We start from the raw sequence: 46,390 nt of genomic DNA on the forward strand, positions 1-46,390 counted from the left end.
CGGCGGAAAGACCAGGGTCCCGTCGATGCGTCCCTCGACCACCACGGCGGGCCCGTCCGGCCAGGCGACCGCCAGGGCGCAGGTGAACCAGGCGGAGCGGTCGTCGCTCTCCACCGCCTCCAGCCGCTCTTCGACCTTCGCCATGGCCGTCGCGAAGTCCCGGCCGGGGCCGGCCCAGCGCGCCGAATAGATTCCCGGCGCGCCGTCCAGCGCCCGCACCGACAGCCCGGAATCGTCGGCCAGGGCGATCAGGCCGCTGGCCTCGGCCGCCGCGCGGGCCTTCAGCAGGGCGTTGCCGGCGAAGGTCGTCTCGGTCTCGTCCGGTTCGGCCAGGCCCAGCTCGCCCGCGCTCACCAGCGCGAAGCGGTTCTCCAGGATCTCGCCCAGTTCGCGGGCCTTGCCGGGGTTGTGGGTGGCCACCACCAGGCGGGTTCCGGGCTCCAGCTTCAGCGCCATCGATTCACCGCTCCTTTACGCCGGTGGGACCATAGACCCGGCCCGCTCTGTTGCATTGCAAAACTTTAATATCGTTACTCGATATTAATTTGATCGCTAATCGATGCGGGAATAGAAGTTGCGGCCATAGGAACGGTCAATCCGCTCCAAATTGTGCTGCATCGCAGCAAAACACAAAGGACTACGATCATGACGATGAAAACCTACGACCGGCTTCTCCTCAGCGTCTTCATGGTGCTCGCCACCACGCCGATGCTGGCTCTCGCCGTCTCCGCCGCGACCCACTAGGCTTGGCGCCTTGGGGTTCGTCCGACCCGCTTCCGCTGCCGCCACCGATGCGCGCGCAGCCGGAGCGGGTTTTGGCGTTCAACGTCCTATGTGGCGGAGGCATCGGATGCGCGCGCTCGGACCGGGATCGGTCTCCAGTTTCCTGAAGATCATCCTCGATGTGGTGTTCGCCGCGCTGTGGATCGCCCTTGGCGCCGTGGCGCTGGCCCTGCTGGCCGCCCTGCTGTTCAGCTTCAATCCCGACCTTTTCCCAGACGTCCTCTCGTCGAACGCCGCGGTGGTGGCGAGCCGGGGGCCGCTGTTCGCCGGCATGCTGCTGGTGTTTGGCCTCTCCATCGGCGGCGTGCTGGTGATCGTCCATTCGCTGCGCCAGATTTTCGTGACGCTGACCGCCGGCGACCCCTTCCATCCCACCAATGTGCGGCGTCTGCGGCTGATCGGCCTGATGCTCGCCGCCCTAGAGGTCGGCCGCTACTGCGTCTGGGGTCTGAGCCCGCTGCTCCCCTGGGTGAAGAAGGTCGAGCCCAACTTCAATCTCACGGCTTGGTTCTCGGTGCTGGTCGTGTTCGTCTTGGCCGAGGTGTTCCGTGAGGGCGCCCGTCTGCGCCGCGAAGCCGAACTGACGATCTGAGAGCCGTCCTTAGAATGCCGATCCGCGTCCAACTCGACCGCGTGCTGCTCGAACGCCGCATGTCGCTGACGGAACTGGCCGACCGGGTCGGCGTCACCATCGCCAACCTCTCGATTCTGAAGACCGGCAAGGCCCGCGCGGTGCGGTTCTCGACACTCGCCGCCCTCTGCCGCGAACTGGACTGCCAACCGGGCGACATCCTGCTCTACGAACCCGGCCCCTCCGACGAACTGCCGGACGACGACGAGGACGCGTGATTGCCGCACTGCGGTGCGGCAAATCGGCTTGGCCTTGGGAATCCTTGCAATCTCAAGGGGTGGTCCCTATATGCAGCGCACAATATTGCGATGCACAAAGGAGTGCCCCGATGATCGCTTCGATCGAACGCGCCCTGAACGCCCTCTTCGCGCCGCTGGCGCGCGAGCTGGACCGGATGCCGCCCGCGGCCTTCCGCCACCTGCTGGCCGGGCTCTAGGGCTTAGACGAACAAGCGCTGCTCTTAAGGAGCGGCGGCGAGCGGGCGGCCGAGTGATCGGCCGCCCGTTTTGCGTCTAGCCGCCCGCCTTAGCCGCCGGTGGCCGCGCGCTGCAGGGCGACCAGTTCGCCGATGCCCTTCTTGGCCAGGCTGTAGAGGCTCTCGAACTCGCCCTCGGAGAAGCCGCGCTTCTCGCCGGTGGCCTGGATCTCCACGATCGCGCCTGAGCCGGTGAGCACGAAGTTGGCGTCGGCCTCGGCGTTGGAGTCCTCCTCGTAGTCGAGGTCGAGCACCGGGGTGTTGTTGAACACCCCGCAACTGACGGCCGCCACCTGGTCGAGGATCGGGTCGGCGGCGATCAGCCCCTCGTCCATCAGGTAGCGGGTGCACAGGCGCAGCGCGACCCAGGCGCCGGTGACCGAGGCGGTGCGCGTGCCGCCGTCGGCCTGGATCACGTCGCAGTCGATGGAGATCTGGCGTTCGCCCAGCGCGCGCAGGTCTACGATGGCCCGCATGGAGCGGCCGATCAGCCGCTGGATCTCCTGGGTGCGGCCCGATTGCTTGCCCTGGGCGGCCTCGCGGCGGCCGCGGGTGTGGGTGGCGCGGGGGAGCATGCCGTATTCCGCGGTGACCCAGCCCTGGCCCTTGCCGCGCAGGAAGCCGGGCACGCCCTCCTCCAGGCTGGCGGTCACCAGCACCTTGGTGTGGCCGAAGCTCACCAGGCAGGAGCCTTCGGCATAGCGATTGACGCCGGTCTCCAGGGTCACCGGGCGCAGCACATCGGCGAGACGTTCGGATGGGCGCATGACGATCACTCCTGAAGAAGCACTGGAAATCTGGGCGGCTTGCGCCCACTTGCGCCGCGCTTATCCTAGATCGGCAAGGTCCCGTCCATGGACGCCACCCGAGAACCTTTCAGACCGAAGTGAGCAGCCCCCTCTTCGCCAGCGGCCCTTCCCTGGCCGAACTCGACGAACGCGCCCGGGATATCTTCCGGCGGATCGTGGAGAGCTATCTGGAGACCGGTGAGCCGGTGGGCTCGCGGACGCTGTCCAAGGGCGGCTTGCCGCTGTCGCCGGCCTCGATCCGCAACACCATGCAGGACCTGACCCAGCTGGGCCTGCTGGGCGCGCCGCATGTCAGCGCCGGCCGGCTGCCGACACATGCGGGTTTGCGGCTCTTCGTCGACGGCCTGCTGGAGGTGGGCGACGTGGGCCAGGCCGAGCGCCAGGCCATCGAGGCCCGGCTGCACGCGCACGGCCGCAACTATGAGGACGCGCTGAACGAGGCCAGCGCCATCCTTTCGGGCCTGGCCGGCGGCGCGGGCGTGGTGGTGACGCCGATCCGCGACGCGGGCGTCAAACACGTGGAGTTCGTGGCGCTGGGCGCCGACCGCACCCTGGCGATCATGGTCTTCGCCGACGGCACCGTGGAAAACCGCCTGATCCGCCTGCCGGCCGGCGTGACGCCCTCGGCGCTTACCGAGGCCTCGAATTTCCTCAACGCCCGCCTGCGCGGCCGCACCCTGGTGGAAGCCAAGACCGACCTTCGCGCCGATCTCGACCGCGCCCGCGCCGAACTCGACGCCACGGCGGCCCGGCTGGTGGAGGATGGCCTGGCCGCCTGGGGCGGCGGCGAGGCGGAGGACCGGGCGCTGATCGTCCGCGGCCGCGCCAATCTCTTGGAAGAGGCCGGTGCTCAGGAAGACCTCGAGCGCGTGCGCTCGCTGTTCGAGGATCTGGAGCAGAAGGAGCAGCTGATCTCCCTGCTGGACGGGGTCCGCGAGGGCCAGGGCGTGCGCATTTTCATCGGGGCGGAAACCCGGCTGTTCTCGCTTTCGGGTTCCGCTGTGATCGCAGCGCCCTATATGACGGGCTCGCAGCGGGTGCTGGGCGCGATCGGCGTGATCGGCCCGGCCCGGCTGAACTATGCCCGGATCATCCCGTTGGTGGACTATACCGCCCGCGTGCTGGGCCAGGTGATGAACGCTTAGAAGAAGAGACGGATGCCCGAAGACGATAAGCCTGATGAAGCCGACGCCTTCCTCGCGCAGGCGAGCGAAGCCGAGATCATCGCGCTGCAGGCCGAGACCGCGGCGCTGAAGGAACAGCTGCTGCGCTATGCGGCCGAGGCGGAGAACACCAAGCGCCGCGCCGAGCGCGAGGCCAACGACGCGCGCGCCTACGCCATCCAGAAGTTCGCCCGCGACCTCCTGGAAGTGGCCGACAACCTCTCGCGCGCCCTGGCGCATGAGCCGGCGGCGGGTGACGACGCGGCGGTGAAGAACTTCGTGCTCGGCGTCGAAATGACCGAAAAGGCCCTGCTGGGCGCCTTCGAGCGCAACGGGCTGAAGCGGCTGGCGCCCCTGCGTGGCGAGAAATTCGACCCGCACCAGCACCAGGCCATGGCCGAGGTGCCGGGCTCCGATGTCGCCGCCGGCGGCGTGGTCGACGTGATGCAGCCGGGCTACGAACTGCTCGGCCGCTTGGTGCGCCCGGCCATGGTCACCGTCGCGGCCAAGGACAGCGCCCAGTCCGGGACGACCGAGGCCATGGCCAAGCCGAACGGCGCCGGCGCCAACCCCTACGCCGCCGAGGACGAGACCGATCCGGGCGGCTCTGTGGATCGCCGGGCCTAGGGCGCGCATAAGGCCCTGACCGCCCCTTTCGCGGGGCGTTAAATCGGCTAATGTCGCAAGTCCTTCCAGGTCGGGGGGCGCAGGCTGCGAATCGCGCCTGCGCGGTGCGGTTCGGACAAAGACATGAAGCTGACGATCGAGCGGGCGGCGCTGCTGAAGGCGCTGGGGCATGTGCAGAGCGCGGTCGAGCGCCGCAACACCATCCCGATCCTGTCCAACGTCCTGCTCTCGGCCGAGCGCGACCGGCTGACCTTCTCGGCCACCGACCTCGACATGGAGATCATCGACGAGGCCCTGGCCCAGGTGGACCAGCCCGGCCAGATCACCGCGCCGGCCCATACCCTCTACGAGATCGTCCGCAAGCTGCCGGAAGGCGCCGACGTGGTGCTCTCCTTCACCGGCGAGGACCCGCGCCTGACGGTCTCGGCGGGGCGCAGCCGCTTCAACCTGCCGGTGCTGCCGGCCGGCGACTTCCCGGTGATGACCTCCGACGGCCTCTCGGGCCGCATGGCGGTGGACGTCGGCGACCTGATCCGGCTGATCGACAAGACCAAGTTCGCGATCTCCGCCGAGGAAACCCGCTACTATCTGAACGGCCTCTATGTGCACACCGTGGTCGAGGACGGCGTGACCAAGCTGCGCGCCGTGGCCACCGACGGCTCCCGGCTGGCGCTCGCCGAAATGATCGCCCCGGAAGGCGCCGCCGGCGCGCCGGGCGTCATCGTGCCCCGCAAGACCATCGCCGAGGCCCGCCGCCTGCTGGATGACGCCGGCGAGCAGGTCGAGCTGCAGATCAGTCCCCAGAAGGTCCGCTTCGACTTCGGCGGCGCGGCGCTCACCTCCAAGGTGATCGACGGGACGTTCCCGGATTATCCGCGGGTGATCCCCAAGGACAACACCCGCATCGTCCTGGTGGATTCCAAGCTGTTCGCCCAGGCCGTCGACCGCGTCGCCACCATCTCGGCGGAGAAGAGCCGCTCGGTGCGCATGGCGGTGGAAGGCGGCAAGTGCGTGCTCACCGTTCGCAACATGGAAGCCGGCCAGGCCGTGGAAGAGCTGGAGCTCGACTACGACGGCGACCCCTTCGAGCTCTCGTTCAACGCCCGCTACCTCCTCGACATCACCGACCAGATCAGTGGCGAGATGGCGGAGCTGCGGTTTGGCGGCCCGAACGATCCGGCGCTGGTGCTGGATCCGCAGGACGCGGACGTCCAGTACATCCTGATGCCGCTACGGGTGTAGCGGGCGGATGATGAAAGCTGGCGTCCGAGTGTTTGCGACGTCTCTAGCGCTGTGCGGGCTATCGTTTTTGATTCTAGCGCCAGCGGTCCAGGCAGGTTCGCGGCTCGACTGCAGATCCAGCCCGCATGTCGTTGGCCGGTGCCTCATGGTGCATGGTCGACTGACGAGCCATCACAACGGAGCCTATCCCGTCCGCATCTGGCCAGTCGGCTCGACGCGATATTTGGCCGTGATGAATGCCGATGGGACCTACGGCAACGATGATGGGCCAACATTGCCCAAGTCGATCGACTCGCGCCTGACTTACAGTCCGGACTCAGCTGTCATGGTGTTCGGCGATTTTGAGATTTGTCCGCTTACGCGTTCGAAGCCGGCGCATATGCAACTGGTCTGCATCGCGGGCGCTCGGCGGCTTGTCACTCGTCCTGAACGGACCGCGCCTTAAGTCCATGGCGGCCAGTTTGCTGCGGCTCTGGACTTGGTCAAGGACGGCCCAAAGGGCCGCCGCGACGCGGCGAGGGCCTTGCCCTCGTCCTTGACGAAGCCCCGAGCCGCAGCTCGAATCTCACCATGGGCTTCAGGGCTATCCAGCATCCAAATGGATGCGGGGCTTCGCTCACTCCCCCTTGATCGTTATGGCCCGGCTTGTCCGGGCCACCCATGATCTCCGCGCGAGCCGAAATGCGCGCGGCGGCGCCTCGCGCACTCGCGATCCACGGAGTTCATGGGTCCCCCGGACAAGCCGGGGGATGACGATCAGGATGGAGATGCCTCGAGCAGCTCAGTGGCCGTGGCTACCTTCGTAGACGCCGGGCGCCAGGTATTCGCTCTCCGGGCCCTCGGTCCCCGACGCCAGCACGAAGCGGCGGTCGCAGTAGGTGCACTCCACGAAGTCGGCCTCGCCCATCTCCAGGTAGACCCGCGGGTGGCCGAGCGCGCCGCCGACCCCGTCGCAGGCTACGCGCTTGGAGCGCACCGTGATGATTTCCGGCGGCGGGATGGCCAGGGGCTGGCCCGGTGTCGCCGCGGCGGCCGGCGGCGAGACCTTGGTCTTGCCTCGCGCGGGGGCTTTGGTCGGAGCTTTACGAGCCATCTTGAGTCATTCCCGGTTGGCGGCCCGATTGTGGAGAGGCCGCCGCGCGCCTAGGTATGCGAGCGCGGCTTTACCCGTCAATCGACTGGATGCTTATGGACCTTCCCGACTACGCGATCGAGGCCAGGGGTCTCTTCAAGACCTACGCCGCCACCAAGACGACGCCGGAAATGCAGGCGTTGAAGGGCATCGACCTGGCGATCCCACGCGGCTCGATCTTCGGCCTCCTGGGACCGAACGGGGCCGGCAAGTCGACCTTCATCAACATCCTGTCCGGCCTCTGCCGCAAGACCTCCGGATCGGTGTCGATCTGGGGCCGCGACATCGATGAGCGGCCGAGGGACGCCCGCGCCGCCATCGGGGTGGTGCCCCAGGAGATCGCCGCCGACCCGTTCTTCACGCCGATGGAGGCGCTGGAGGTGGCGGCCGGTATGTACGCCGTGCCGAAATCCGAGCGCCGCTCGATGGAGCTGCTGACCGCGCTTGGCCTCGCCGACAAGGCATCGGCCTATGTGCGCCAGCTCTCCGGCGGCATGAAGCGCCGCCTGATGGTCGCCAAGGCCATGGTGCACAATCCGCCGGTGCTGATCCTCGACGAGCCCACCGCCGGTGTCGACGTGGAGCTGCGCCGCCAGCTCTGGGCCTATGTGCTGGAGCTGAACCGCAAGGGCGTCACCATCGTTCTGACCACCCACTACCTGGAAGAGGCCCAGGAGCTCTGCGACCAGATCGCCATCATCAACCGCGGCCAGGTGGTGGCTTGCGAACCGACCACGACGCTGCTCGCGCGCATGGATTCTCGTAAGGTCCTGGTGACGCCGGAGGAGCCGCAGACCGTAGCGCCGGTCCTGAAGGGCTTCGAGACCGTTCTGCTGCCGTCGGGCGGCTTCTCGGTCAGTTACCGCACCGGCCAGTCGAGCGTCGAGCAGGTGCTGGCCGCCATCCGCACCGCGGGCCTGCACATCAAGGACATCTCCACCGAGGATCCGGACCTGGAGGACGTATTCGTGTCCCTGACCTACGCCGCGCCTGCCCTCCCTTAGTGGGGAGGGACAGATCGCGAAGCGATCAGGGTGGGGAAGTCGCGTTTAAGCGCTGACTCCGCGCCCTGGCCCACACTTCCCCACCCGTCTCGCTGCGCTCGCCACCCTCCCCCTTTAAGGGAGGGATGGCGTCAGCTGCAGCACCCAGGCCTCGTCCTTGCTGTGGAACACCGAGTCGAGGCCCTGGGTGACCGCCGCCCAGGTGCGTGAGCCGGGCGAGATTTCCTCCACATGGCCCTCGCCCGGGACCGAATACGACCAGGCGCGGATGTCGTGGGCGGCGCGCGCCTTGGCGACATAGGCCTTGCCCTGGCTCGGCGGCGAGGTCTCGTCGAGGCCGCCGTGGATCAACATTCGCGCGACCGGCGTCGGCAGGAGGCTGGCCGGCGAGGTGTCGGCCAGAGGGTCGGCGGCGGCCGAGCCGGCCAACAACCGCGCGACCGTCTTTTCGCTGCAGCCCTCCTTGGCGGTGGCGAGGTCGGGCAAGCCGCCCAGGCTGACGGTCCACAGGATGTCGAGCCGCTTGGGGTCATAGAGCGGACTCGACGCCGCGAGCTTGCCCCGCGCCGCCAGCCAGAGCGCCAGATGCCCGCCCGCCGAATGGCCCAGGACCACGATCCTGCTGGTCCTAAGGCCATATTCCGAGGCGTGCGCCAGCAGGGCGTCGGCGGCGGCGTTGACGTCCTGAAAGGTCCCCGGATAGCCGCCGCCGGTCCGGTCGACCCCGCGGTACTCGACGTTCCAGACCGCGATGCCGCGCTTTCTCAGGTCCTCGGCCGCGTAGTCCATGATGTGCAGGTTGGCCAGCCCCGAGAGCCAGCAGCCGCCGTGGATCATCAGCACTGTCGGGAACGGCCCCTTGCCGTCCGGACGCCAGACCTCGGCGACCTGCAGCGGGTCGGGACCGTAGGCGATGCGGGCGGTGGCCTTGGGCAGGGGCCGGCTCATCAGGTCGGCCCAGCCCATCAGCTTCGGCTGGGCGTGGGCGTAAAGCGGGATGGCCGCCGCGAGGCCGGCAAGCGCCAGGGTCAGGCGCCTCATGCGGTCAGGTCTGTGATGTCGCGCCAGTGGTAGGCGACCTCATAGAGCAGCCGCCCGCCCGGTCCCGGTTCCTGCCTCGCCGCCTCGGCCTCGCCGCCCAGATGCTCGTAGAAGCCCCGCGCACGGATGTTGTCGCGTAGCACCGAGATCATCAGAGAGGTCGCGCCGCCCGCGGCCAGCGCCCGGGCGGTCTGGGCCATCAACCGCTTGCCAAGGCCGTGGCCCTGGGCCGCGCGCAGCACATAGAGGGTCTGGATCTCCGCCTCGCCCGCCAGACCCCGCCGCGAGGCCGAGCCCTGGGCGTAGCCGACCAGCCCATAGCGGTCGGCGGCGGCGAGGGTGACGCCGGGGCCGGGTTCGGTCAGCTGGCGGCGGAAGCGGCGGGTGAAGCCGGGCTCGCTCATCCGGGCCAGGAAGGCGTCGGCCAGCAGGCCCCGGTAGGTCTCGCGCCAGGAGGCCACATGCACGCGCGCGAGCTCCTCGGCGTCCGACGGGCCGGCGGGGAAGACCACAAAACTCAACGGCGGAAGCTCAACGGCGCAGACGCTCCACGGGATGCGGCATCCATCCACAGCTTGGGCTTGTTCGCGCGCGGTTCAAGGGGCTGACGGGACTCACCTGCACAGATAGCGTCGCCCGTTCCATGAACGCCCCCGTCGCAAAAGAATTGGCCCCGTCCACCCTGCCCGACCCGTCCGCCGGCGCCTCGCCGGTGATGGCGCAGTATTTCGAGGCCAAGACCCGCCAGCCCGACGCCCTGGTGTTCTTCCGCATGGGCGACTTCTACGAGCTGTTCTTCGAGGACGCGCAGAAGGCCAGCGCGGCGCTCGGCATCACGCTCACCGCGCGGGGGCAGCATGGCGGCCATCCGATCCCCATGTGCGGCGTGCCGGTGCATGCCGCCGAGGCCTATCTCGCCAAGCTGATCCGCGCCGGCTTCAAGGTCGCCGTCTGCGAGCAGATGGAGAACCCGGCCGAGGCCAGGAAGCGCGGCTCCAAGTCGGTGGTGCACCGCGACGTCGTGCGCGTGGTGACGCCGGGCACGCTCACCGAAGAAGGCCTGCTGGACGCCAGGGGGGCAAACCGCCTGGCCGCCATCGCCGTGCGCGGCGGCCAGGCGGCGGTGGCCAGCGTCGAGCTGTCCACCGGTGAGGTGGAATGTCTGGCGACCAGCGTCGCGGGGCTGTCCTCGGCGCTCGCCGCGCTCGGCCCGTCCGAGATCCTGGTCCCCGACCGATTGTTCGTCGACGAGGCGATCAATGCGGCGCTCAAACAGGCCGGCGGCTTCGTCCAGCCGCTGCCGCAGGCGCTGGCGGAGCCGGCGGCGTCGGAGGCGCGGCTGAAGCGGCTCTATGGCGTGGACACCCTCGACGGATTCGGGGCGCTGAGCGGCGCGGAGGTCTCGGCGCTGGGCCTGATCGCCGCTCACCTGGAGACCACCCAGGCCGGCAAGCTGCCCGCGCTCTCCGCCCCGCGCCGGGCCGGCGAGGCCGACGTCATGGCCATCGACCCGGCGACGCGGACCAGCCTGGAGATCGAGAAGGCCACCTCCGGATCGCGCGAGGGTTCGTTGCTCGCCGCCATCGACCGCACGGTGACCGCGCCCGGCGCGCGCCTGCTCGCGGCGCGGCTGGCGCGGCCGCTGCTCGACCCCGCCGCCATCGACGCCAGGCTGGATGCGGTCGCCTGGTTTTGCGAGCACCGGCCGCAGCGTCAGAAACTGCGGGAGGCCTTGAAGGGCCTGGGCGACATGGCGCGCGCGCTCAGCCGCCTGGCGCTGGGCCGGGGCGGGCCGCGCGACCTGGGCTGCCTGCGCGACGGTCTGGCGGTCGGCGAGGCGGTCGCGGGGCTCTGCGTTTCGACCATGGAAACCCTGGTTGAAACGCCTGTGGAGATCGGCGAGGCGCAGGAGGCGCTCAACCTTGGGCTGCATCCGGAGCTGGCGCAATTCAAGGCTTTGCTGGACGAGGGCTTGGGCTCCGACCTGCCGGCGCTGGCGCGGGATGGCGGCTTCGTGGGGGCGGGCGTGCGGCCGGAGCTCGATCAGGCGCGGGCCCTGCGCGACGACAGCCGGCGCGTGATCCTGCAGCTTGAGGCCCAACTGGTGGCGGACAGCGGGGTTGGGCTGAAGATCCGCCACAACGCGGTCCTCGGCTATTTCGTGGAGACCACCGCCAAGGCCGCCGAGCCGCTGTTCGCGGCCCCGCTCAACGCCACCTTCATCCACCGCCAGACACTGGCCAATCAGGTGCGGTTCACCACCGTCGAGCTGGCGGAGCTGGATGCGAAGATCGCGCAAGCCGCCGAGCGGGCGCTGGCCATCGAACTCGACACTTTCGAGGCCTGGCGCGACGCGGCCACGGCCGTCGCCGCCGACCTGCAGGCCGCCGCGAACGCCGCCGCGCGGCTCGACGTCGCCGCCGCCATCGCCGAGTGGGCGCAGGACATCGGCGCAAGCCGCCCCATCGTCGACCGCTCCACCGCCTTCGAAGCGCAGGCGGCCCGCCACCCGGTGGTGGAGAACGCCGTGCGCCGCGCGGGGGAGGCCTTCACCCCCAACGACTGCCGGCTGGATGGGGCGGGCGCCGGCGGGCCTCGCCTGGCGATCGTCACCGGGCCGAACATGGCCGGCAAGTCGACCTTCCTGCGGCAGAACGCGCTCTTGGCCGTCCTCGCCCAGGCCGGCTGCTTCGTGCCGGCCAAGCGGCTGCGGCTGGGCGTCGTCGACCGGCTGTTCAGCCGGGTGGGCGCCGGCGACGACCTGGCGCGCGGGCGCTCGACCTTCATGGCCGAGATGGTGGAGACCGCCGCGATCCTCACCCAGGCGACGCCGCGCTCCTTCGTGATCCTGGACGAGATCGGCCGGGGCACCGCGACCTACGATGGCCTGGCCATCGCCTGGGCCTGCGCGGAAGCCCTGCACGAGACCAACCGCTGCCGGGCGCTGTTCGCGACCCACTATCATGAACTGGCGGTGCTGGAGCAGCGCCTGGCCTATGTCGCCAACCTGTCGCTGAAGGCCAAGGAGTGGAACGGCGACCTGATCTTCCTGCACGAGGCCGGACCCGGGCCCGCCGACCGCAGCTACGGCGTCCAGGTGGCCAAGCTCGCGGGCGTGCCGGCGCCGGTGGTCTCCCGCGCCCGCGACGTGCTGGAGCGGCTGGAGCGCGAAGCCGCCGGTCCCGTCAACCTCGACGCGCTGCCGCTCTTCGCCGCCGTGGCGGAGGCGGCGCCGTCCTATGGGCCCAGCCCGGTGGAAGAAGCGCTCCGCGTTATGGACCCCGACGGCATGAGCCCGCGCGAGGCGATGGAGGCGCTCTATCGGCTGAAGGGGCTGTTGAGCTAAACATGCCCATACCCGCGACCGTCGGCGCCTTCGCCATCGTGCCGAGCAACGATCTGCCGGGCTCGATTCCGTTCTGGGAGCGGCTGGGGTTCGAGCGGGTCGGGGGCGACGCCCAGTACATCATCATGCAGGGCTGGGACTGCGAGGTGCACCTGACCCAGGCGGGCGAGGGGCCCTGGGCCGTGCCGGCGGCGCACAACCCCTTCGGCGTGTTCATCCGCACGCCGGATGTGGACGCCATCGCGGCGTTGGTCGACGACCTGATCATCCGCCCCGGCGGCGTCCTGCGCCACCGCGAGTGGGGACTCTATGAGTTCGGGGTCGCCGGGCCGGACGGGCTGTTGGTGCGGATCGGGTGGCCTTCGCGGCTGATGGCGGCGAAATCCTAGATGCTCCCCTTAGGGGGAGCTGTCCGCGAAGACGGACTGAGGGGGTTGCATCTCCGGCGCTCGGGATGTCGGCTGTCCCGGACTCGGCGGGTGAAACCCCCTCCGTCTCGCGGCTGCGCCGCGATCCACCTCCCCCTCAACCGCGCTTCGCGCTGGGGGAGGATCTAGAGGATGGCGGCCGGACTGCGCCATAGAACTCATGGCGGCCATCCTGCCTTGGGCCCTCGGCTTCTCAAGGACGCGCCGGAGGCGCGCCGCATGGCGGCCGGCCAGGGGCCGGTCCTTGACAAGCCGAGGACCCAAGGCTCGCATCTGACCATGAGATCAATGGGCGGAAAGCATCCTGAAGGATGCATTTCTTGACGACGCTGGCTGGCCTCAAGGCCCTGATGGTCGACGTCGATGGCGTCGTGATCACCCCTCGCCTCGGGGGCTGGGCCGCCGACCTGGAGGCGGACCTCGGGGTCTCCAAGGCCGACCTCGCCGAGCAGTTCTTCGCGGTCCATTGGCCGGAGGTGGTGCTGGGGAACGCCGGCCTGCACGAGCGGCTGGGGCCGGTGCTGGCGCGCATCGCGCCCGGCGTCAGTTCCTACGAGCTGGCCGCCTACTGGTTCGCCAAGGACTCGGTCTTGGACTACCAGCTGCTAGACGACCTGGCCCTGGAGCGGGCGCGGGGCGTCCAGGCGCACCTGGCGACGGTGCAGGAGCACGAGCGCGCCGCCTACATCTGGGACCGGCTGGGCCTGCGCGGCCAGTTCGACGCCCTGCACTACTCAGCCGACCTCGGCGCCAAGAAGTCCGATCCTGAGTTTTACGCCGCGGTCGAGGCGCGCACGGGGTTTTCCGGCCGCGAGCTGCTGCTGATCGACGACACAGCGGAGAACGCGGCGGCGGCGCGCGCCGCCGGCTGGCGCGGCGCCCATTGGACCGGCGCCCAGCGGCTGTCGGAGGTGTTGGCCGACTTGGCAGGCGCGGCCTAGGCCAAAACCCCCTATATCCGGTCCGACATGCCGCCCCGCCTGAAACCCACCCGCCTGGAATATGTCGTCGACGGCGTGCGGCTGCGCGCCCAGCTGTCGGCGGCGGCGCTGGAGGCGTCGGGCGACGTGGCGCAGCGCAAGGCGGCGCTGGATATCCTAAAGGCCGCCCTGTTCCGCGGCCGCATGATCGCCAAGGAGCGGCTGGAGAACGGCGCCGGCGGCATCGAGACCGCGCGGCTGCTCTCGGGCGTCACCGACGAGGTGATCACCGCGCTCTGGGACTTCACCACCGTCCACATCTTCCGGGCGCGCAATCCCACCGAGGGCGAGCGGCTGGCGCTGATGGCGGTGGGCGGCTATGGGCGGGGCACGCTCGCGCCCTACAGCGACATCGATCTGTTGTTCGTGCGGCCCTACAAGCAGACCGCCCACGCCGAGAGCGTGATCGAATATATGCTCTACGCGCTCTGGGACCTGGGCTTCAAAGTCGGCCATGCTTCCAGGACGGTCGAAGAGTGCGTGAAGCTGTCGCGCGAAGACTTCACCATCCGCACCACGATCCTCGAGGCCCGCCGGCTGGCCGGCGACGAGAAGCTGGCGGGCGAGCTGGTGCGCCGCTTCCAGAACGAGGTGGTCAAGGGCACCGGCGCCGAGTTCGTGGCCGCCAAACTGAAGGAGCGCGACGAGCGCCACGCCCGCGCCGGCGCCAGCCGCTACATGGTCGAGCCCAACATCAAGGAGGGGAAGGGCGGGCTTCGCGACCTCAACACCCTGTTCTGGATCGCCCAGTACCTGCATCCCGGCCAGTCCATCGAGAAGGTGATGCAGCTGGAGATGTTCGAGCGGCGCGAGGTGCGGGCGTTCATCCAGGCCTTCGATTTCCTCTGGGCCGTGCGCGCCCACCTGCACTTCGCCACCGGCCGGCCCGAGGAGCGGCTGACCTTCGACCTGCAGCCGGAACTGGCCAGGCGGATGGGCTACGGCGACCGGGGCGACGCGCCGGCGGTCGAGCGGTTCATGCGCCGCTACTTCCTGATCGCCAAGGAGGTTGGCGCGCTGACCCGCGTCTTCGCCGCCAAGCTGGAGGCCGAGCGGGTGAAGGCGCCGGCCAAGGGCCTGTCGCGCCTTCTGCCGGCGCGCCGGCTAAAGCGCAAGCCGCTGGACGAACCGGGCTTCTACGAGATCTCCGGGCGCCTGACGATCGACAACGCCGACATCTTCGAACGCGACCCGGTGAATCTCCTGCGGATGTTCAAGATCGCCGACGAGCGCAATCTCGACCTGCACCCCGACGCCTTCACCGCCGCCACGCGCTCGCTGCTCTTGATCACCTCCGGGGTCCGCCGCGACCGGCATGCGGCCAAGGTCTTCCTGTCGATCCTCGCCCACGGGCGCGACCCGCAGCGGACGCTGACCCTGATGACCGAGGCCGGCGTGCTTGGCCGCTACCTGCCGGAGTTCGGGCGCATCGTCGCCCAGATGCAGTTCAACATGTACCACTCCTATACGGTGGACGAGCACACCCTGCGGGCCGTCGGCGTCATCGCCGACATCGCCGCCGGCCGCTTCGCCGAGGACCATCCGCTGTCGACCGCGGTCATGCCGCTGATCGTCGACCGCGAGGCGCTGTTCCTGGCCATGCTGCTGCACGACACCGGCAAGGGCGGGGTCGGCGGCCAGGAGAAGGCGGGCGCGCGGGCGGCGCGTTCGGCCTGCGAGCGGCTGGGCCTGGACCGCGCCAAGATCGAGCTGGTCGCCTGGCTGGTGGAGCATCACCTGGTGATGAGCGACACCGCCCAGAAGCGCGACATCTCCGACCCACGCACGGTCACCGACTTCGCCCAGATCATCGCCACGCCCGAGCGCCTGCGCCTGCTGCTGGTGCTGACCGTGGCCGATATCCGCGCCGTCGGGCCCGGCGTCTGGAACGGCTGGAAGGGCCAGTTGCTGCGCGAGCTCTACGCCTCGACCGAGGCGATCTTCCGCGGCGGCCGCGGTTCGGATTCGGCCGCGGCGCTGAAGCGCTATCACGAGAACGCCGCCTATGACGCCCGCGTCCGGGTGGCCAAGGCCGACCCGCAGTCGGAGGCCTGGGCCGACGCCATGGAGGACGCCTATTTCTCAGCCTTCTCGGAAGCCGAGGTGCTGGCGCACGCGGCTCTTTCCCGGCGCGCCGGGAACGGGGCGGCGGCCGAGGGCCGGGTGCGCGCCGACCGCGATGCGGCCGAGGTGGTGGTGGCCGCCACCGACCGGCGCAGGCTGTTCGTCGACCTCGCGGGCGCGATCACCGGGGCCGGCGCCAATGTGGTCGGCGCGCGGGTGTTCACCTCCAGCTTCGGCCAGGCCCTGGACATCTTCTATCTGCAGGACGCCGCGGGACAGCCTTACGGCGCCGACAATCCGCGCTCGCTGACTCGGCTGGTGGAAAGCCTGGAAGCCGCGGCGCGCGGCGAAGCGGTGCCGACCGAACCCCGCCGGGCCACCGACCTTGGCCGCGCCGCCGCCTTCTCCATCGAGCCGGCGGTGATGCTGGACAACGACGCCTCGGAGACTTCGACCGTGGTCGAGGCGTCCGGGCGCGACCGGCCGGGCCTGCTGGCGGCGCTGGCGCGGACCATCGCCGACGCGGGCCTGCAAGTGCTGTCGGCCCACATCGACGGCTACGGCGAGCGCGCCGTCGACGCCTTCTACGTGACCGGGCCCAAGGGCGAGAAGCTGGCGGACGCGCGCAAGGGCAATGCGCTGAAGACCGCGCTGCTCGCCGTGCTCAACGCCGACCAGGAAGAAGGCCGGCGCAGCAACCTGCAGCGGGCGCGGGCCAGCGTGGCGCGCTAGCGCGGCGCCACGAACGGGTTCGCGCCTTGAGGCTCCGCGGCAGCGGAGGCTCTGTCGATTCAACCGCAGAGAACGCCAAGATCGCAAAGAGGCCGCGCCAATCGCGAGGCCATCGCGATCATGCTCGCCTCTGCGATCTTTGCGCTCTCCGCGGTTTGAAAAAGGACTGCCCGCTACACGGGCTCTTCACGCCGAACCGATAAATGTACATTTGTAGTTTCATTTGAATTACAAATGTAGTTTCATCCCCTCGAAGCGGCAGAGGGGATTTCATGGCAAAGCGAGCAAGCGGCATTCTGGCGGCGGCGCTGGCCGTATCGGCCTTCGCGGCGCAGGCGCAGGAGGCGCCGCAGGATCCGGCGCCGGCGAAACCCGCCGAGGCGCCGGCGAAGCCCGCAACCGGGCGCACGGTCGAAAGCGTCACCGTCACCGGCGCCTCGCAAAACGGCTTCCGCAGCGAGATCGACCGCAAGAGTTACGGCATCGCCAGCGATCTGCAGACCACCACCGGCTCGATCAGCGACGCGCTGCGCAACATCCCCTCGGTGGAGGTCGACCCACAGGGCAATGTCAGCCTGCGCGGCGACAGCAACGTCACCATCCTCTTGGACGGCAAGCCCTCGGGCCAGTTCAAGGGCGCCAGCGCCGGCCAGGCCCTGCAGGCCCTGCCGGCCGACAGCATCGAGCGGGTGGAGGTGATCACCAACCCCTCGGCCGAGTTCTCGCCGGAAGGGACCGCCGGGATCATCAACCTGATCAGCAAGAAGACCCGCAAGGCCGGCGCGACGGGCTCGATGCGGGCGAGCCTTGGCAACCATGGCCGCCGCCAGGCCGGGATCACAGCTGCCTACAATTCCGAGAAGCTGGCGCTGTCCGGCGATATCAACGGCCGCTACGACCCGCAGAGCGCCGGGGGTCTGGACACCCGGGAGATCCTCGACGGCCAGGGCCACGTGCTGAGCACCAGCCAGACCCGCAATCTGGGCTCGGGCCATCTGGACCGCTGGGGGGCGCACGCCAGCGCCGACTACGATCTGGACGCCCATACCCGCATCGGCGGCGACATCCGCTTCAGCCACATCGACATCGACCAGGGTCCCGAGGCGATCTTCCAGGCGCAGGACCCCACGGGCGCCGTCATCCAGGCCTTCAACGAGCCCGGGCATATTATCTTCGGCCTGGGCGACGGCGCGGTGCAGGCGAACTTTCGCAGAAGCTTCGGCGGCGACGACCACACGCTCACGGTCAACCTGTCGCGCGAGCACATCGACGACGTGCGCACCGAGTCCTTCGACCGGATCGCCACCGCGCCAACGGCGTCCGAGGTCTTCACCAGCCTTGCCACCCGCAACGCCCAGAACCAGAGCGAGCTGAAGGCCGACTATGTCCGGCCCATGCCGGCCGACGGCAAGCTGAAGGCCGGCTACGACCTGCGGCTCGACGACAACCGCTACGACAACGAGGGCCTGATCGGCGCCTCGGCCGCGACCGCCCGGCCCGACGCGACCCAGAGCAACCTCTTCCTCTACAAACAGACCGTCGCCGCGGCCTACCTGACCTATGAACAGCCGGCCGGCGACTGGACGGTGCTGGGCGGGCTTCGGCTCGAGAACGTCGACCTGGCCCTGAACCAGGTCACCACCGGCGAGGCGCATGACACCAGCTACTTCCGCGCCTATCCGTCCCTGCACCTCGCCTACAAGCTCCCCGACGCCCAGCAGCTCAGCCTGAGCTATTCGCGGCGCGTGCAGCGGCCGCAGCCGGAGGACCTCAACCCGTTCCCGGTCTCCTACGGCCCGCTGACCTTGCAGGCCGGCAACCCCAACCTGCAGCCGCAGACCACCGACAGCTTCGAGGCCGGCTATCAGTACCGCGCGGCGGGGACCTTCTACCTGGCGACCCTCTACTACCGGCGCAACGAGCACGGGGTGACGAGCGTGGTGACCGCCGAGCCTGGCGGGGCGCTGCTGACCACCCAGGCGAACCTCAGCAGCAGCCAGGCGGCGGGGCTGGAGCTGGTGGCCAACGGCCATCTGACCAAGACCCTGAGCTACAGCCTCTCGACCAACCTCTATTGGAACGAGATCGACGCGCAGAGCGACGGCCTGCAGCAGCTGCTGGACTTCGCCGGGCGGCGATCGGCCTTCGAGGTCGGTGGGCGCGCCAGCCTGACCTGGCAGCCGACGGCGAACGACACCTTCCAGGCCAACACCAATCTCAACGCCAAGCGGCTGACGCCGCAGGGCTTCGTCGAGCCCTTCGCGGTCACCTACCTCGGCTATCGCCACAAGTTCAGCGACGAGCTGTTCGGCGTCGTCACCATCCAAGACCCCTTCGAGGGCGTGCGATTCCGCCAGACCAGCTCGACGCCGATCCTGCGCGACCACAGCGACGGCCACGTCCACATCCGCGGCATCTTCTTCGGCGTCACCCGGAACTTCGGCGCAGGACCCAAGAAGCCGAAAGAGCCGGGCTTCGACTTCGGCGGCGGCGAATAGCGGCGTTGAACAAGCTTCACCGCCGCATAGCCGCCACGATCCGGGCTTGGTTCGACCTTTCTGGGCGCGCCTCCTGGCTGAGCTCGGCTGGGCCCGGGGGACAGGCCGAGGATTTCGGTTCGGTTATACTCTTGTGACCGTCCTGACTTAGAAGCACGCCCTCGACCTGGGGGGCCCTGTGCGAGCACGAGTAAGCGTCCTGCTGGCGACCGCCTTCGCCGCGGCGGCGTCCACCGCCCACGCGCAGACCCAGACCCCGCAGAGCCCAGCGCCGCCGGCCGCCAACGGCAAGGCCCCGGCCAAGCCTGCCGCCGCGCCGGCCAAGAAGGCTCAGCCCGCCGCCAAGACCGTAGACGAGGTCACCGTCACCGGCGCCTCGACGCAGGGGTTCCGCTCCTCCATCGACCGGCGCAGCTACGGCATCGCCCAGGACCTGGCGACCACCACCGGCACGATCAGCGACGCGCTGAAGAACATTCCGTCGGTCGAGGTGGACGTGCAGGGCAATGTCTCGCTGCGCGGCGACACCAACGTCACCATCCTGGTGGACGGCAAGCCCAGCGCGCTGTTCCGCGGCCAGAGCGCGGCCCAGGCGCTGCAGTCCCTGCCGGCGGACTCGGTGGAGCGGGTGGAGGTGATCACCAATCCCTCGGCGGAGTTCTCGCCGGACGGCTCGGCCGGGATCATCAACCTGGTGATGAAGAAGGTGCACCGGGTCGGGGAGTCCGGCAGCGTGCGCTACAACGTGGGCACGGCCGGGCGGCGCAACGGCGGGGTTTCCGGCGCCTACAGCTCCGACGCGCTGACGCTCTCCGGCGACGCCGGCTTCCGTCACGACCCGCAGCATCCGGTGACAGTCGACCAACGCAGCCAGTTCGACGCCTCGGGCAATCAGCTTTCGAACACCCGTGAGACCATCGACAATCGCGGGCCGCTGGACCAGTGGAACGCGCGGGGCGGGCTGGACTACGACCTCAACAAGAAGGACCGGCTGTCCGCCGAGATCCACGCCAACCAGACCGAGTTGGCCCTCGTCAATCTCACGGATCTCGAGGGGCTGGACCCCAAGGGCCTGGTCAACGAGAAGTTCGACCAGTCCGGCTTGAACAAGAGCGTGCGCGACAACCTTGGCGCCAACGCTAGCTGGCGCCACACCACGAGCTACGACGACGAACTTTCGGCCAGCGCCAGTCACGAGACGACCTTCGAGCGCGGCGAGACGGAGTTCACCGCGGTCGAGAGCGAACCGCCCGAACCGGACCTGTTCCAGGACATCCGCGGCCACAACCGGCTCGACCTGACCGACCTGCGCGCCGACATGCGTCGCCCGCTGCCGGGCGACGCCAAGCTGAAGGCCGGCTACGAGCTGCGCATCGACGACAACAGCTACGACAGCGTCGCCGAACGGGGGACCGCGGCGGCGAACGCAGGCCCCGATCCGACGCTCACCAACCTCTTCCTCTACAAGCAGACGATCAACTCGGGCTACGTGACCTACGAGCGGCCGTTCGGCGACTGGACCGTGCTGGGCGGCCTGCGCGTCGAGGACGTGGAGCAGGACCTCAATCAGGTCACCACCGCCATCGTCCACAACTCGAACTACCTGCGGGCCTATCCGACCCTGCACCTGAACTACCGTTGGTCCGATAGCCAGCAGATCACGCTGAGCTACAGCCGGCGCATCCAGCGGCCCAATCCGTCAGACCTCAATCCTTTCCGGATCGAGCAGGACCAGTTCAATTTCCGGGCCGGCAATCCGGGCCTGAAGCCGGAGCGCACCGACAGCTTCGAAGCGGGCTGGCAGTACCGCGCGGGCGGCACGTTCTACCTGGCGACCGCCTATTACAGGGTCTCGGCCAACGACTTCACCGACGTGATCAGCGACGTGGGCGGCGGCGCCCTGCTGGCGACCAAGGAGAACCTGGCGTCTTCGAAGCACGCGGGGCTGGAGCTGGTGGCCAACGGCCACCTGACCAAGGACCTCTCCTACAACGTCTCGACCAACGTCTACTATGCCGAGATCGACCCGGGGAATTTCCCGCTTGCGACAGCGCTCGGCATCCTGGGCGACCGCTCGGCGATCGAGGGCGGTGGGCGCTTCAGCCTCAACTGGAACGCCACGACGAAGGACGTCTTCCAGGCGAGCGGCCAGATGAACGCCCGCCGGCTGACGCCGCAGGGCTACAGCGATCCGCAGGTCATCACCTTCCTAGGCTACCGGCATAAGGTCACCGACCAGTTCGCGGTGGTGTTCAACGTCCAGGACGCTTTCAACACCTTCAACGCCCGCAATTTCATCAACACGCCGCAGCTGCGCGATCGGTCGATTTCGACAGCGCGCATCCAGGCGGCCTATTTGGGCTTCAGCTGGAATTTCGGCAGCCCGCCGAAGCCCACGCGCCCGCCGCCTCCGCCGCCCGAGCCGGAGCCCGAGGCGATCCACGGCTAGGCGACGGCGGGCGCGGCCACGGGCCCCCGCTCCGGCGGGCGGAAGAAGGCGGCGAGCAGCAGGATCGCCACCACCGCCATGCCGGCGGGGACCAGGAACAGGCTGCGGTAGTCGACCATCTTGGTCGCCGGATCGGTCCAGTGGGCGATCAGCGCCGGGAAGAGGAAGCTCGCGCCCACATTGCCGATCCCCAGGATCAAGAGGTTGAACAGCCCCTGGGCGCTGGACCTGACGTCCTTCGGGAAGGCGGCGTCCACGAAGATGTACACCGTGGCGAAGAAGAAGGCGTAGCAGACGCCGTGCAGCAGCTGCACCGCCACGATGGTCGGCACGCTGTCGGCGAAGAAGGCGAACACCGTGAAGCGGGCAGCGTGGCCGAGGATTCCCACCATCATGGTGGTCTTCCAGCCCAGCTTCGCGAGCACGCCGCCCAGCACGAACATGGTCACGATCTCGGCCAGCTGGCCCAGGCTCAGCACGATCATCGAGAGGTTGCCGGCGATGCCGACGCGGTTGGTCAGGAAGTTGTCGGCCATCACGAAATAGCCGTTGTGGATCACGCTATCGATGAAGGTGACCAGGAACAGCACGCCCACGAACGGCACGCCGAGCAGCTTGATCGCCTCGCGCCAGGCCAGCGGATCGGCGGCTTGCGCGTCCTTCTTGGGCGGGGTGTGCGGCAGGGTCAGGCTGTAGGCGGCGAGCGCGAAGGAGACGATGGCGGCCACCAGGAAGATCCAGCGCACCTGCGCCGCGTCGGCCTTGGCGCCCAGCAGGAAGACGAACGGCCAGCTCACTAGCACCCAGCCCACCGTGCCGCCCATGCGCACGGTTCCGAAGTCCTTGGCCGGGTCCTTCAGGTTGGCGAAGGCGATGGAGTTGGAGACCGAGAGCGTCGGCACATAGAGCAGGCTGAACACCAGATAGGCCGCGAAGAACGGCCAGAAGCTGGTCAGGAAGGCGCAGGCGGCCAGCGCCAGGCCGCCGATCAGGTGGCTGGCGGCCATGAACCGCTCGGCGGCGAAGTTGCGGTCGGCGAACTGGTTGGAGAAGAAGATGCCGGCCACCGCGGCGATGCCCCAGGCGCTGCCGACGAGGCTCTGCTGCCAGGGCGCGAACCCCAGCATGCCCATGTAGGGGAACAGCTTGGGCGCCCAGGCGCCCCAGACCGCCAGCTGCAGCACCATCATCACAAAAAGCTGCATGCGGACGGTCATCTTCGCCTCCCCCTCGCGCAGGTCTCGCTGCCTCGCTCGGCCTATCGATTACACGGTTTGCGCCGCGACGCACCTGTCACGATCCGCTCGGCGAAGGCCGCGCCGCCAACGCGGTTTGACCTCTCTCGCGGGCGGCGCCAAGTTCGCGCAAAGTCAGTGGTTCGCGGGGGAAATGAAGAGATGGCGCAGGCAAATGAAGCGCCGCCGCCCTTGCGCATCGGCTTCATCGGCTCCGGCTTCATCGCCAAGTTCCACGTCAAGAGCTTCGCCTCGGTCCGCCACGCCCAGATCACCGGCATCTTCAGCCCGACGCAAAAGCACCGCGAGGCGCTCGTCGCCGAGGTCAACGAGATGGAGCTCGGTCCCTGCCGGGGCCACGCCAGCCTGGAGAGCCTGCTTTTCGCCGACGACGTGGACGCCATCTGGCTGTTGGTCCCCAACGACCGGCGGCTGGAGGCCATGCAGGCCGTCCACGATGCGGTGAAGTCCGGCAAGTCCAAGGTCCGCGCCATCGCCTGCGAGAAGCCGCTCGGCCGCACGCTGGCCGAGGCGCGCGAGGTGTTGCGCCTCGCCGAAGACGCCGGCCTCGCCCACGGCTATCTGGAGAACCAGGTGTTCTCTTCCGCCGTCGAGCGCGGCAAGGAGGTGATCTGGCGCCGCGCCGTCCCCGCGTCGGGCCGCCCCTACCTGGCCCGCGCCGCCGAGGAGCACTCCGGCCCGCACGAGCCCTGGTTCTGGCAGGGCGACAAGCAGGGCGGCGGCGTGATGAGCGACATGATGTGCCACTCCGTCGAGGTCGGCCGCTTCCTGCTGACCAAGCCCGACGCGCCGCGCGACAGCCTGACGGTCAAGACGGTGCAGGGCTCCGTGGGCTACCTGAAGTGGACCCAGGCCAAGTACGCCAAGGCGCTGGCCCACGACTTCAAGGGCGTCGAGATGCGGGCCCATCCGGTGGAGGACTTCGCCCGCGCCACCATCGTCCTGGAGGACGAGACCGGCCAGGAGCTGATCGTCGAGGCCTCGACCTCCTGGTCCTACGTCGGCCCCGGCCTGCGCATCGACCTGGCCCTGCTGGGCCCGGAATACGCCATGGAATTCTCGTCGCTGAACCCCAGCCTGAAGGTCTTCCTGTCGCGCGCCATCACCGGCGAGGGCGGCGAGGACCTGGTGGAGAAGCAGAACGCCGAACAGGGCCAGATGCCGATCGTCGAGGACGAGGCCGGCACCTACGGGTACATCGGCGAGAACCGCCACATGGTCGACTGCTTCCGCCATGGCCGCACGCCGATCGAGACCTTCGAGGACGGCGTCGAGGTCACCAAGATGGTCATGGCGCTCTACAAGTCCGCCGAGACCGGCTGTGCGGTGAGCCTGCCCGACGAGACCCTGGAAACCTACGTGCCGCTGCCCGCGCGAATTGGAGCCTAGACCATGGCGACCGACAATTACGACGCGATCATCGTCGGCTCCGGGGCGGGCGGCGGCATGAGCGCCTATCACCTGACCAAGTCGGGCCTGAAGGTCCTGCTACTGGAGGCTGGGCGCAACTACGACCCGCGCGTCGAGACCCCGATGTTCAACACCAACGCCGAGGCGCCGCTGCGCGGCGTCTCGACGCCGGACAAGCCCTTCGGCTTCTATGACGCGACCGTCGACGGCGGCTGGCAGGTGCCCAACGAGCCCTACACCGTGGCCGAGGGGTCGGAGCCCTTCATCTGGTGGCGGCCCCGGATGCTGGGCGGCCGGACCAACCACTGGGGCCGCATCGCGCTCCGCTTCGGCCCGCTCGACTTCAAGCCCTACAGCCGCGACGGCCTGGGCTACGACTGGCCGATCACCTACGACGACGTGGCCCCCTGGTACGACAAGACCGAAAAGCTGATCGGGGTCAGCGGCGCGGCGCCGGCCCGTGGCCTGCTCAACACGCCCGACTCGCCGGCCGGCTGTCTGATGGAGGCCGCGCCGCCCAGGGCCTTCGAGCTGTTCTACGAGCGCGCCTTCCGCAAGATGGGCGTGCCGGTCATCCCGATGCACGGCGCGGTGGTCACCGGCCAGATGGAGGGGCGCAACACCTGCCTCTTCGCCACGCCCTGCGGCCGCGGCTGCGCCATCGGGGCGAACTTCCAGTCGACCACCGTCCTGCTGCCGCCAGCCATGGCCACCGGCAACCTCACGATCCGCACCGACGCGCTGGTCTACCAGGTGGACATGGACAAGGGCGGCAAGGCCAAGGGGGTCTCCTTTGTCGACCGCAAGACCGGCGAGCACCACTCGGTCACAGCCAAGTCGGTGATCCTGGCGGCCGGCTCCGGCGAGACGGCCCGTATCCTCCTGAACACCAAGACCTCGGCCTTCCCCAATGGCCTGTGCAACACCCACGGCATGGTCGGCCGCTATCTGATGGACAGCGTCGGCACCGGGGTCACCGGCCAGTTCCCGGCGCTGGAGGGCCTGCCGCCCACCAACGACGACGGGCAGGGCACGCAGCACACCTACATTCCCTGGTGGGGCTACGAGAAGCAGAAGGAGCTGGGCTTCGCGCGCGGCTACCACATCGAAATCGGCGGCGGCCGCCACATGCCCTCTATGGGCATGGCGGGCCTCCTGGGCGGCGACGAAAGCCTGGTCGGCGACGCCCTGCGGGGCGCGCTTCGCCAGAAGTTCGGCTCGACCATCGGCTTCGACGGCCGCGGCGAGATGATCCCCAACGACGACTGCTATTGCGAGATCGATCCGGTGGTGAAGGACAAGTGGGGCATCCCGGTCCTGAAATTCCACTGGAAGTGGGGCGACCACGAGACCAACCAGGCGGCGCATGCGGTGAAGACCTTCCTGCAGGTCATCGACATCCTGGGCGGCAAGCCCGAGGGCCACGTCGAGACCGACGGCAAGAAGGCCATCTCCAAGGGCGGCGAGATGATCCACGAGATCGGCACCGCGCGCATGGGCCACAACGACAAGGACTCGGTGGTCGACCAGTACGGCCGCTCCTGGGCTGTGCCGAACCTGTTCATCATGGATGGGGCGACCATGGTTTCCAGCCCCGACAAGAACCCGACGCTGTCGATCCTGGCGCTGGCCTGGCGCAGCGCCGACAACATGGCGACTCTGGCCAAGCAGGGGGCCCTATGAGCGACGCACCGGAAGCCCCCGAAACTGGGCCCTATGTCTCCAAGATCGACCGGCGCACCGCGCTCGCCTGGATCGGCGTGGTCGGCGCCGCGACCGCTGTCGGCGCCGGCGTGGTGGTCTACGGCCCGCTGAAGGGCGGCGAGAAGGTCACCCGCGGCTACGGCACCGACCCCAAGCTGACCAAGCCGGAAAAGGCGCCCTGGTCGCGGATCATGATCCCTGAGCAGCTGCAGACCGCCGCGCTCCTCGCCGACTACATCCTGCCGGCCAATGCGACCGCGCCGTCGGCCAGTTCGCTCGGCGTGCCGGACTTCATCGACGAATGGGTCAGCGCGCCCTATCCGGACCAGGTCCGCGACCGGCCGGTGATCATGAACGGGCTGAACGCCATGGGCGCGAAGCTCAACAAGGCCTCGCCCGCCGACCGGGCGACGGCGCTGGCGGCGCTGTCGGCGTCCACCGATCCCAACACCAAGAAGTTTTGGAAGAAGTTCCGCCACCTGGTGATCGGCGCCTATTACACCACCGACGCCGGGTTCAAGGACATCGGCTACATCGGCAATGTGCCGCGCACCTCCGACCCCGGCCCCTCGGCCGAGGTGAAGGCGGCGCTGGACGCGCAATTCAAGAAACTCGGCCTTTGAGGAATCCCCGGATGAAAGCGCTCGCTCTCGGTTTCTGCCTGGCGGTCCTCGCGACCTCGGCCTTCGCGGCGGAAGCGCCCAACACCCTGACTCCCGCCGAAAAGGCCGGCGGCTGGAAGCTGTTGTTCGACGGCAAGACCACCGCGGGCTGGAAGGGCTTCAAGACCGATGCGCCGGACGCCGGCTGGAAGGTCGCCGACGGGACCCTCGGCCCGACGAAGGGCGTCTCCAAGGACATCGTCACCAAGGAGAATTTCGAGAACTTCGACCTCAGCTTCGACTGGAAGATCAGCCCCATGGGCAATTCAGGCGTGATGTACCACGTGATCCCGGTGGGCGACGAGACCTACCAGAGCGGTCCGGAGTACCAGCTGCTGGACAACGCCCACGGCGAGCAGCCGGTAGAGCAGGCCTCGGCGGCCTACTATCTCTTTGCGCCGTCGAAGGACATGACCAAGCCGGTGGGCGAGTGGAACCACGGGCGGATCGTCGTCGATCACGGCAAGGTGCAGCACTGGCTGAACGGTGTGAAGGTCGTCGAATACGACCTGAACTCGGCCGAGTTCAAAGCCCGCGTCGCGGCCACCAAGTTCAAGCGCTGGCCGCAGTTCGCCACCGGCAAGTCGGGCGCCATCGCGCTGCAGATGCACGGCGACCCGGTCTGGTTCCAGAACATCAAGATCAAGGTCCTCAAGTAAGGCCCGCGCCAAACGCGGCGGGCCGCGCTAGTTTCCCACCGTGAATCGCCAGCCGCTGAGCCCTCGTGACCGCTGAATCCAAGCCTGCCCCGGCGGCCAAGTCCTCGGGCCTGATCCGCTCGTCGCTGATCTATTCCAGCTTCACGATGCTGAGCCGGTTCACCGGCCTGCTGCGCGACCTGGCCATCGGTTACACCATGGGAGCCAGCGCGACCTTCGTGGCCGACGCCTTCAACACCGCCTGGGCCTTCCCGAACCTGTTCCGGCGGATTTTTGGCGAGGGCGCCTTCGCCGCGGCCTTCGTGCCGGCCTATTCGCGCAGCCTCGAGACCGACGGCGAAGAGGTCGCCGACGTGCTGGCCGCCGACGCCATGGCGACGCTCGCCGCCGCCAGCATCTTCGTCACCGTCGTGGCCGAGCTCGCCATGCCGTGGCTGATGTATCTGATCGCGCCCGGCTTCGCCGCCAACCCGGAGAAGTTCCGGCTGGCGGTGGTGCTGACCCAGATCACCATGCCGTACCTGCCATGCATGGCGATCTACGCGCACCTTTCGGGCGTGCTGAACGCCCGGAACCGCTTCGTGCTGTCGGGCGCCGCGCCGGTGCTGCTGAATCTGTGGACCCTGGTCGCGGTGCTGCCGGCGCACACGGCGCAGCAGGCCGCGGTGTTCGGCTCCTGGGGCATCGTCGTGGCGGGCGTCAGCCAGGCGGCCCTGCTCTGGTGGGGCGTGCGGAAATCGGGCGCCCATGTCGACGTCCGCTGGCCGCGCCTGACGCCGGAGATCAGGAAGCTGATCGGCTTGGCCGTCCCCGGCGCCATCGCCGCCAGCGCCACCCAGATCAGCGTCTTCGTCTCGGGCATCCTGGTCAGCCAGGTGAACGGGGCGCGGTCCTGGCTGTTCTACTGCGACCGGCTCTACCAGCTGCCCCAGGGCCTGATCGGGGTGGCCATCGGCGTCGCCCTGCTCCCCAAGCTGTCGCGCTCGATCCACGCGCACGACGAGGCGGGCGCACGGGCCGCCATGGACGAGGCGGTGCTGTTCTCCATGGCGTTTGCGCTGCCTTGCGCTGTCGCCCTGGTGACCATCCCCTTCTTCCTGATCGACGGCATGTACACGCGCGGCCAGTTCACCGTGAACGACGCCCACCAGACGGCGAACGCCCTGTTCTTCTACGGCTGGGGCGTGCCGGCCTTTGTCGCCGCCCAGCTGTTCAACCGCGCCTTCTTCGCCCGCCAGGACACCAGGACCCCGATGCGGCTGGGCCTGGTCTCGGTGGGGGTGAATGTCGCGGTCGGGGTGACGCTCTTCTACCTGATCGGGGTGCCAGGGGTGGCGGCGGCGACCACGGTGGCCTGGTGGACCAATGTGGCGATGATGGCGACGACGCTCGCCAGCCGATCGCACTATCGTCCGGCGCCGGAAGCCATCGCGCGGCTCCTGCGCATCCTGGTCGCCAATGTGGCGCTGGGCGCCCTGCTGTTCGCCGCCGGCCACTGGCGAAACCACATCCAGGGCCTGTTCGGGCATTTCCATCTGGGCCGGATCGGGGCCAAGGAGTTCGCCGTGGGCCTGGTCGCCGTGGCGGCCGGCGCGGTCTATCCGGCGCTGCTGTTCGGGACCGGCGGCATGACGCTGAGCGAAGTGCGCGGCGCTCTGCGCAGCCGCCGCGTCAAGCCCGAGGACTTGTCGTGACCGCCCGGGGAGACTATTCCGCGGCCATGGTTTCTCCGGTGCGCAACCTCTGGCGATGGCGCTGAGCCGCTCCACCCATTGATCGCGGGCCTTGCGCCCTCACGCCCTTTCTCCGAGAAGCCAGTTCCATGACCGACCAAGCTCCCGCGCCCTTCACGGGCAAACCCCGCGTGCTCTCCGGCGTGCAGCCGACCGGCGACCTGCACCTGGGGAACTATCTCGGCGCCCTGGTGAAGTTCGCCCGCCTGCAGCACGAGATGCAAACTTTCATTTTTGTCGCCGACCTGCACGCGCTCACCGAATGGACCGATCCCAAGAAGCTGAAGTCCAACGTCCGCGAGATCGCCGCGGCCTATCTGGCGACCGGCCTCGACCCCAAGGTCGCCACCATCTTCGCCCAGTCGGCCGTGCCGGCTCACGCCGAGCTCGCCTGGGTGTTCAACTGCGTGGCGCGTCTCGGCTGGCTCGACCGGATGACCCAGTTCAAGGACAAGGCCGGCAAGCACAAGGAGCGCTCCAGCGTCGGGCTCTACACCTATCCCGTCCTGCAGGCCGCCGACATCCTGGTCTACAAGGCGACCCACGTGCCGGTGGGGGAGGACCAGCGCCAACACCTGGAACTGACCCGGGACATCGCCCAGAAGTTCAACCACGACTTCGAGCAGCCGGGCTTCTTCCCCCTGCCGGAGGCCCTGACCCAGGGGCCGGGCGCGCGGATCATGAGCCTGCGCGACGGGGCGGTGAAGATGTCCAAGTCCGACCCCTCGGACAATTCGCGGATCAACCTCACCGACGAGGCCGACGCCATTTCGCAGAAGATCCGCAAGGCCAAGACCGACGCGGAACTCCTGCCGGAAAAACTCGAGGACCTTGCCGGCCGTCCCGAGGCGCAGAACCTGATCGGGGTCTATGCGGCGCTCGCCGGGCGTTCGGCGCAGGAGGTGCTGAGCGAATTCGCCGGCCAGGGCTTCGGCAAGCTCAAACCCCAGCTCGCCGACCTCGCGGTCTCGGTGATGGGCCCGATCGGGGGCGAGATGCGCCGCCTGCTGGCCGACCCGGCCGAGATCGACCGCATCCTGGGCGCCGGCGCCGAGCGGGCGCGCGAGGTCGCCGCCCCGACGCTGGCCGAGGTCAAGCGCATCGTCGGCTACTGGGCGGGCTGAGCCTTGCGCGCAGCCGGAAGGCGCCGCACCGTCGCGCCATGAGCCAGCGCAAGTTCCTGGTCGTCGCCGACGACACGCCGGAATTCCAGGCGGCGCTGCGTTTCGCCTGCCGCCGCGCGCGCTCCACCGGCGGGTACGTGGCGATCCTGCGGGTCATCGAGCCGGAATATTTCGAGCACTGGTCGGGCGTGCGCGAGGAGATCGAACGCCAGGCGCGCGAAGAGGCCGAGGCCTTGCTGCAGACCTCGGCGGCGCTCGTCCAGGCCGAGACCGGCCTGCCGCCGGAGTTCATCATCAAGAACGCCGAAAACGTCCGCGCGGCGCTGCGCGAGGTGATCGGCGCCGATCCCGACATCAAGATCCTGGTGCTGGCCGCCGCGGTCGGCGGGCGCGGCCCCGGCCCGCTGGTCGCCTCGCTCGCCAAGGAGGGCGTCACCTGGGGCGCGCGCAAGGTGCCGGTGACCCTGGTGCCCGGCGACCTCACCGACGCCGAGATCGCCGATCTGGCGTAGGTTTCAAACCACGAAATACACGAAATACACGAAAGGGGCCGCGCCGCCGCGAGCGCAGCTCACCCGCGAATTGGCATCTGTATCGGGGAAAAGGGGCCTGCGGCCGGCCCGTCGCGGAGGCGCTTTCGTGCATTTCGTGTATTTCGTGGTTTCAAATTGGACCTTGCGACGACACCCGCGGCCCGCCACATCTTCCCCATGTTCATCCAGACCGAGCCGACCCCGAACCCCGAGGTCCTGAAGTTCCTGCCCGGCCGCGACGTCATGGGCGAGGGCACGCGCGATTTCCGCGACGCTGAAGCCGGCGCCGCCTCGCCGCTCGCCGCCGAGCTGTTCGCCATCGAGGGCGTCGAACGGGTGTTCTTCGGGCCCGACTTCCTGACCGTCGGCAAGACGCAGGCCCACGACTGGAGCCACCTGAAGGCCCCGATCCTGGCGGCGATCATGGACCATTTCACCTCCGGCCTGCCGCTGTTCGCGGGCGCGGACGACCAGGCCGGCGGTCACGACGAAGGCGTCTACGAGGGCGAAACCGCCCAGATCGTCGCCGAGATCAAGGACCTGCTCGACACCCGCATCCGCCCGGCGGTGGCGCAGGACGGCGGCGACATCCTGTTCAACCGCTTCGATGTGGCGACCGGCGTGGTCTATCTGAACATGCGCGGCGCCTGCTCCGGCTGCCCGTCCTCCTCGGCGACGCTGAAGGCGGGCGTGGAGAACATGCTCAAGCACTATGTGCCGGAAGTGACGGGCGTTGAACAAACGCTCTAGAACGAGCGCGTGATCGTCCTTGGCCTGGATACCTGTCTCTCAAGCTGCTCGGTCGCCGTGCTGGACGGCGCGCGCATCGTCGCGTCGGCGCGCGAGGTCATGGCGCGCGGGCATCAGGAGCGGCTGGCGCCGATGGCCCGCGATGTGATGGCGGACGCGGGCCTGGCCTTCGACCGCCTGGACCGCGTCGCCGTCACCGTCGGGCCGGGCTCGTTCACCGGCCTGCGGGTCGGCATCGCGTTTGCCAAGGGGCTGAGCCTGGCGCTCGGCAAACCCGCCGTCGGGATCGGCACGCTGGAGGCCCTGGCCGCCGAGGCGCCCGGTCTCGTGTTCCCCGCCATCGACGCGCGCCGCGGCCAGCTCTACCTGCAGGCCTTCGAGGACGGCGCCGCCCTGATGGCGCCCGATGCGCTGACCGCCGAGGTCGCCGCCGCGCGCCTGGCGGAACTGTCGCGAGGCCGGCCCTTCACCCTGGTCGGCTCCGGCGCGCCGCTGCTGGCCGACTTCGCCCCGTCCGCCGCGGTGATCGCCGCCGAGGGCGCCGACGCCCGCCAGGTGGCGCGGCTGGCCGCGGGGCGCACGCCCGGACCGCTCAAGCCGCTCTATCTGCGCGCGCCTGACGCCAAGCTGCCGGCCGCCGCCGGGACGGGCGCGCCCGCATGAAGCTCATCCGCGCCACCGCGGCCGAGTGCGCCGCCATGGCGGCCGCCCACGCCGAGGCCTTCGCCGACAAGGCCTGGCGCGACGACGAGTTCGAGGACCTGCTGGAGGGCGAGGGGATCTTCGGCTTCCTGGCCGAGGATAGCCGGCCCGCCGGCGTCATCCTCTGCCGCGTCGCCGGCGGCGAGGTGGAGGTGCTGACCGTGGGCGTGACCCCGGCGGCCCGGCGGCGCGGCGTCGCCCAGGCCCTGATCCGCGCGGCCCTGGCGTCGGCGCGGGAGGCTCAGGCCAGCGAGGCCTTCCTGGAGGTCGCGGTGGACAACGAGGGCGCCATCGCCCTCTACGAGGCCCTGGGCTTCCGCCGCGCCGGCCTGCGCAAATCCTACTACGACCGCGGCGCGGCGGGCTTCACCGACGCCCTGGTGATGCGCCTCGACCTTAACGGCGCGTCCGCTTAGACCTATCTTGGTTTTGGGGGAATTGGAGAGGCCGGTGTCGGACCGCATCGAGAAGCTTTGCATCGAGAAGGGCATGCGCATGACCGAGCAGCGCCGGGTGATCGCCCGCGTGCTGTCGGAGGCCCACGACCATCCCGACGTCGAGGAACTGCACCGCCGCGCCCACGCGGTCGATCCGCACATCTCCATCGCCACGGTCTACCGGACCGTGCGCCTGTTCGATGAGGCCGGGATCATCACCCGCCACGACTTCCGCGACGGCCGCTCCCGCTATGAGGAGCACCCCGACCAGCACCATGACCACCTGATCGACATGAAGACCGGCAAGGTGGTGGAGTTCGTCGACGCCGAGATCGAGGCCCTGCAGGAGGCCATCGCCAAGCGCCTGGGCTACCGGCTGGTGGACCACCGCCTTGAGCTCTACGGCATGCCGGTCGAGGACTAGGCGAACTTGCGCCAGGGGGCCCGCGCCCCCATAACCCCGGCGATGTCCGCCCCCAAGCGCCTCTTCATCAAGACCTACGGCTGTCAGATGAACGTCTATGACAGCGAGCGGATGGCTGATGTCCTCAGCCCCCTGGGCTACGCCATGACCGAGACTCCGGACGGCGCGGACCTGGTGGTGCTGAACACCTGCCACATCCGCGAGAAAGCCACCGAGAAGGTCTATTCCGAGCTCGGCAAGCTGAAGGAGATGCGCGAGGAACGCCTCGCCGAGGGCGGGTCGCGGATGACCATCGCCGTCGCCGGCTGCGTCGCCCAGGCCGAGGGCAAGGAGATCATGCGCCGCCAGCCCGCCGTGGACCTGGTGGTCGGGCCGCAGGCCTATCACCAGCTGCCCGAACTGATCGCGCGCAGCCACCGCGCCCGCGGCGAGCGGCTGTCGGCTGATTTCGCCCCGGAAGACAAGTTCGACGCGCTGGCGCCGACCTCGCGCCGGGCGAGCGGGGTGACGGCCTTCCTGACCGTGCAGGAGGGTTGCGACAAGTTCTGCACCTTCTGCGTGGTGCCCTATACGCGCGGCCCCGAGTGGTCGCGCAGCCCGGAGACCATCGAGGCCGAGGCCCGTGACCTGGCGGCCCAGGGCGTGCGCGAGATCACCCTGCTGGGCCAGAACGTCAACGCCTATGCGGGAGAGGGCGGCCTGGCCGCGCTCGTGCGCCGGCTGGCGGCGATCCAGGGCATCGACCGCATCCGCTACACCACCAGCCATCCGCGCGACATGGACGAGGCGCTGATCGCCGCGCACGGCGAGGTCGCCGAGCTGATGCCGTACCTGCATCTGCCGGTGCAGTCCGGTTCGGACCGGATTCTCAAAGCGATGAACCGGGCGCATACCGCCGAAAGCTACCTGCGCGTGATCGAGCGCATCCGCGCCGCGCGGCCCGATATCGCCATCTCCGGCGACTTCATCGTCGGCTTCCCCGGCGAGCGCGAGAGCGATTTCGAGGCGACGCTCGCCCTCGTGCGCGAGGTCAATCACGCCACGGCCTTCAGCTTCAAATACTCGCGGCGTCCGGGCACGCCCGCCGCGGCCATGCCGGGCCAGGTGGCGGAAGCGGTGAAGGACGAGCGGCTGGCCAGGCTCAATGCCCTCCTGGACGAGCAGGCCCGCGCGTTCAACGCCGCCCAGGTCGGCAAGGTCCTGCCGGTGCTGTTCGAGCGGCCTGGGCGCCATCCTGGCCAGCTGATCGGCCGCAGCCCCTATCTGCAGGCGGTCCACGCCACGGCGCCGGATCGCTTGATCGGCCAAATCGTTCCGGTTCGGATCGAGGCCGCCGCCCGGATGAGCCTGGGCGGCGCGCTGGTCTCGCAGGAGTTGGAAACGGCGTGAGCCGAGCCCCCGAATTCATCACCCTGTCCGACGCGGCGGCGCGCGCGGTGGCCGGGGCCCATTCGCGCCACGCCGCCCTGATCGAGGACGCCTTCGACGTGCTGGTGGAGACGCCCGGCGGCGGGGTCTCGCTGACCGGCGACTCCAAGGGCCGCGCCCAGGCCAAGAAGGCGGTCCAGGCGATCGCCGAGCGCGCCGACCAGGGCCTCGACATCGCCGAGGCCGACGTTCGCGTGGCCATCGGCAACGCGCGATCCGGCGGCGCCGGCCCCGGAAACCTGCCGGTTGGACGCCGTGGCCAGGTCGCCCCCAAGACGGCGATGCAGGCGGAGTATCTGCAGGCGCTGGCCAAGAACGAGCTGGTCTTCGGCCTGGGCCCCGCCGGCACCGGCAAGACCTTCCTGGCGGTGGCGCATGGCGCGGGCCTGCTGCTGCGCGGCGAGGTCGACCGGCTGATCGTCTCGCGCCCCGCCGTCGAGGCCGGCGAACGCCTGGGTTTCCTGCCGGGCGACCTGACCGAGAAGGTCGATCCCTACATGGCGCCGGTCTGGGAGGCGCTGACCGACATCCTGGGCGCCGAGCAGCTGCGCCGCCGGCGCGAGAAGGGCGAGATCGAGGTCGCGCCCATCGCCTTCCTGCGCGGCCGCACGCTGGCGCATGCCTTCGTCATCGTCGACGAGGCGCAGAACGCCACCCGCCTGCAGATGAAGATGGTGCTGACAAGGCTCGGCGAAGGCGCGCGCATGGTGGTGACCGGCGACCCGACCCAGGTCGACCTGGTCAATCTGCGCGACTCCGGCCTGGCCCACGCCGTGGGCCTCCTGGAAGGCGTCAAGGGCATCGGCGTCACCCGCTTCACCGCCGAGGACGTGGTGCGCCACCCGCTGGTGGAGCGCATCGTGCGGGCCTACGACGCCGACGCGGCCAAGGCCCAGCCGGGACGCAGCCCTTGATCGACATCGAGATCGAAGACTCCGCCTGGACCGAGGCCCTGGCCGACGCGCACGCCCTGGTGCTCGCCGCCGCCGATGTGACCCTGGCCTCCGAGGGCGCGGTGGGCGAGGGCGTGAGCTTCCTGCTCACCGACGACCAGAGCCTGCGCGACCTGAACCGCCGGTTCCGCCAGCAGGACAAGCCGACCAATGTGCTCAGCTTCCCCGCGCCGCAGAACCCTGAGCGGTTCCTGGGCGATGTGGCGCTGGCCTACGGCGTCTGCGCCCGGGAAGCCGCGGAACAGGGCAAGCCGCTGAAAAACCACCTGCAGCATCTGGTGGCGCATGGGGTCTTCCACCTTCTAGGATATGACCACGAGACCGGCGCGCAGGCCGAGGAGATGGAAGGCCTGGAACGCGCCGTACTGGCGGGCCTGGGGATTCCCGATCCCTACGCCGCCGGTGAGGGAGAGAATGGCAGACCCCGACCCATCGGCTGAGGCGCCCGCCCCGACGTCCATGACGGACCGGGCCGCGGAGCCGCACCGCAACCGCGGCGTCCTGCACCTGTTCGACCGCTTCCGCAGCAAGAAGCCCGCCCAGGATGAGGACACGGCGCCCGAGCCGCCGACCGCGGCCACCGGCGAGTTGGTCAGCCAGGCCCGCGCCTTCCAGGACCTGCGCGTCGAAGACGTGATGCAGCCGCGCGCCGACATCGTGGCCATCGACCGCAGCTGCTCTTTCGCCGAGCTCACCGCCCGCTTCGTCGAGGCCGAGCACAGCCGCATGCCGGTCTATCGGGAGACGCTCGACGAGCCGGTGGGCGTGGTCCACGTCAAGGACGTCTTCAAGCTCCTGGCCCGCAAGACCCACAGGCCCAGGCCCACCGACAAGGTGCTGTCGGGCCGCCACAACCTGGTGCGCCCGGTGCTCTATGTGCCGGCCTCGATGCGGGCCTCGGAGCTCCTGGGCCAGATGCGCGCGCAACAGACCCACATGGCGCTGGTCATCGACGAGTTCGGCGGCACCGACGGCCTGGTGACGCTGGAGGACCTGCTGGAGACCCTGGTCGGCGAGATCTCCGACGAGCACGACGACGCCGACGACGACGGGCATGCGCCGATCGCGCAGGACGGCGCGGGTTGGATCGTCGATGGGCGCACGCCGCTGGCCGACCTGGAGGAAGCGCTCGGCGAGGGCGTCGACCTGGCCCCGCCCGACCTCGACGAGGAGATCGACACCGTGGCGGGCCTCGTCAATGCCCTGGCCGGCCGGGTGCCGCAGCGGCGTGAGATCGTCGACCATCCCGGCGGCTACGCCATCGAGGTGATGAGCGCCGACCCGCGCCGGGTGAAGCGCCTGCGCGTCCGCCGCGTGACGCCGCCCGCGCCGGCGCAGGCCTGAACCTGCATGATCTGGTCCAGGGGCTGGCCCGCCCGCGCCTTGACGCTGTTCGCCGGGATCGCCGCCGGCCTGGGCCACCCGCCGTTCGGGTTCATTTTCGGGCCGCTGGGTTACGCCCTGCTGCTGGCGCTGATCGACGCCGAGGGCGCGCCGGACGGACCCAGGCGCCCCCTGCGCCAGGCCTTCTTCCGCGGCTGGCTGGCTGGCGTCGGCTACTTCGCCGTCAGCGTCTGGTGGATCACCGAGCCGTTCATGGTCGACGCCAAGGAGCAGGGCTGGATGGCCCCCTTCGCGCTGGTGCTGATGGCCGGGGGCCTGGCGCTGTTCTGGGGCTTGGCCAGCCTGCTCTACCGGGCGCTTAAGGTCCCTGGGCCGGCGCGGGTGCTGGTGTTCGCCGGCTGCCTGGCCGGTTTCGAATGGCTGCGCGGGCACGTCTTCTCGGGCTTTCCCTGGGACCTGCCGGGCGAGACCTGGGCGGCCGGGACCGCGCCGTCTCAGGCTGCGTCGCTGATCGGCGCCTATGGCCTGACCTGGCTGACCGTGGCGATCGCGGCCGCGCCCGCGGTGCTGGCCGACAAGGGCCGGGCGCGGGCGAGGATCGCGACCCTGGCCGCGGCGCTCGCCGCGCTCGCCGGGCTCTACGGCTACGGCGCCTGGCGGCTTGAGACGGCGGTGAAGCCGGCTCCCGGCGCGCCGGTGATCCGGGTGGTCCAGGCCAATATCGACCAGAAGAACAAGTGGAAGCCTGAGAACCTGCGCATGGTCTTCGACACCTATGTCGACCTGAGCACCCGCAAGGCGGCGGTCCAGCCGGCCATCGTCATCTGGCCGGAGGGCGCGCTGCCGGCGGTGATCGACGAACTGATCGCGCCGGGCTCGCCCTATGGCGCGGCCTTGCGCGATACGCTCAACCCCGGCCAGACCCTGCTGATGGGCGCCAATCGCGCGGAGGCCGGCCCGAACGGTGTGGCGCGGTACTTCAACACCCTGGTCGCCTTCCGGCGCGAGGCGCAGGCGCTGCGGGTCACCGGCGTCTACGACAAGCACCACCTGGTGCCGTTCGGCGAATACATGCCGGCCGGCGAACTGGCCTCGAAGGTCGGCTTCCGCAGCCTCGTCCACATGCCCGACGACTTCACCGCCGGGCCGCCGTCGCAGCCGATCGCGCCCTGGGGCGTGCCGGCGGTGCAGGTGCTGATCTGCTACGAGGCCTTGTTCCCCGGCGTGACGCGGGCGGGCGCGGCGCGGGCGGGGCTGCGGCCGGCCTGGATTCTGAATGTCTCCAACGACGCCTGGTTCGGCGAGGGGTCGGGCCCGCTGCAGCACCTGAACATCGCCAGCTACCGGGCCATCGAGGAAGGCCTGCCCATCGTGCGCGCCACGCCGACCGGCGTCTCGGCGGTGATCGACGCCTACGGACGCATCGTTCCAGGCGCCCGGTTGGGCCTCGGGCGGCTGGGGGTTATTGACGCACCCCTGCCCCCTGCCATTGAAAAGACTGTATTTTCCCGCGTTGGTGACCTCCCATTCTGGGGACTGGTGCTATTGTCTGGCTTGATCGCCCTGGCCTATCGTGTTCGCAGACCGCAAGTTGAGGGTCGCGTCCAGCCTTAGATCACGTCCGGCGGTGTGCTTGTCCGGCGCCGTTACGATGGGAGCAGTTTTGGACAAGTCGGACGAGCCCGAAACGGGGCCCAATCCCATCGATCGCCACGTCGGTCTGCGAATAAGAATGCGTCGCAAAGAGCTGGGGATCAGCCAGGAGCGCCTGGCCGAGGCCATCGGCCTGACCTTCCAGCAGGTGCAGAAGTACGAGCGCGCCGCCAATCGGGTGAGCGCGTCCAAGCTGTGGGAGATGGCCCGGGCGCTGTCGACCAACATCGGCTATTTCTACGAGGGCCTGGGCGACGCCGCCTCGGGCGATGAGAATGGGCCGCCGGGCGCCAACATCCCGCGCGAGACCCTGCAGGATTTCCTGCTGACCCCGGAAGGGATCGAACTGGCCAGCGTCTTCCCGAAGATCTCCAAGGGCAGGGTGCGCCGCAAGATCCTCGACCTGGTCCGCGCCATGGCCGGCGAGCCGGACGCCGGCGACATCTGAATCCCTGCCGGGGTCCGTACTTAACCAGGTGACGCCAATGTGCGCTTGGCGGGACATAAAGATATCTTTATAGGTTCGCCGCCTATTTGGGCCGGCGCCGACCTGATCGCGCGCGCCGCCACCTCCGGGAGCCAGCCCCTTGAGCCGTTCCAGCTACATCTTCACCTCGGAAAGCGTCTCCGAGGGCCATCCCGACAAGGTCGCCGACCGCATCTCCGACACGGTCGTCGACGCCTTCCTGAGCGTCGATCCCGAGGCGCGCGTCGCCTGCGAGACCCTGGTGACCACCAACCGCATCGTGCTGGCGGGCGAAGTCCGCGCCGGCAAGGCGGGCGGCTCGAAGAACGACAACAAGGCGCTGACCAAGGAGATCGTGAAGGGGCTGGAGCCGAAGGTCCGACAGGCGATCAAGGACATCGGCTACGAGCAGAAGGGCTTCCACTGGCACAAGGCCAAGTACGCCTGCCACCTGCACCCGCAGTCGGCGCACATCGCCCAGGGCGTCGACGCCACCGACAAGAAGGACGAAGGCGCCGGCGACCAGGGGATCATGTTCGGCTACGCCTGCGACGAGACCCCGGCGCTGATGCCGGCCACCCTGCAATACAGCCACGATATCCTGAAGAGGCTCGCCGAGGTGCGCCACTCCGGCGAATGCCCGGTGCTGGAGCCGGACGCCAAGAGCCAGGTCACCCTGCGCTACGAGGACGGCCGCCCGGTCGAGGTGCTGCAGATCGTCGTCTCGACCCAGCACAAGAAGCGCATCGGCCTGCACATCGCCACGCCCAAGCGCATCGAGGGCGTCATCCGCCCCTACGTGGAAGGCGTCTTCCCGCACGGCCTGATCACCAAGAAGACCAAGTGGCACGTGAACCCGACCGGCCGCTTCGAGATCGGCGGGCCGGATGGCGACGCGGGCCTGACCGGCCGCAAGATCATCGTCGACACCTACGGCGGCGCGGCCCCGCACGGCGGCGGCGCCTTCTCCGGCAAGGACCCGACCAAGGTCGACCGCTCGGCGGCCTACCTCTGCCGGTATCTCGCCAAGAACGTGGTCGCCTCGGGCCTGGCCAGGAAGTGCACGATCCAGATCAGCTATGCGATCGGCGTCGCCCAGCCGCTCAGCTTCTACGTCGACCTGCACAACACCGGCGAGATCGATCCGGCGAAGCTGGAGCTGGCCTTGCCGGAGCTGGTCGGCGGCGCGACGCCGCGCGCCATCCGCGAGCACCTGCAGCTGAACCGCCCGATCTACGCGCGCACCGCGGCCTACGGCCACTTCGGCCGCCAGCCGGACAACGAGGGCGGCTTCTCCTGGGAGCGCCCCGACCTGGTGGATGAGCTGAAGAAGCTGGCCTAGGGCGAGCGTCCGGCGTCCAAAACAAAAACCGCCGCCGAGGGAGCCCTCGGCGGCGGCTTGCTGTCTTCAGGCCGCTTGGATCAGGCCATGGCGGGCGCGATGCGGCGGCGGCGCATGATCGCCCCGACCCCGCCGAACCCGAAGATCATCATCGCCCAGGTCGCCGGTTCCGGCACCGCGTTGACCGCCCAGCTGTAGAATTCCTCGTGGGACCCTAGCGTCTGGCCGATGGTCGTCCGAAGCGCCCGATCGTCCATCGGCGACGAGAACACCGTCAGATCGAAGTGGTGGTTGCCCGCCAGCAGCAGATTGAGGTCGCCGGCGGTGTTGTTGCCGAGCGCGCCGGCAAACAGGGTCGTGTGGGTCGTCAGGTCCGTCAGGCTCAGGAAATTATGAGCGTTCGGGAAGTTGAACGACTCCGACAGATCGTAGGTCAGATCCAGCACAGACGTGTGGTCGATGCTGAAATCGTACCTGATCTTCTGGCCGCCGTTGAAAACGTCGGCGGCCGAGCCCGCCGTGTAGACGTTGGCGACGGTGTTGCCCAGGAAGGCGAAGGTCGCGTCGCCGGCGTCGGTGAACGCCGCCACCGCGCCTTCGGTGGCGGTCGCGTCGGCGTTCGTCACCGTGGTGGTGGTGGTGATGAAGGTGTCGGGGTGGTGAATGGGGTGCAGATGGTGGATATCGCTCGGCGCGAAGGTGTCCGGATGGTGCACCGGCGTCACCACCAGATGGGAGGTGGTCGCGGTCACGGTGGCCGTGGCGTCCGTCGTCAGCGGCGAACCCGGCAGGCTGAACGCATCGGCAAAGGCATGCCCGTTGCTGAAGGTGTAGCTCGCCGCGTTCAATCCGTTACCCGCCGCGGCCGCCGTCGTGTTGACCGTGGTCAGCGACAGATAGTCGAACGTCACCGCGGCGCTGGCCGGCGCGGCCATGACCAGAACGGCCGCCGAAGCCAGGAGAATGGTCTTCATCATGTCCCCCTCAATCCTTTCAATACTGGCGCCCCGGGTAGAACCCACGCGACATCTGGGATGTCTTGTGCGCCAATCTCTCAAGGACAGCGATGCAACCAACGTGCCAGCAGGGCGTGTGCCAAGCTGTGACGCAATGATGGGGGAGAAAAGACTCAATACAACTGCGTTCTCTTTTCAGGAGAATCGCGTCGATTATAGTATAATGGATGTATAATGATTAACCATGGCGCGATGTATTTTATGATGAGGTATAATTCCCTTATAAGACGCCGCCTGGCGACGGAGACCAAGGTTTTGAACGCAGCCCGCAACGCCGGCGCCCATGTCGCCTGAGACGCCCCGTCTGCGCTCCTACGGCCGTCTGAAGACGCGCACCATCAAGCCGCGGCAGGCGGCGCTGATGGAGACCCTGCTGCCCAGCCTGCGGCCGCCGACTGAGCCGTTCGATCCGCGCACGCTGAAGCCGGATGCGGCGCCGGATTGGGCCGAGGTCTGGCTGGAGATCGGCTTCGGCGGCGGCGAGCACATGGCCGCGCAGGCCGCACGGCGCCCCGAGCTTTTGATCCTGGGGGCCGAGCCGTTCCAGAACGGGGTGGCGAGCGCGCTGCGCCACATCGACGAAGCCCAGTTGACCAATGTCCGCGTGCTGGACGGCGACGCGCGCGAGCTGATGGCGCTGATGCCGAGCGCCTGTCTGGACCGGATCTTCGTGCTGTTCCCCGACCCCTGGCCGAAGAGCCGCCACAACAAGCGCCGCATCGTCCAGGCCGAGACGGTCGCGGAGTTCGCACGCCTGCTGAAGCCGGGCGGGCGCCTGCGCTTCGCCAGCGACTGGGCCGACTACGTGGACTGGAGCCTTGAGCGGTTCACCGCCAGCCCGGACTTCCGCTGGGCCGCCGAACGCGCCGACGACTGGCGGGCCCCTCCGGCCGACCACATCACCACCCGCTACGAGGAAAAGCGCCTGGGCGACTGCGCGCCGGTGTTTCTGGATTTCGTGCGGATTTAGCCCGCGTCCTTGTAGCGCTGGATCGCCGCGCGGATCAGGTCGGCAGTCTGTTCCGGCTCGGCCCAGCCGGTGATCTTCACCGACTTGCCCTTTTCCAGGTCCTTGTAGTGCTGGAAGAAGTGGGCGATCTGCTCGGTGAGGATGCCCGGCAGCGATCGCCACGAGTCCACGCCCGTATAGAACGGATGCAGCGCGTCCACCGGCACCGCCAGCACCTTCTCGTCGCCCCCGGCCTCATCGACCATCATCAGCGTGCCGATCGGCCGCGCCCGGATGATCGCGCCCGGCACGACAGGGGTCTGGCCCACCACCATGATGTCCATCGGGTCGCCGTCGTCGGCCAGCGTGTGCGGGATGAAGCCGTAGTTGCCCGGATAGAACATCGCGGTGTGCAGGAAGCGGTCGACGAAGAGCGCCCCCGACTCCTTGTCGATCTCGTACTTCACCGGCTCGCCCCCCTGCGGGATCTCGATGATGGCGTTGACGTCATAGGGCGGGTTCACACCGACGGGGATCTTGGAGAGGTCCATGAGGAGGGGCTTTCGGACACACAAGGGGAGGTCGCGTGGTGTGTGGACCATCTCGGCTCGAGGGGGAAGGCGCCACCCACGGCCATCGAGGCCATCGTCGACTAAGATCGAGGATGACCTCGACAAACCGCCGACGCGCTGGTTACCCGGCCCGCGTGAGCTCAAGAAGCTGTCGATAGGAGAAGTTCTCCGGGTCGCCAAAGGCGTCCTCGAAGAATGCCTGGTCTTCACGCGCTTCAATTTCATAAGAGCCAAGCACAACGGCCGACCTGATTGCGTCGACCAAGACTTCAGAACTCAGTTTGGGAACCCCGTGGTGAACTCCGAGCCTGATGCTGCCTTCGAAGATTCTGGTGGCCTTGTCGTCTCGTTCGTCCAACGCCATTCCGAGCCGCCCGCAAGCGACCTCGGCGACCAGAAAGCGGCGGTCGGCTTGCATTTTGAAAAGCGAACGGAATGCCGCGGCCGCGCCCGACAATGACAATTTGCATTGTTTGGGGCTCAGGAGCTCCTTGTCGTCGGCCAACGACTTACCGGCAGACCATGCGTCTATCCCAGCCTCGCCGATTGCGCCGGCGACGCTGCTCCATTCGTAGAAGAGGCCCCGATCGACCGGAAGCTTTCCGATCCGGTCCCTCAGCATCCGCATGGCGAGCGCCGGGCAGCCGGTACGCCGGAGGATCGATGAGTAGACTGCGGCTCTATGGACATCTGCCGGGGCCGCCTCGTAGAGCGCCTTGGCTATTTCTCGGGCGACTGGCCAGCGACCTTCTTCGCCGACGAAGTATTCCGGCAATTCAATCCGCCACGCGCCAATTTCAGGCGTTGGTAGCCCAGCGAGGGATCTCCGAAGCGCTGTCCGAGCCAGCACAGGGTACCACTGGTCGATGTCGTAGTTTTCCTCGCGCAACACCGCGCAGGCCTCCTCAGCGATCCGGCGATGGCGCGTCAGTACGTAGGTGTCGCCAGCATCGAGCATGGCCTCACGCCTCAGCACCCTGAGCGCCTTGGCCTCTAGCTCGTTGACCTCACAACCAGCTGCCCCAGCCAGCACAGCGTGTGTCAGATAGAGTTGATTCTCGGCATGCATCGCCGCGACCATGACGTAGATGTCGCGTAAGCTACGCTTGCCGACGACGGGCTCAGGGCTCAATCCAAGCAGCAGCTTGCGAACGTGGCCTCGCATATCGTCGCCATGACGAGCGCCCAACAGCGCGCCGAGCAAGGCGCCCTCCTGCGGACGGGCCGCAAGATCGTAAGCAAGCCCGACCAAGGTCTTCGATGCGGTTTCTACGTCGCTGCCTTTAAGCTTACCCATGGCGTCGTCGCCCCAGGCTGCCCATCCTTCGACGATCCGCCGAGCATCTGGCAGGCTCAGGCCTCTAAGCGTCTCCACGTGGAAATCGGCCACCTGCGCCCACCGACCCGGCGCGAGGTGCTTCGCCTGCCACTCACTATCGCGCGCGGCAAGCAGGAGATGCACGTCGGTCCTTGGGCCAAGTGACTTGAGGGCGAGGATCAGAGCTTCGCCAATATTGTCCGCATCGTCGGCCGCGATCAGCCACGCGACGCCGGACCGGATGGGCAGATTGGCGAGGAAATCTTGTGGCGCGGTGGCAAAGGCGGCATGCCTGTGAAGGCAAATCCAGTGCTGGTCGGAAGCGCAGAGCAAGTCGGCGGCGGTCTGCAGCACGGCGGTCGATTTGCCTTCTCCGCCTGCGCCGCTCAGCAGCAAGACGATTGGCCGGCTCGCGCCTCCATGCGCTACACGCAGCCTTGCCGTGAGCCTTTCCATGATCGCGCGTGGCTTGACGTTTTCGGCCAACGCAAGACGCCAGGTCGGATTGAAGCCGTCGAAAAAGGCCGCCATCATTTCCCTTGAGGGCGGGTCCGCGCGGATCTTCTGAATATCGGCGCCGTCGACGATTTCCCAACCTTCGGGAGCGGCGAACATCGGCGTCTCGACCGAGACCGGGGGTGCGGAGCCGGGCAGAGCGACAGCGAACGCCTGCTGGCCCTTGATCTGATCAGCTTCGTAGCCGGCCCCAATGTCCCAATTGTATTCGCTGGTCTCCTCATTCCAGATGCGAGGTTCCAGCACCGCACGACCTTCTGCCGGCCGCGCCTCGGCCCAAATCAGACCGTTGCGCCAGCGCGGCTTGTCATGCGCCTGGTAGGCCGAGGGGGCCTGGATGGTCAGGGCGCTCCGCGCTTCGTAGCCGATGCGGCCAGTTGCTGTGGCGTGACGATGCCCGTGCAGATAGATGGCCTTTTTCTGCTTGAGACGTTCGCGGAAGCGTTGTCCGTCGGAATCGTCGCCATCGCCGACCAACGCCTCGATCGGGTGGTGGCCGAGGACGAAGAGCAAATCCGGGTTGGCTTTGTCGGCCGCCGACAACGCCGCATCGATCATCTGGCGGCCTGGCGTCAGCTTTCCCCAGTCGTGATCGTCGTGGCTCAGCCAAGCCGTGTTCAGGCCGACCACGGCGACCTGGGTCGAACCAATCTTTTGTGACCAGGAGACCGATCCCGCCTCCGACTCCAGCCAAGCTGAGCCCCAGGCTGAAGTTCGGCGGTCGAACGCGGAATAGGCGGCAAAGCGCGGCAGCAGCACGTCTTTGCGAAAGATCGCCCCTTGGTCGCCCGTGCTCTGGAAGCGTTCCGCCTCTCCCGGTTTTTCGAACCAAGCGCGAGGATTCGTTGAGCGCTCGCGATCCAGGTCGTGGTTCCCCGGGACCATGAAGATCGGAGTTTCGCGGGGAAGAAGCTCCTTCAGCGGCGCGATGAAATCGCACTCAAGAGAGAGGTATTCGCTTTCCTTTCCCGCGAAGGCCAGATCGCCCGTCAGGAAGACAAGGTCCGGCGGGTTCTGGCGCTTCACCTCTTCTAAGATGTTGGCGTACATGCGCCGTCGCAGATGGCCGTCACGCTTGCTCTCGTGGATGTCGGATAGATGTAACCAGCGAACAGGCAAGGAGCGCCTCCGAAGCGGAGGCTATCTATGGTGGCGACGAAGAGAAGCCGTCAACGGCTGCGCGAGTCGCAACAAGGGCTGACAAACCCCTCTCGGCACTCTATATTCCCCTCAACATCGTCCGTTTCCGCTGTATGGCGGCTACGAGCGGCGGGCTCCGGCCCGGCCGCTTTTTTCTTTGCCGGAGCCAGGCCTGACGCCCATGCGTGGGAAGACCGCCGAAGACCTGAACCTGTTGGAGCTGCTCGACCCTGTGGCCGAGGCGGCGGGCTACGCCATCGTTCGCCTGCGGCTGATGGGCGGCGAGCATGTGCGGCGGCTGCAGATCATGGCCGAGCGGGCGGTGGATGGGGACATGAACGTCGAGGACTGCGCGCGGCTGAGCCGCGCGATCTCCGAGATCATGGACGCCGCCGACCCGATCGCCGGGGAATATACCCTGGAGGTCTCGTCCCCCGGCGTCGACCGGCCGCTGACCCGGCTCGCCGATTTCGAGACCTATGAGGGCCATCTGGCCCGCATCGAGCTCGACCGCCTGGCCGAGGGCCGCAAGCGCTTCAAGGGCGTGTTGGCCGGCGTCGACGAGGGCCAGGTGGCCTTCGATATCGAGGGCGAGGACGACACCGCGCTGATCCCGTTCGCCTGGATCGCCGAGGCCAAGCTGGTGCTGACCGACGAACTGATGAAGCGGGGCGCCGATGTCCGCGCCGCGCGCCTGCAATCCGAATCCAATTCTCAATCACCGACTTCCGAGTAAGAGGGAAAATCCCATGAGCCTCACCGGCATTTCCGCCAACCGGCTTGAGCTGCTGCAGATCGCCGACGCGGTCGCGCGCGAAAAGTCCATCGACCGCGAGATCGTCATCGAGGCGATCGAAGAGGCGATCCAGAAGGGCGCCCGCGCCCGCTACGGCGC

42 protein-coding genes are annotated in these 46,390 nt (G+C 68.6%); 33 read left to right on the forward strand and 9 right to left on the reverse strand.

From position 1 onward, the window contains the following. The coding region (locus VKQ35_RS18450; RefSeq protein ID WP_324364185.1) for a non-canonical purine NTP pyrophosphatase at positions 1-456 on the reverse strand (456 nt) is incomplete at its 3' end. Positions 457-850: 394 nt separating this feature from the next. Here VKQ35_RS18450 and VKQ35_RS18455 point away from each other — a divergent pair. Beyond that, positions 851-1,375 carry a DUF2975 domain-containing protein gene (locus VKQ35_RS18455; RefSeq protein ID WP_324364186.1) on the forward strand — a complete coding sequence of 175 codons (525 nt, stop codon included), beginning with the start codon at positions 851-853 and terminating at the stop codon, positions 1,373-1,375. Positions 1,376-1,389: 14 nt separating this feature from the next. Further along, entirely contained in the window at positions 1,390-1,632 is a 243-nt protein-coding gene (locus tag VKQ35_RS18460) for a helix-turn-helix transcriptional regulator (RefSeq protein ID WP_324364187.1), read from the forward strand. A gap of 307 nt (positions 1,633-1,939) precedes the next feature. Here VKQ35_RS18460 and rph read toward each other — a convergent pair whose 3' ends face one another. Continuing rightward, positions 1,940-2,656 carry a ribonuclease PH gene (rph, locus tag VKQ35_RS18465; RefSeq protein WP_324364188.1) on the reverse strand — a complete coding sequence of 239 codons (717 nt, stop codon included), beginning with the start codon at positions 2,654-2,656 and terminating at the stop codon, positions 1,940-1,942. 119 nt (positions 2,657-2,775) lie between these two features. Here rph and hrcA point away from each other — a divergent pair, with 119 nt between their 5' ends. The 3 genes from hrcA (at position 2,776) to dnaN (ending at position 5,730) form a co-directional block, all read left to right on the forward strand. Continuing rightward, entirely contained in the window at positions 2,776-3,843 is a 1,068-nt protein-coding gene (hrcA, locus tag VKQ35_RS18470; protein WP_324364189.1) for a heat-inducible transcriptional repressor HrcA, read from the forward strand. Between the two features lie 12 nt (positions 3,844-3,855). Continuing rightward, positions 3,856-4,488 (forward strand): nucleotide exchange factor GrpE, encoded by a 633-nt coding sequence (gene grpE / locus VKQ35_RS18475; protein ID WP_324364190.1) that lies wholly within the window; start codon positions 3,856-3,858, stop codon positions 4,486-4,488. 123 nt (positions 4,489-4,611) lie between these two features. Next, positions 4,612-5,730: a DNA polymerase III subunit beta gene (gene dnaN / locus VKQ35_RS18480; protein ID WP_324364191.1), complete on the forward strand. Its 1,119-nt coding sequence runs from the start codon at positions 4,612-4,614 to the stop codon at positions 5,728-5,730. A gap of 781 nt (positions 5,731-6,511) precedes the next feature. Here dnaN and VKQ35_RS18485 read toward each other — a convergent pair. Further along, a complete protein-coding gene (locus VKQ35_RS18485) occupies positions 6,512-6,823 on the reverse strand; it encodes a zinc-finger domain-containing protein (RefSeq protein ID WP_324364192.1) in 312 nt (103 codons plus the stop codon). A 95-nt stretch (positions 6,824-6,918) separates the two neighbouring features. On the opposite strand from VKQ35_RS18485, the gene VKQ35_RS18490 reads away from it, so the two are divergent. Then, on the forward strand, positions 6,919-7,866 hold the full coding sequence (locus VKQ35_RS18490) for an ABC transporter ATP-binding protein (protein WP_324364193.1): 948 nt from the start codon (positions 6,919-6,921) through the stop codon (positions 7,864-7,866). Between the two features lie 114 nt (positions 7,867-7,980). On the opposite strand, the gene VKQ35_RS18495 is transcribed toward VKQ35_RS18490, so the two are convergent. Together VKQ35_RS18495 and VKQ35_RS18500 are read right to left on the reverse strand one after the other, a co-directional pair. Beyond that, on the reverse strand, positions 7,981-8,907 hold the full coding sequence (locus tag VKQ35_RS18495; RefSeq protein ID WP_324364194.1) for an alpha/beta hydrolase: 927 nt from the start codon (positions 8,905-8,907) through the stop codon (positions 7,981-7,983). Next, a complete protein-coding gene (locus tag VKQ35_RS18500; RefSeq protein WP_324364222.1) occupies positions 8,904-9,419 on the reverse strand; it encodes a GNAT family N-acetyltransferase in 516 nt (171 codons plus the stop codon). The genes VKQ35_RS18495 and VKQ35_RS18500 overlap by 4 nt, the downstream gene beginning before the upstream one ends. A gap of 131 nt (positions 9,420-9,550) precedes the next feature. Here VKQ35_RS18500 and mutS point away from each other — a divergent pair, with 131 nt between their 5' ends. The 6 genes from mutS to VKQ35_RS18530 all read left to right on the forward strand — a co-directional run bounded on the left by mutS (position 9,551) and on the right by VKQ35_RS18530 (position 21,404). After that, positions 9,551-12,253 carry a DNA mismatch repair protein MutS gene (gene mutS / locus VKQ35_RS18505; RefSeq protein ID WP_324364195.1) on the forward strand — a complete coding sequence of 901 codons (2,703 nt, stop codon included), beginning with the start codon at positions 9,551-9,553 and terminating at the stop codon, positions 12,251-12,253. 2 nt (positions 12,254-12,255) lie between these two features. Beyond that, entirely contained in the window at positions 12,256-12,642 is a 387-nt protein-coding gene (locus VKQ35_RS18510; RefSeq protein ID WP_324364196.1) for a glyoxalase, read from the forward strand. 359 nt (positions 12,643-13,001) lie between these two features. Then, a complete protein-coding gene (locus VKQ35_RS18515; RefSeq protein ID WP_324364197.1) occupies positions 13,002-13,622 on the forward strand; it encodes an HAD-IA family hydrolase in 621 nt (206 codons plus the stop codon). Between the two features lie 27 nt (positions 13,623-13,649). Then, positions 13,650-16,457: a [protein-PII] uridylyltransferase gene (locus tag VKQ35_RS18520; RefSeq protein ID WP_324364198.1), complete on the forward strand. Its 2,808-nt coding sequence runs from the start codon at positions 13,650-13,652 to the stop codon at positions 16,455-16,457. A 272-nt stretch (positions 16,458-16,729) separates the two neighbouring features. Next, positions 16,730-18,955 (forward strand): TonB-dependent receptor domain-containing protein, encoded by a 2,226-nt coding sequence (locus VKQ35_RS18525; RefSeq protein ID WP_324364199.1) that lies wholly within the window; start codon positions 16,730-16,732, stop codon positions 18,953-18,955. Positions 18,956-19,133: 178 nt separating this feature from the next. Next, positions 19,134-21,404, forward strand: a complete 2,271-nt coding sequence (locus VKQ35_RS18530) for a TonB-dependent receptor domain-containing protein (RefSeq protein ID WP_324364200.1) — start codon at positions 19,134-19,136, stop codon at positions 21,402-21,404. Here VKQ35_RS18530 and VKQ35_RS18535 read toward each other — a convergent pair. Next, positions 21,401-22,621, reverse strand: coding sequence for an MFS transporter (locus tag VKQ35_RS18535; RefSeq protein WP_324364201.1), 1,221 nt, complete (start codon positions 22,619-22,621; stop codon positions 21,401-21,403). The two genes, VKQ35_RS18530 and VKQ35_RS18535, sit on opposite strands and share 4 nt — an antisense overlap. Before the next feature lie 180 nt (positions 22,622-22,801). Here VKQ35_RS18535 and VKQ35_RS18540 point away from each other — a divergent pair, with 180 nt between their 5' ends. The 18 genes from VKQ35_RS18540 to metK all read left to right on the forward strand — a co-directional run bounded on the left by VKQ35_RS18540 (position 22,802) and on the right by metK (position 39,984). Then, positions 22,802-24,049, forward strand: a complete 1,248-nt coding sequence (locus VKQ35_RS18540) for a Gfo/Idh/MocA family oxidoreductase (RefSeq protein WP_324364202.1) — start codon at positions 22,802-22,804, stop codon at positions 24,047-24,049. Between the two features lie 3 nt (positions 24,050-24,052). Beyond that, a complete protein-coding gene (locus VKQ35_RS18545; protein ID WP_324364203.1) occupies positions 24,053-25,753 on the forward strand; it encodes a GMC family oxidoreductase in 1,701 nt (566 codons plus the stop codon). Then, positions 25,750-26,397 carry a gluconate 2-dehydrogenase subunit 3 family protein gene (locus VKQ35_RS18550; RefSeq protein WP_324364204.1) on the forward strand — a complete coding sequence of 216 codons (648 nt, stop codon included), beginning with the start codon at positions 25,750-25,752 and terminating at the stop codon, positions 26,395-26,397. The genes VKQ35_RS18545 and VKQ35_RS18550 overlap by 4 nt, the downstream gene beginning before the upstream one ends. Positions 26,398-26,408: 11 nt before the next feature. Further along, positions 26,409-27,095, forward strand: a complete 687-nt coding sequence (locus VKQ35_RS18555) for a DUF1080 domain-containing protein (protein ID WP_324364205.1) — start codon at positions 26,409-26,411, stop codon at positions 27,093-27,095. A gap of 65 nt (positions 27,096-27,160) precedes the next feature. Next, the gene (murJ, locus tag VKQ35_RS18560) at positions 27,161-28,789 is read left to right on the forward strand and encodes a murein biosynthesis integral membrane protein MurJ (RefSeq protein WP_324364206.1); all 1,629 of its coding nucleotides are present in this window, start codon (positions 27,161-27,163) and stop codon (positions 28,787-28,789) included. A gap of 128 nt (positions 28,790-28,917) precedes the next feature. Continuing rightward, positions 28,918-29,952 (forward strand): tryptophan--tRNA ligase, encoded by a 1,035-nt coding sequence (gene trpS / locus VKQ35_RS18565; protein WP_324364207.1) that lies wholly within the window; start codon positions 28,918-28,920, stop codon positions 29,950-29,952. Positions 29,953-29,990: 38 nt separating this feature from the next. Beyond that, positions 29,991-30,464, forward strand: coding sequence for a universal stress protein (locus tag VKQ35_RS18570; RefSeq protein WP_324364208.1), 474 nt, complete (start codon positions 29,991-29,993; stop codon positions 30,462-30,464). A gap of 198 nt (positions 30,465-30,662) precedes the next feature. After that, positions 30,663-31,235, forward strand: a complete 573-nt coding sequence (locus VKQ35_RS18575; protein WP_324364223.1) for a NifU family protein — start codon at positions 30,663-30,665, stop codon at positions 31,233-31,235. A gap of 12 nt (positions 31,236-31,247) precedes the next feature. Continuing rightward, entirely contained in the window at positions 31,248-31,898 is a 651-nt protein-coding gene (gene tsaB, locus VKQ35_RS18580) for a tRNA (adenosine(37)-N6)-threonylcarbamoyltransferase complex dimerization subunit type 1 TsaB (protein ID WP_324364224.1), read from the forward strand. Continuing rightward, positions 31,895-32,353 (forward strand): GNAT family N-acetyltransferase, encoded by a 459-nt coding sequence (locus VKQ35_RS18585; protein WP_324364209.1) that lies wholly within the window; start codon positions 31,895-31,897, stop codon positions 32,351-32,353. Before tsaB ends, VKQ35_RS18585 begins: the two co-directional genes overlap by 4 nt. A 73-nt stretch (positions 32,354-32,426) precedes the next feature. Then, complete coding sequence (locus VKQ35_RS18590) at positions 32,427-32,798, forward strand: Fur family transcriptional regulator (RefSeq protein ID WP_324364225.1); 372 nt, start codon at positions 32,427-32,429, stop codon at positions 32,796-32,798. 42 nt (positions 32,799-32,840) lie between these two features. Next, on the forward strand, positions 32,841-34,187 hold the full coding sequence (gene miaB, locus VKQ35_RS18595) for a tRNA (N6-isopentenyl adenosine(37)-C2)-methylthiotransferase MiaB (RefSeq protein WP_324364210.1): 1,347 nt from the start codon (positions 32,841-32,843) through the stop codon (positions 34,185-34,187). Beyond that, on the forward strand, positions 34,184-35,140 hold the full coding sequence (locus VKQ35_RS18600; RefSeq protein ID WP_324364211.1) for a PhoH family protein: 957 nt from the start codon (positions 34,184-34,186) through the stop codon (positions 35,138-35,140). Before miaB ends, VKQ35_RS18600 begins: the two co-directional genes overlap by 4 nt. Beyond that, positions 35,137-35,619: an rRNA maturation RNase YbeY gene (gene ybeY, locus VKQ35_RS18605; RefSeq protein ID WP_324364212.1), complete on the forward strand. Its 483-nt coding sequence runs from the start codon at positions 35,137-35,139 to the stop codon at positions 35,617-35,619. The genes VKQ35_RS18600 and ybeY overlap by 4 nt, the downstream gene beginning before the upstream one ends. 19 nt (positions 35,620-35,638) lie before the next feature. Beyond that, positions 35,639-36,523, forward strand: coding sequence for a hemolysin family protein (locus tag VKQ35_RS18610; RefSeq protein WP_324364213.1), 885 nt, complete (start codon positions 35,639-35,641; stop codon positions 36,521-36,523). Positions 36,524-36,529: 6 nt separating this feature from the next. Next, the gene (gene lnt, locus VKQ35_RS18615; RefSeq protein ID WP_324364214.1) at positions 36,530-38,137 is read left to right on the forward strand and encodes an apolipoprotein N-acyltransferase; all 1,608 of its coding nucleotides are present in this window, start codon (positions 36,530-36,532) and stop codon (positions 38,135-38,137) included. Positions 38,138-38,174: 37 nt separating this feature from the next. Continuing rightward, positions 38,175-38,624 carry a helix-turn-helix transcriptional regulator gene (locus VKQ35_RS18620; protein ID WP_324364215.1) on the forward strand — a complete coding sequence of 150 codons (450 nt, stop codon included), beginning with the start codon at positions 38,175-38,177 and terminating at the stop codon, positions 38,622-38,624. Between the two features lie 139 nt (positions 38,625-38,763). Further along, on the forward strand, positions 38,764-39,984 hold the full coding sequence (gene metK / locus VKQ35_RS18625) for a methionine adenosyltransferase (RefSeq protein ID WP_324364216.1): 1,221 nt from the start codon (positions 38,764-38,766) through the stop codon (positions 39,982-39,984). 80 nt (positions 39,985-40,064) lie between these two features. On the opposite strand, the gene VKQ35_RS18630 is transcribed toward metK, so the two are convergent. Next, positions 40,065-40,958, reverse strand: coding sequence for a PEPxxWA-CTERM sorting domain-containing protein (locus VKQ35_RS18630; RefSeq protein WP_324364217.1), 894 nt, complete (start codon positions 40,956-40,958; stop codon positions 40,065-40,067). Positions 40,959-41,283: 325 nt separating this feature from the next. Here VKQ35_RS18630 and trmB point away from each other — a divergent pair, with 325 nt between their 5' ends. After that, positions 41,284-41,970: a tRNA (guanosine(46)-N7)-methyltransferase TrmB gene (gene trmB / locus VKQ35_RS18635; protein ID WP_324364218.1), complete on the forward strand. Its 687-nt coding sequence runs from the start codon at positions 41,284-41,286 to the stop codon at positions 41,968-41,970. Here the strand turns inward: trmB and ppa are convergent. Continuing rightward, a complete protein-coding gene (ppa, locus tag VKQ35_RS18640; RefSeq protein WP_324364219.1) occupies positions 41,967-42,500 on the reverse strand; it encodes an inorganic diphosphatase in 534 nt (177 codons plus the stop codon). The genes trmB and ppa overlap by 4 nt on opposite strands. A gap of 142 nt (positions 42,501-42,642) precedes the next feature. Beyond that, positions 42,643-45,474, reverse strand: coding sequence for a metallophosphoesterase (locus VKQ35_RS18645; RefSeq protein WP_324364220.1), 2,832 nt, complete (start codon positions 45,472-45,474; stop codon positions 42,643-42,645). A gap of 202 nt (positions 45,475-45,676) precedes the next feature. Between VKQ35_RS18645 and rimP the strand changes: the two genes are divergently transcribed. Next, entirely contained in the window at positions 45,677-46,231 is a 555-nt protein-coding gene (gene rimP, locus VKQ35_RS18650) for a ribosome maturation factor RimP (protein ID WP_324364221.1), read from the forward strand. Between the two features lie 13 nt (positions 46,232-46,244). Further along, positions 46,245-46,390, forward strand: a 146-nt coding sequence (locus tag VKQ35_RS18655) for a NusA N-terminal domain-containing protein (RefSeq protein WP_324364226.1), incomplete at its 3' end; no start/stop codon positions are given.

Source organism: Phenylobacterium sp., assembly GCF_035309685.1.
Taxonomy (GTDB): domain Bacteria; phylum Pseudomonadota; class Alphaproteobacteria; order Caulobacterales; family Caulobacteraceae; genus Phenylobacterium.

What these genes read in the sequence shown, in the direction of transcription:
- VKQ35_RS18455 (WP_324364186.1), top strand. Translation starts at nt 851, where the DNA reads ATGCGCGCGCTCGGACCGGGATCGGTCTCCAGTTTCCTGAAGATCATC.
- VKQ35_RS18460 (WP_324364187.1), top strand. Translation starts at nt 1,390, where the DNA reads ATGCCGATCCGCGTCCAACTCGACCGCGTGCTGCTCGAACGCCGCATG.
- rph (WP_324364188.1), bottom strand. Translation starts at nt 2,656, where the DNA reads ATGCGCCCATCCGAACGTCTCGCCGATGTGCTGCGCCCGGTGACCCTG.
- grpE (WP_324364190.1), top strand. Translation starts at nt 3,856, where the DNA reads ATGCCCGAAGACGATAAGCCTGATGAAGCCGACGCCTTCCTCGCGCAG.
- dnaN (WP_324364191.1), top strand. Translation starts at nt 4,612, where the DNA reads ATGAAGCTGACGATCGAGCGGGCGGCGCTGCTGAAGGCGCTGGGGCAT.
- VKQ35_RS18485 (WP_324364192.1), bottom strand. Translation starts at nt 6,823, where the DNA reads ATGGCTCGTAAAGCTCCGACCAAAGCCCCCGCGCGAGGCAAGACCAAG.
- VKQ35_RS18490 (WP_324364193.1), top strand. Translation starts at nt 6,919, where the DNA reads ATGGACCTTCCCGACTACGCGATCGAGGCCAGGGGTCTCTTCAAGACC.
- VKQ35_RS18495 (WP_324364194.1), bottom strand. Translation starts at nt 8,907, where the DNA reads ATGAGGCGCCTGACCCTGGCGCTTGCCGGCCTCGCGGCGGCCATCCCG.
- mutS (WP_324364195.1), top strand. Translation starts at nt 9,551, where the DNA reads ATGAACGCCCCCGTCGCAAAAGAATTGGCCCCGTCCACCCTGCCCGAC.
- VKQ35_RS18510 (WP_324364196.1), top strand. Translation starts at nt 12,256, where the DNA reads ATGCCCATACCCGCGACCGTCGGCGCCTTCGCCATCGTGCCGAGCAAC.
- VKQ35_RS18520 (WP_324364198.1), top strand. Translation starts at nt 13,650, where the DNA reads ATGCCGCCCCGCCTGAAACCCACCCGCCTGGAATATGTCGTCGACGGC.
- VKQ35_RS18525 (WP_324364199.1), top strand. Translation starts at nt 16,730, where the DNA reads ATGGCAAAGCGAGCAAGCGGCATTCTGGCGGCGGCGCTGGCCGTATCG.
- VKQ35_RS18535 (WP_324364201.1), bottom strand. Translation starts at nt 22,621, where the DNA reads ATGACCGTCCGCATGCAGCTTTTTGTGATGATGGTGCTGCAGCTGGCG.
- VKQ35_RS18540 (WP_324364202.1), top strand. Translation starts at nt 22,802, where the DNA reads ATGGCGCAGGCAAATGAAGCGCCGCCGCCCTTGCGCATCGGCTTCATC.
- VKQ35_RS18545 (WP_324364203.1), top strand. Translation starts at nt 24,053, where the DNA reads ATGGCGACCGACAATTACGACGCGATCATCGTCGGCTCCGGGGCGGGC.
- VKQ35_RS18550 (WP_324364204.1), top strand. Translation starts at nt 25,750, where the DNA reads ATGAGCGACGCACCGGAAGCCCCCGAAACTGGGCCCTATGTCTCCAAG.
- VKQ35_RS18555 (WP_324364205.1), top strand. Translation starts at nt 26,409, where the DNA reads ATGAAAGCGCTCGCTCTCGGTTTCTGCCTGGCGGTCCTCGCGACCTCG.
- trpS (WP_324364207.1), top strand. Translation starts at nt 28,918, where the DNA reads ATGACCGACCAAGCTCCCGCGCCCTTCACGGGCAAACCCCGCGTGCTC.
- VKQ35_RS18570 (WP_324364208.1), top strand. Translation starts at nt 29,991, where the DNA reads ATGAGCCAGCGCAAGTTCCTGGTCGTCGCCGACGACACGCCGGAATTC.
- VKQ35_RS18575 (WP_324364223.1), top strand. Translation starts at nt 30,663, where the DNA reads ATGTTCATCCAGACCGAGCCGACCCCGAACCCCGAGGTCCTGAAGTTC.
- VKQ35_RS18585 (WP_324364209.1), top strand. Translation starts at nt 31,895, where the DNA reads ATGAAGCTCATCCGCGCCACCGCGGCCGAGTGCGCCGCCATGGCGGCC.
- VKQ35_RS18590 (WP_324364225.1), top strand. Translation starts at nt 32,427, where the DNA reads ATGCGCATGACCGAGCAGCGCCGGGTGATCGCCCGCGTGCTGTCGGAG.
- miaB (WP_324364210.1), top strand. Translation starts at nt 32,841, where the DNA reads ATGTCCGCCCCCAAGCGCCTCTTCATCAAGACCTACGGCTGTCAGATG.
- VKQ35_RS18610 (WP_324364213.1), top strand. Translation starts at nt 35,639, where the DNA reads ATGACGGACCGGGCCGCGGAGCCGCACCGCAACCGCGGCGTCCTGCAC.
- lnt (WP_324364214.1), top strand. Translation starts at nt 36,530, where the DNA reads ATGATCTGGTCCAGGGGCTGGCCCGCCCGCGCCTTGACGCTGTTCGCC.
- VKQ35_RS18620 (WP_324364215.1), top strand. Translation starts at nt 38,175, where the DNA reads ATGGGAGCAGTTTTGGACAAGTCGGACGAGCCCGAAACGGGGCCCAAT.
- VKQ35_RS18630 (WP_324364217.1), bottom strand. Translation starts at nt 40,958, where the DNA reads ATGAAGACCATTCTCCTGGCTTCGGCGGCCGTTCTGGTCATGGCCGCG.
- trmB (WP_324364218.1), top strand. Translation starts at nt 41,284, where the DNA reads ATGTCGCCTGAGACGCCCCGTCTGCGCTCCTACGGCCGTCTGAAGACG.
- ppa (WP_324364219.1), bottom strand. Translation starts at nt 42,500, where the DNA reads ATGGACCTCTCCAAGATCCCCGTCGGTGTGAACCCGCCCTATGACGTC.
- rimP (WP_324364221.1), top strand. Translation starts at nt 45,677, where the DNA reads ATGCGTGGGAAGACCGCCGAAGACCTGAACCTGTTGGAGCTGCTCGAC.